The sequence below is a fragment of the Rhodococcus sp. NPDC056516 genome, assembly GCF_042794655.1.
GTDB lineage: Bacteria > Actinomycetota > Actinomycetes > Mycobacteriales > Mycobacteriaceae > Rhodococcus_F.
Genome location: NZ_JBHTTG010000010.1, coordinates 169,632 through 225,908 on the forward strand (window position 1 = coordinate 169,632; position 56,277 = coordinate 225,908).

Annotated in this window: 57 protein-coding genes and 2 pseudogenes (2 of these 59 running past the window's edge); 30 read left to right on the forward strand and 29 right to left on the reverse strand. The window is 60.9% G+C overall.

Annotation, left to right across the window (positions count from 1 at the left end):
• Window positions 1–227, forward strand: partial view of an ATP-binding protein gene (locus ACFQ6Y_RS28175; RefSeq protein WP_378639887.1) — the 3' portion only. 211 nt of this gene lie to the left of the window's left edge; the window shows 227 of its 438 coding nt (coding positions 212–438); the start codon falls outside the window, past its left edge; the stop codon is at window positions 225–227.
• A complete protein-coding gene (locus ACFQ6Y_RS28180; RefSeq protein WP_378639890.1) occupies window positions 224–1,000 on the forward strand; it encodes a SigB/SigF/SigG family RNA polymerase sigma factor in 777 nt (258 codons plus the stop codon). The genes ACFQ6Y_RS28175 and ACFQ6Y_RS28180 overlap by 4 nt, the downstream gene beginning before the upstream one ends.
• A 264-nt stretch (window positions 1,001–1,264) precedes the next feature.
• Here ACFQ6Y_RS28180 and ACFQ6Y_RS28185 read toward each other — a convergent pair whose 3' ends face one another.
• From ACFQ6Y_RS28185 to ACFQ6Y_RS28195, 3 genes are all read right to left on the reverse strand, one after another.
• Window positions 1,265–2,032, reverse strand: coding sequence for a SigB/SigF/SigG family RNA polymerase sigma factor (locus ACFQ6Y_RS28185; RefSeq protein ID WP_378639892.1), 768 nt, complete (start codon window positions 2,030–2,032; stop codon window positions 1,265–1,267).
• Window positions 2,029–2,454: an anti-sigma factor gene (locus tag ACFQ6Y_RS28190; RefSeq protein WP_378639894.1), complete on the reverse strand. Its 426-nt coding sequence runs from the start codon at window positions 2,452–2,454 to the stop codon at window positions 2,029–2,031. Before ACFQ6Y_RS28190 ends, ACFQ6Y_RS28185 begins: the two co-directional genes overlap by 4 nt.
• 268 nt (window positions 2,455–2,722) lie before the next feature.
• On the reverse strand, window positions 2,723–3,463 hold the full coding sequence (locus ACFQ6Y_RS28195; RefSeq protein WP_378639896.1) for a GAF and ANTAR domain-containing protein: 741 nt from the start codon (window positions 3,461–3,463) through the stop codon (window positions 2,723–2,725).
• Window positions 3,464–3,666: 203 nt separating this feature from the next.
• Here ACFQ6Y_RS28195 and ACFQ6Y_RS28200 point away from each other — a divergent pair, with 203 nt between their 5' ends.
• Window positions 3,667–4,092: a hypothetical protein gene (locus ACFQ6Y_RS28200; RefSeq protein ID WP_378639898.1), complete on the forward strand. Its 426-nt coding sequence runs from the start codon at window positions 3,667–3,669 to the stop codon at window positions 4,090–4,092.
• A 119-nt stretch (window positions 4,093–4,211) separates the two neighbouring features.
• On the forward strand, window positions 4,212–4,484 hold the full coding sequence (locus ACFQ6Y_RS28205; protein ID WP_378639901.1) for a hypothetical protein: 273 nt from the start codon (window positions 4,212–4,214) through the stop codon (window positions 4,482–4,484).
• A 31-nt stretch (window positions 4,485–4,515) separates the two neighbouring features.
• Here the strand turns inward: ACFQ6Y_RS28205 and ACFQ6Y_RS28210 are convergent.
• Window positions 4,516–4,719, reverse strand: a pseudogene (locus ACFQ6Y_RS28210) (hypothetical protein); the annotation flags it as partial.
• A gap of 165 nt (window positions 4,720–4,884) precedes the next feature.
• Here ACFQ6Y_RS28210 and ACFQ6Y_RS28215 point away from each other — a divergent pair.
• Entirely contained in the window at window positions 4,885–5,301 is a 417-nt protein-coding gene (locus ACFQ6Y_RS28215) for an FAD-dependent oxidoreductase (protein ID WP_378639904.1), read from the forward strand.
• 172 nt (window positions 5,302–5,473) lie between these two features.
• Here ACFQ6Y_RS28215 and ACFQ6Y_RS28220 read toward each other — a convergent pair whose 3' ends face one another.
• Window positions 5,474–5,701: a DUF6480 family protein gene (locus ACFQ6Y_RS28220; protein WP_378639907.1), complete on the reverse strand. Its 228-nt coding sequence runs from the start codon at window positions 5,699–5,701 to the stop codon at window positions 5,474–5,476.
• Between the two features lie 196 nt (window positions 5,702–5,897).
• Here ACFQ6Y_RS28220 and ACFQ6Y_RS28225 point away from each other — a divergent pair, with 196 nt between their 5' ends.
• The 6 genes and pseudogenes from ACFQ6Y_RS28225 to ACFQ6Y_RS28250 all read left to right on the forward strand — a co-directional run bounded on the left by ACFQ6Y_RS28225 (window position 5,898) and on the right by ACFQ6Y_RS28250 (window position 12,436).
• Window positions 5,898–6,950, forward strand: coding sequence for an NAD-dependent epimerase/dehydratase family protein (locus tag ACFQ6Y_RS28225; protein ID WP_378639909.1), 1,053 nt, complete (start codon window positions 5,898–5,900; stop codon window positions 6,948–6,950).
• 155 nt (window positions 6,951–7,105) lie between these two features.
• On the forward strand, window positions 7,106–7,570 hold the full coding sequence (locus ACFQ6Y_RS28230; protein ID WP_378639912.1) for a DUF4383 domain-containing protein: 465 nt from the start codon (window positions 7,106–7,108) through the stop codon (window positions 7,568–7,570).
• A 63-nt stretch (window positions 7,571–7,633) separates the two neighbouring features.
• Entirely contained in the window at window positions 7,634–9,115 is a 1,482-nt protein-coding gene (locus ACFQ6Y_RS28235) for an FAD-dependent oxidoreductase (RefSeq protein ID WP_378639915.1), read from the forward strand.
• Between the two features lie 143 nt (window positions 9,116–9,258).
• A pseudogene (locus tag ACFQ6Y_RS28240) lies at window positions 9,259–9,903 on the forward strand (HemK2/MTQ2 family protein methyltransferase); the annotation flags it as partial.
• 472 nt (window positions 9,904–10,375) lie between these two features.
• Window positions 10,376–10,900 (forward strand): CinA family protein, encoded by a 525-nt coding sequence (locus ACFQ6Y_RS28245; protein WP_378639917.1) that lies wholly within the window; start codon window positions 10,376–10,378, stop codon window positions 10,898–10,900.
• 48 nt (window positions 10,901–10,948) lie between these two features.
• Window positions 10,949–12,436: a UDP-N-acetylmuramoyl-L-alanyl-D-glutamate--2,6-diaminopimelate ligase gene (locus tag ACFQ6Y_RS28250; protein ID WP_378639919.1), complete on the forward strand. Its 1,488-nt coding sequence runs from the start codon at window positions 10,949–10,951 to the stop codon at window positions 12,434–12,436.
• 130 nt (window positions 12,437–12,566) lie between these two features.
• Here the strand turns inward: ACFQ6Y_RS28250 and ACFQ6Y_RS28255 are convergent, their stop codons facing one another.
• The 17 genes from ACFQ6Y_RS28255 to ACFQ6Y_RS28335 all read right to left on the reverse strand — a co-directional run bounded on the left by ACFQ6Y_RS28255 (window position 12,567) and on the right by ACFQ6Y_RS28335 (window position 27,405).
• Complete coding sequence (locus ACFQ6Y_RS28255) at window positions 12,567–12,941, reverse strand: hypothetical protein (RefSeq protein ID WP_378639922.1); 375 nt, start codon at window positions 12,939–12,941, stop codon at window positions 12,567–12,569.
• Between the two features lie 5 nt (window positions 12,942–12,946).
• On the reverse strand, window positions 12,947–13,351 hold the full coding sequence (locus tag ACFQ6Y_RS28260) for a DUF6114 domain-containing protein (RefSeq protein WP_378639925.1): 405 nt from the start codon (window positions 13,349–13,351) through the stop codon (window positions 12,947–12,949).
• Entirely contained in the window at window positions 13,345–13,923 is a 579-nt protein-coding gene (locus tag ACFQ6Y_RS28265; protein ID WP_378639928.1) for a DUF6230 family protein, read from the reverse strand. Before ACFQ6Y_RS28265 ends, ACFQ6Y_RS28260 begins: the two co-directional genes overlap by 7 nt.
• A 52-nt stretch (window positions 13,924–13,975) precedes the next feature.
• Window positions 13,976–15,343: an APC family permease gene (locus ACFQ6Y_RS28270; protein ID WP_378639931.1), complete on the reverse strand. Its 1,368-nt coding sequence runs from the start codon at window positions 15,341–15,343 to the stop codon at window positions 13,976–13,978.
• A 152-nt stretch (window positions 15,344–15,495) separates the two neighbouring features.
• Complete coding sequence (locus ACFQ6Y_RS28275) at window positions 15,496–15,693, reverse strand: hypothetical protein (RefSeq protein ID WP_378640050.1); 198 nt, start codon at window positions 15,691–15,693, stop codon at window positions 15,496–15,498.
• A 55-nt stretch (window positions 15,694–15,748) separates the two neighbouring features.
• Complete coding sequence (locus ACFQ6Y_RS28280; RefSeq protein ID WP_378639933.1) at window positions 15,749–16,306, reverse strand: type 1 glutamine amidotransferase domain-containing protein; 558 nt, start codon at window positions 16,304–16,306, stop codon at window positions 15,749–15,751.
• Window positions 16,307–16,353: 47 nt separating this feature from the next.
• Window positions 16,354–16,542, reverse strand: coding sequence for a hypothetical protein (locus ACFQ6Y_RS28285; RefSeq protein ID WP_211921896.1), 189 nt, complete (start codon window positions 16,540–16,542; stop codon window positions 16,354–16,356).
• 76 nt (window positions 16,543–16,618) lie between these two features.
• Window positions 16,619–17,464 (reverse strand): glycosyltransferase family 2 protein, encoded by an 846-nt coding sequence (locus tag ACFQ6Y_RS28290; RefSeq protein WP_378639940.1) that lies wholly within the window; start codon window positions 17,462–17,464, stop codon window positions 16,619–16,621.
• Between the two features lies 1 nt (window position 17,465).
• Window positions 17,466–18,473: a glycosyltransferase gene (locus ACFQ6Y_RS28295; RefSeq protein WP_378639942.1), complete on the reverse strand. Its 1,008-nt coding sequence runs from the start codon at window positions 18,471–18,473 to the stop codon at window positions 17,466–17,468.
• Window positions 18,473–19,564, reverse strand: coding sequence for a glycosyltransferase family 4 protein (locus ACFQ6Y_RS28300; protein ID WP_378639945.1), 1,092 nt, complete (start codon window positions 19,562–19,564; stop codon window positions 18,473–18,475). Before ACFQ6Y_RS28300 ends, ACFQ6Y_RS28295 begins: the two co-directional genes overlap by 1 nt.
• Window positions 19,561–20,637, reverse strand: a complete 1,077-nt coding sequence (locus ACFQ6Y_RS28305; RefSeq protein WP_378640053.1) for a glycosyltransferase family 1 protein — start codon at window positions 20,635–20,637, stop codon at window positions 19,561–19,563. Before ACFQ6Y_RS28305 ends, ACFQ6Y_RS28300 begins: the two co-directional genes overlap by 4 nt.
• Window positions 20,638–20,901: 264 nt before the next feature.
• Complete coding sequence (locus ACFQ6Y_RS28310) at window positions 20,902–21,147, reverse strand: DUF3618 domain-containing protein (RefSeq protein WP_047272412.1); 246 nt, start codon at window positions 21,145–21,147, stop codon at window positions 20,902–20,904.
• A complete protein-coding gene (locus ACFQ6Y_RS28315) occupies window positions 21,144–22,652 on the reverse strand; it encodes a YhjD/YihY/BrkB family envelope integrity protein (RefSeq protein ID WP_378639947.1) in 1,509 nt (502 codons plus the stop codon). The genes ACFQ6Y_RS28310 and ACFQ6Y_RS28315 overlap by 4 nt, the downstream gene beginning before the upstream one ends.
• 36 nt (window positions 22,653–22,688) lie before the next feature.
• The gene (locus tag ACFQ6Y_RS28320) at window positions 22,689–23,759 is read right to left on the reverse strand and encodes an aromatic acid exporter family protein (RefSeq protein WP_378640055.1); all 1,071 of its coding nucleotides are present in this window, start codon (window positions 23,757–23,759) and stop codon (window positions 22,689–22,691) included.
• A gap of 18 nt (window positions 23,760–23,777) precedes the next feature.
• Window positions 23,778–25,895, reverse strand: a complete 2,118-nt coding sequence (locus ACFQ6Y_RS28325) for a xanthine dehydrogenase family protein molybdopterin-binding subunit (RefSeq protein WP_378639950.1) — start codon at window positions 25,893–25,895, stop codon at window positions 23,778–23,780.
• Window positions 25,892–26,887, reverse strand: coding sequence for an FAD binding domain-containing protein (locus ACFQ6Y_RS28330; RefSeq protein WP_378639952.1), 996 nt, complete (start codon window positions 26,885–26,887; stop codon window positions 25,892–25,894). Before ACFQ6Y_RS28330 ends, ACFQ6Y_RS28325 begins: the two co-directional genes overlap by 4 nt.
• The gene (locus ACFQ6Y_RS28335; RefSeq protein ID WP_378639954.1) at window positions 26,884–27,405 is read right to left on the reverse strand and encodes a (2Fe-2S)-binding protein; all 522 of its coding nucleotides are present in this window, start codon (window positions 27,403–27,405) and stop codon (window positions 26,884–26,886) included. Before ACFQ6Y_RS28335 ends, ACFQ6Y_RS28330 begins: the two co-directional genes overlap by 4 nt.
• Before the next feature lie 248 nt (window positions 27,406–27,653).
• Here ACFQ6Y_RS28335 and ACFQ6Y_RS28340 point away from each other — a divergent pair, with 248 nt between their 5' ends.
• The 3 genes from ACFQ6Y_RS28340 to ACFQ6Y_RS28350 all read left to right on the forward strand — a co-directional run bounded on the left by ACFQ6Y_RS28340 (window position 27,654) and on the right by ACFQ6Y_RS28350 (window position 33,221).
• Window positions 27,654–29,834: a catalase gene (locus ACFQ6Y_RS28340; protein WP_378640057.1), complete on the forward strand. Its 2,181-nt coding sequence runs from the start codon at window positions 27,654–27,656 to the stop codon at window positions 29,832–29,834.
• Between the two features lie 272 nt (window positions 29,835–30,106).
• Entirely contained in the window at window positions 30,107–31,510 is a 1,404-nt protein-coding gene (locus tag ACFQ6Y_RS28345) for a DUF1254 domain-containing protein (RefSeq protein WP_378639956.1), read from the forward strand.
• Window positions 31,511–32,360: 850 nt separating this feature from the next.
• On the forward strand, window positions 32,361–33,221 hold the full coding sequence (locus tag ACFQ6Y_RS28350; protein WP_378639958.1) for an alpha/beta hydrolase family protein: 861 nt from the start codon (window positions 32,361–32,363) through the stop codon (window positions 33,219–33,221).
• Window positions 33,222–33,288: 67 nt separating this feature from the next.
• Here the strand turns inward: ACFQ6Y_RS28350 and ACFQ6Y_RS28355 are convergent, their stop codons facing one another.
• Window positions 33,289–33,804, reverse strand: coding sequence for a hypothetical protein (locus tag ACFQ6Y_RS28355; protein WP_378639961.1), 516 nt, complete (start codon window positions 33,802–33,804; stop codon window positions 33,289–33,291).
• A gap of 68 nt (window positions 33,805–33,872) precedes the next feature.
• Window positions 33,873–34,772: a LysR family transcriptional regulator gene (locus ACFQ6Y_RS28360; protein ID WP_378639963.1), complete on the reverse strand. Its 900-nt coding sequence runs from the start codon at window positions 34,770–34,772 to the stop codon at window positions 33,873–33,875.
• 120 nt (window positions 34,773–34,892) lie between these two features.
• On the opposite strand from ACFQ6Y_RS28360, the gene ACFQ6Y_RS28365 reads away from it, so the two are divergent.
• Both ACFQ6Y_RS28365 and ACFQ6Y_RS28370 read left to right on the forward strand, forming a co-directional pair.
• Window positions 34,893–36,110 (forward strand): MFS transporter, encoded by a 1,218-nt coding sequence (locus ACFQ6Y_RS28365; protein WP_378639965.1) that lies wholly within the window; start codon window positions 34,893–34,895, stop codon window positions 36,108–36,110.
• 47 nt (window positions 36,111–36,157) lie between these two features.
• Window positions 36,158–37,600, forward strand: a complete 1,443-nt coding sequence (locus ACFQ6Y_RS28370) for an amidase (protein WP_378639967.1) — start codon at window positions 36,158–36,160, stop codon at window positions 37,598–37,600.
• Window positions 37,601–37,835: 235 nt separating this feature from the next.
• On the opposite strand, the gene ACFQ6Y_RS28375 is transcribed toward ACFQ6Y_RS28370, so the two are convergent.
• On the reverse strand, window positions 37,836–39,248 hold the full coding sequence (locus ACFQ6Y_RS28375) for a pyridoxal phosphate-dependent decarboxylase family protein (protein ID WP_378639969.1): 1,413 nt from the start codon (window positions 39,246–39,248) through the stop codon (window positions 37,836–37,838).
• A gap of 195 nt (window positions 39,249–39,443) precedes the next feature.
• On the opposite strand from ACFQ6Y_RS28375, the gene ACFQ6Y_RS28380 reads away from it, so the two are divergent.
• Window positions 39,444–40,076, forward strand: a complete 633-nt coding sequence (locus ACFQ6Y_RS28380) for a TetR/AcrR family transcriptional regulator (protein ID WP_378639971.1) — start codon at window positions 39,444–39,446, stop codon at window positions 40,074–40,076.
• A gap of 44 nt (window positions 40,077–40,120) precedes the next feature.
• Here ACFQ6Y_RS28380 and ACFQ6Y_RS28385 read toward each other — a convergent pair whose 3' ends face one another.
• Entirely contained in the window at window positions 40,121–41,188 is a 1,068-nt protein-coding gene (locus ACFQ6Y_RS28385) for an Lrp/AsnC family transcriptional regulator (protein WP_378639973.1), read from the reverse strand.
• A gap of 165 nt (window positions 41,189–41,353) precedes the next feature.
• Between ACFQ6Y_RS28385 and ACFQ6Y_RS28390 the strand changes: the two genes are divergently transcribed.
• The 7 genes from ACFQ6Y_RS28390 to ACFQ6Y_RS28420 all read left to right on the forward strand — a co-directional run bounded on the left by ACFQ6Y_RS28390 (window position 41,354) and on the right by ACFQ6Y_RS28420 (window position 48,892).
• Window positions 41,354–42,586 (forward strand): M20 family metallopeptidase, encoded by a 1,233-nt coding sequence (locus tag ACFQ6Y_RS28390; RefSeq protein WP_378639975.1) that lies wholly within the window; start codon window positions 41,354–41,356, stop codon window positions 42,584–42,586.
• Complete coding sequence (locus ACFQ6Y_RS28395) at window positions 42,583–43,956, forward strand: MFS transporter (protein WP_378639977.1); 1,374 nt, start codon at window positions 42,583–42,585, stop codon at window positions 43,954–43,956. Before ACFQ6Y_RS28390 ends, ACFQ6Y_RS28395 begins: the two co-directional genes overlap by 4 nt.
• Window positions 43,957–44,019: 63 nt before the next feature.
• The gene (locus tag ACFQ6Y_RS28400; protein WP_378639979.1) at window positions 44,020–45,249 is read left to right on the forward strand and encodes a CaiB/BaiF CoA transferase family protein; all 1,230 of its coding nucleotides are present in this window, start codon (window positions 44,020–44,022) and stop codon (window positions 45,247–45,249) included.
• Between the two features lie 81 nt (window positions 45,250–45,330).
• Entirely contained in the window at window positions 45,331–46,809 is a 1,479-nt protein-coding gene (locus ACFQ6Y_RS28405; RefSeq protein WP_378640059.1) for an amidase, read from the forward strand.
• Window positions 46,810–46,829: 20 nt separating this feature from the next.
• The gene (locus tag ACFQ6Y_RS28410) at window positions 46,830–47,348 is read left to right on the forward strand and encodes a MarR family winged helix-turn-helix transcriptional regulator (protein WP_378639981.1); all 519 of its coding nucleotides are present in this window, start codon (window positions 46,830–46,832) and stop codon (window positions 47,346–47,348) included.
• Window positions 47,349–47,585: 237 nt separating this feature from the next.
• On the forward strand, window positions 47,586–47,969 hold the full coding sequence (locus tag ACFQ6Y_RS28415; RefSeq protein WP_378639983.1) for a hypothetical protein: 384 nt from the start codon (window positions 47,586–47,588) through the stop codon (window positions 47,967–47,969).
• A 56-nt stretch (window positions 47,970–48,025) separates the two neighbouring features.
• A complete protein-coding gene (locus ACFQ6Y_RS28420) occupies window positions 48,026–48,892 on the forward strand; it encodes an NmrA family NAD(P)-binding protein (RefSeq protein WP_378639984.1) in 867 nt (288 codons plus the stop codon).
• 44 nt (window positions 48,893–48,936) lie between these two features.
• On the opposite strand, the gene ACFQ6Y_RS28425 is transcribed toward ACFQ6Y_RS28420, so the two are convergent.
• Window positions 48,937–49,185 (reverse strand): DUF3253 domain-containing protein, encoded by a 249-nt coding sequence (locus ACFQ6Y_RS28425; protein ID WP_378541482.1) that lies wholly within the window; start codon window positions 49,183–49,185, stop codon window positions 48,937–48,939.
• 104 nt (window positions 49,186–49,289) lie between these two features.
• On the opposite strand from ACFQ6Y_RS28425, the gene ACFQ6Y_RS28430 reads away from it, so the two are divergent.
• Window positions 49,290–49,916, forward strand: a complete 627-nt coding sequence (locus ACFQ6Y_RS28430) for a class I SAM-dependent methyltransferase (protein ID WP_378639986.1) — start codon at window positions 49,290–49,292, stop codon at window positions 49,914–49,916.
• Between the two features lie 113 nt (window positions 49,917–50,029).
• Entirely contained in the window at window positions 50,030–50,500 is a 471-nt protein-coding gene (locus ACFQ6Y_RS28435) for a hypothetical protein (protein ID WP_378639987.1), read from the forward strand.
• Window positions 50,501–50,598: 98 nt separating this feature from the next.
• Here ACFQ6Y_RS28435 and ACFQ6Y_RS28440 read toward each other — a convergent pair whose 3' ends face one another.
• Complete coding sequence (locus tag ACFQ6Y_RS28440) at window positions 50,599–51,624, reverse strand: LacI family DNA-binding transcriptional regulator (protein WP_378639989.1); 1,026 nt, start codon at window positions 51,622–51,624, stop codon at window positions 50,599–50,601.
• A 203-nt stretch (window positions 51,625–51,827) separates the two neighbouring features.
• On the opposite strand from ACFQ6Y_RS28440, the gene ACFQ6Y_RS28445 reads away from it, so the two are divergent.
• From ACFQ6Y_RS28445 to ACFQ6Y_RS28460, 4 genes are all read left to right on the forward strand, one after another.
• Window positions 51,828–53,147: an aryl-sulfate sulfotransferase gene (locus ACFQ6Y_RS28445; protein ID WP_378541488.1), complete on the forward strand. Its 1,320-nt coding sequence runs from the start codon at window positions 51,828–51,830 to the stop codon at window positions 53,145–53,147.
• 44 nt (window positions 53,148–53,191) lie between these two features.
• Window positions 53,192–54,058: an ABC transporter permease gene (locus ACFQ6Y_RS28450; RefSeq protein WP_378639991.1), complete on the forward strand. Its 867-nt coding sequence runs from the start codon at window positions 53,192–53,194 to the stop codon at window positions 54,056–54,058.
• 1 nt (window position 54,059) lies between these two features.
• Window positions 54,060–54,818: an ABC transporter ATP-binding protein gene (locus ACFQ6Y_RS28455; protein ID WP_378639992.1), complete on the forward strand. Its 759-nt coding sequence runs from the start codon at window positions 54,060–54,062 to the stop codon at window positions 54,816–54,818.
• A 66-nt stretch (window positions 54,819–54,884) separates the two neighbouring features.
• Window positions 54,885–55,841: an ABC transporter substrate-binding protein gene (locus tag ACFQ6Y_RS28460; protein ID WP_378639994.1), complete on the forward strand. Its 957-nt coding sequence runs from the start codon at window positions 54,885–54,887 to the stop codon at window positions 55,839–55,841.
• 37 nt (window positions 55,842–55,878) lie between these two features.
• Here the strand turns inward: ACFQ6Y_RS28460 and ACFQ6Y_RS28465 are convergent, their stop codons facing one another.
• Window positions 55,879–56,277: the 3' end of a LysR family transcriptional regulator gene (locus tag ACFQ6Y_RS28465; protein WP_378639996.1), read on the reverse strand. The gene runs 513 nt beyond the window's last position; only the last 399 of its 912 coding nucleotides appear in the window; its start codon lies off the right edge, out of view — the gene reads right to left on this strand; it ends in the stop codon at window positions 55,879–55,881.

A 56,277-nucleotide genomic window follows, 5' to 3' on the forward strand; every position in this document is an offset into this window, starting at 1 on the left:
CTTCGACCGATTTGACGTGCACCTTCGGCGTCGACATCGACGGCAACCTGAACGTAAGGTTGTCCGTGGGGACGTCGGCGCCGATCAACCTCAGCACCACCTCATTCGGTTGGATAGTTCTGCAAACATTGGTCGACGACGTCATCTTCGAGCAGTTTCCCACCAACGTCGAAGAGGGCTGGGCCGTGACAATCATCTTGAACAAAGCGCTCCAGACAGGTTCATGACCCCGTCGGCGGCAGGCCGCGACGATTACTCGCACGTCGTCGACCTGTTCGCGGATATCAAGGCTCTGCCGGACGGCGCTCCTGAGCGGAAGCAACTACGCGCGCAGATCATCGAAGAATGCCTCCCGGTCGCAAAGAACATCGCGCATCGCTACAGCGGCCGCGGCCAGTCCCATGAGGATCTTGTCCAGGTTGCCAGCGTCGGGCTGGTCAACGCTGTCAATCGCTTCGATCTGGAGAAGGGGCGTGATTTTCTGTCCTTTGCGGTCCCGACGATGATGGGTGAGGTCCGTAAGCACTTCCGTGACCGAGGATGGGATGTTCGTGTTCCCCGGTCACTGCAGGAGAATTATCTCGCGCTGAAGAAGGCAAGGTCTTCACTCACCCAGACGCTCGGACGTGAGCCCTCCATTCCGGAGTTGGCTGCCTACCTCGAGGTCGAACCGGGGGACATCGCGGAAATCGTTGCAGCCGGTGACTCGTACCAGTCGACGTCCTTGGATGCCGCGACGTCTACCGACGGCCTGCCGCTCGGGGACACACTCGGCGATTACGACGCTGCACTCGATGAGGTCGACAACCACGAGACCCTACGGCCGGCGCTCCTCGCGTTGCCCGAGCGGGAACGAGCGATCATCCTCTATCGATTCTTCGGAGGTCTGACGCAGTCGGAGATCGCGGAGAAGGTAGGCCTTTCACAGATGCACGTGTCGCGTCTGCTCACCCAGTCCTTGAAAGCTCTACGAGCTGAACTCGGAGGGTTCACGCTCTGACGACAAACCCATTTGTTGCATGCAATCATGTTTCCGTCTCGCGGTAGTCATATCCTCGCTGCCGTATCTAGTAGTCAGAAAGGTGTGCAAATCCCAGGGGTTTCGGCGCACTTTTCGCCGCGAATTGCGATGCACACTTCCGCGGTGCCCAAATTGGCTGCCAAGCAACCAATTCGAGAAGTGAGAGGCCGGTACCGCCGAACCAGGACACCGAGGTGCCGGGTTGGAACTACGTTGACGGGACACTTGGATGGGCTTGAATGGCTAGTCTCCCTTCAGGTCGGCCCGAAGGGCAACCAGGGACTGGGTGAGCAGACGTGACACGTGCATCTGAGACAGACCGACTTTTTCGGCGATCTCCGACTGTGTCAGCTCACCGAAGAACCGGTACAGCAGAATGGTTCGTTCACGCTCGGGAAGCGCGAGGAGCGCCGGCCGTAGGGTTTCGTGATTGTCGACGCTGTCGAGTGCTGCATCGAAGTCTCCGAGGGTTTCTCCGAGCGGTCGACCGTCCACGGAGACGGATGCATCAAGAGATGCCGAATGATACGAGTCACCCGCAGCGATGATTTCTGCGACGTCACCGGGCTCGACCTCGAGGTGTGCGGCCAGTTCGGGGACCGTGGGTTCTCGTCCTAAGCTTTGCGTCAGAAAGGTTCTGGCCTTCTGCAGAGCGAGATAGTTTTCCTGCAGCGAGCGGGGTACGCGGACGTCCCATCCACGGTCGCGGAAGTGCTTACGCACTTCGCCCATCATGGTCGGGATTGCAAAGGAGAGGAAGTCTCGTCCCTTGCCGAGGTCGAAACGGTTGACGGCGTTGACCAGCCCGACGCTGGCAACCTGGAAAAGGTCTTCGTGTGTTTGTCCGCGGCCACGGTACCGTGTTGCGATGTTTGCGGCTATGGGCAGGCATGATTCGATGATCCTCGCCCGCAAGCGTTCACGTTCAGCGCCGTCCGGCAGAGCCTTGATATCCGCGAACAGGTCGACGAGATGTGCGTAGTCGGTTCTGTCCGTCGCGGAGGGTGTCACGAACCTGCCTGCAGCGCTTTGCTCAGGGTGATAGTCACAGACCAGTTCCCGTCAACTGTAGGAATTTGCGCCAGTTTGACGTCGTCTACCAATACCTCGAGCACGATTCGACCGAATGACGTGTTGCTGGAAGTGATTTCGTGTGAGGTCTCCGCAGTGACGGATACAAGTAGTCGCTGCTCGCTGTTGACAGCGAACGTGCACGTGAGGGCGCTGGTGGGAACAGCGCGGTCGACAAGAGTGTTGGCAGCTTCGTCCGCTGCGAGAACAAGATCTGTCAGCGCGTCCATCGAAAGCGGATATTGCGCTGCGGCCGCCCGCACGAGGGCGCGAAGCACGCCCAGATGTTCAGGTGTTGCTGCGACGGTCAGGGCTGCCGAAGGCGGGGCAGGTCGCTTGTTCGCCCGCTCGAAAGACGTCACGTCGGGGATACTCCTCATGTAGTCGGGCTCGGCGAACGGGTAGAAGCGTTCGCCAGTCGGATCAAAACCTGATCACCAATTCAGCTACCCGTGAGACTGAACTCCAAACAGGGCTACTGCGAACCCACAGCGGGGCTACTCGTAATGCCAACCACCGCAGCAGAATAAGTGCCCTATCAGCTGGACTGCATGTTTCGATGCCACCCGATAGAGGCGAAACCATGCACGAGGGGCCCGACGACGGTCAGGCCGTTACTCGCAGTGGGTGCTAACCGTTGTCCGCGACCAGATTTTCGCGCTTGGCTACACGTGTTGCCAATTCGATCACGGGAATGTTCATCTCCTGCGAGAGCGTTCGAAGCATGTGGAATGCCGCAATCGCGTCGACGTCGAATCGCTCCATGATGACGCCCTTTGCCTGACCGATGAGATCGCGAGATGCGAGGGCACTGCGAAACTGCTGTCCCCGGCGCGCACTGGAGAGGGCGATTGCGGCATGCGTTGCCAGATTGACCGCCAATTCTTCGGTATCGGCGTCGAAACCGCCCGAGGTGTCCGAGTAAATGTTCAGTGCACCCAATTCTTGACCGTCGGTGTAGAGCTGAATCGACATCGCTGACCGGACCGGGGTCTCCTCGCGCACCGCGTTCATAAGATGCGGCCATCGCAGCTCTTCGACTACATCGCTGATCCGGACTGTCTGATGGGACCAAATGGCATCGAAACACGGTCCCTGCGAGTATTCGTGTTGTAAAGCATCAAATCTCTGCGGCACCGGCCCCGTGGCTGAAGTCGATTCGAGGTCGGGGCGGTGGCCGGGGCCGGCGCGGCGGACCAAGGTGATACCGGCGTGATCAACGCCGTCGAGTAGCTTGACTGCGGCTTCGGTGACCTCGTCGAGGACCTGTTGGGGCGCCATCACACCACCGGTGAGGGTTCCGTGCACCGTACGTGCCAGGTGCGAAATTCGCTCGTAGATGTCCGGGATCAACTCTTCCGATGCGTCCACTGAAGACTCCTTTCAACCTCTCTCGGCCACTCAAATCTGTCATATAAATAGAAAAATTCTGCAAATCCACGAGGTCCTCGACGAACAGGCGAATCGCGGGCCCGATCCCGCGTGCAAGGTGGCAATCATGGTCGACGTTTGGAGAATCTCGAGCTGGGTAGCATGCCTGCCGACGGCCGGACAGCGCGCAGGAGTGACTTCACGTGACAACTTTCGATCGAGCGATCGGTGCACCTCCCAATCGCGTGACCTCTCTGACTCTCGCAGCCGTACCGCGGCAACTGCACGTACTTCGAGAGCTGACCAGGTTGGAGGCAAAGCAGCTGAGTCTCTCGCACGACGTGCGCGCCGACCTTGTCCTCGCGGTCGACGAAGCAGCGGGCACGCTTGTCGGACTCGCCCTTTCCCCGCGTACATTGACCTGCACCTTCGACATCACCGCTGGTGAACTTTTCACGGCTGTCATTTCCGCGACTGCTCAGGAAACTCTCGGTTACGCCACCGAGTCCTTCGAATGGTTTGTCCTGCAGACCCTGGTCGACGGAGTCACAGTCGATCAGAGCGCACACGTCGGCAGTGAAAATTGGTCGGTGCAGATAGTCCTGGACAAGGTTCTCAGGACTGTGTGATGACTCGTACGGTCGCCCACATCTGGCCGCCATTTGTTGTCACCGGCTATTCGAGGCCGTACTGTCTGCGGCTCCCCGACCTGAAACTTCTTGTGCAACAACCGACAAAAGGAACATCGATGGTAGAACCGAAAAACGACAAGATCCACCGATCACCCGAGCGCGACGAGGCGAGTGAGCAGGAGGATGACGCGGGCCACCCCCAGAGCGACGCGGGCCAGTCGGAAAACATCGTCCCTGGGATCGAAGATCGACGAACGGAACTCGCCGATCTGGTGGACAACCTCGAGGAACGCATAGTCGAGGAACGCCGTGGAAAGGGAGTGCCGGGCAATGTGGACGACCGGATCGAGGCCGACCCTGTCGACACCGGAGACAGGGCGCCAGAATGATCAGATGTGGCAGTGATCAGATGATGACCTCCACATCCGGTTCCTCCCCTGCCAGAAGCTGATCCATCGTTTCGCCCTCACGCTGCTCACGCGCTGTGGTCCCGAATTTGTCGGCTGCGGTCCACCCGTCCGGTGGATCGACGACATCGTCACCGTCGTGGTTGCGTACCTTCTCCTCGGAATCCGCACTCTCACTTGGGTTCAACGTGTCGCCGGGACCGTCTTCGATACTCATGGGTTTTCCTCCTGTCAGCTTCGCGCTTGACTTGGCCTTGGGTTTCGGCGACCTCCCCGAACTGACCGAGAACCGAAACATCGTTGAAAACCGAACCACCAGCGCAGGTCGCGGCCGTAACCGCAAGGCAGGTTTACGGACCAGCCCACGGGTACCCGTTACTTCATGCGACTCGACCTTAACCACGCCTCGGCAGACGGAATGCTGCCGAGACAATGGTTTTCCGAGCGAGCAATCGACCTCATCCACGGAGATTCCGTCATCTCGCTCGATATTCGGTCGCAGTGTGCCGAAACTGCAGCGGGTAGGCGGGTTTTGTACTCTCACCTCGTTCTGGCGTGCGGCGCAGAGCCGAAACGCCTGTCCGCGCCGGGTGGGAACGATGTTGCGTACTTGCGATCCCTGCCCGATGCAGAGTCTCTTCGCCGCGCTGCGATCGAAACAGAGTCGGCGATAGTGATCAGCGCTGGGTTCATCGGATGCGAAGCGGCAGAATCACTTTCGTTGCGCGGAATTGTCACCACCTTGTTGGCATCGGACGAGGTTCCGCAAGAGAATCGGCTCGGATTCGCAGCGGGCTAACGTATCGCCGGGTTGTCGACCGGGGCCGGTGTGCGTCTCGTCGGCGTCCTGACCTCGGAGGCCGACTGTGAATTCAGCGAGGCGCAAGCGCGAATCCGTGCGGGGGCAGCGATTCCGTTGTGAAATCGCCACTCACGTGGTGTCACGTGAGAGTGGCTCACACCAGAATGGCTCACACCAGAATGGCAATGGCAGCGACCACGAAGACAACGACGATCACGCCGACGGCAATCATCGCCGCAATCCCGGTGAAAGGGAACCGCCTGACGGTCGAGGGTTCGGGTTCCGACAATCCCGAAGTCTGCGGCGCCTCCGGCGGGGTACTTCCCGGAGCGACCCCTCCTCCCGGTTCGAGGTCAGGGGTATTGTCTGGATTCGGTTCGGGTGGTGGTGAAGTCACGGCTTGGCTCTCTTTCGATGGATTTGCGACTGTTCGGTACGGGTGCGTCCCGCGCTGTCCGCTGAACGCGTGGAGAAGCTACCCAATCCGAGATTTGTTACTCATTACGGTGTAGCGCGGCAGCGCGACCAGGTTTGGACACGCGCATGAACTCGATCGACGATTCACACGGGCAGGCTTTGGGTACCGCCCGAGCATGAGCGGTTTGCGAATTGTGGTCACTGGTGCCACGGGAAACGTCGGAAGCAGTGTTGTCGAGGCGCTGAGCGCTGAGGACGCCGTCGGTTCGATTCTGGGATTGTCTCGGCGAGAGACGGATTGGACCGTGCCCAAGGCCGATTTTGTTGTCGCGGATATCAGCAAGGACAACCTCCACCGGCGCTTCGAGGGTGCAGACGTAGTCATTCACCTGGCATGGCTGTTCCAGCCGACGCGTCGCCCGGAAGTCACTTGGGAGAACAACGTGTTGGGTTCGTTGCGCGTATTCCGGGCTGTCGCCGACACCGGCGTACCGGCGATTATCCATGCCTCGTCCGTGGGTGCATACTCGCCGGGCAGCGGTCAGCCGGCTGTATCCGAGCAATGGCCCACGAACGGTTGGCCAGGAGCCGCCTACCCTCGCGAAAAGGCCTATTTGGAACGGTGTCTCGATGCGTTCGAGGAGCGGAATGACACCCGCGTCGTCCGCATGCGCCCGGGATTCATATTCCAGAAGAGATCTGCGTCGTCGCAACGACGACTGTTCGCCGGCCCATTCCTTCCCGGATCGATTGTCGGTAAGCGATGGATTCCGGTGGTGCCGCGGATACCAGGGTTAACGGTTCAGGTCCTTCATTCGTCGGATGCGGCGAAGGCCTACGTTACTACGGCGATCGGCGAGCAACAGGGTGCTTTCAATCTGGCGGCAGATCCCCCGGTCACCATGGAGACGATTGCCGAAGTGCTCGGCGCCCGTTTGGTGAATGTGCCTCAGCAGCTGATCCGTTCGGGTGTGTGGGCCGCTTGGCATGCGCACGCCGTCCCGGCGACCCCAGGTCTGTTCGATACCGTGATGAGAGTGCCCACGATGGACTGCTCGCGCGCCCGTGTCGAACTGGGATGGCTACCCGCGCACACTCCCAGCGATGTACTTCAAGAGTTCTTCGAGGGCCTCCGTGCAGGCGCCGGCGGTCCCACAGTTCCCTTGGCACCTGATCGGCCGGCACGGCGATTACACGAGATCGCAACGGGACTCGGTGTTCGACCCTGATCAAAGCATGCGGTTCGATCTGCACTTCTGGCTGACCGCGGTTGATGCAGGACTGTTTGGTACGCCGCTGCAGTGGGAAGCGTCCCATCAGGGCAACAAATCGTGCCCCGCTCGTACTCGGTAGCTACGGGCGTGCGTCTTCGGGAGGTCCCGTCATGTCACAGCGCAATGCAACTCGAACTTATTCAGCGGTACAGATTGCATCCGCCGCCGTCGGAGCGGTATTTCTGCTCGTCGGCATTCTCGGCTTCATACCCGGTGTGACCACCGACTATGACATGTTGGCCGGAGCCGGACATCATTCCGGTGCAAAGCTCTTCGGGATTTTCGAGGTGTCGGTGTTGCACAACGTAGTTCATCTACTCTTCGGTGTTGCCGGTCTTGCAATGGCCAGGATGGCGCGGACCGCGCAGTTGTACCTCGTCGGTGGCGGCATCGTGTACCTGGCATTGTGGGTATACGGATTGGTGATCGACAATGACAGCAGTGCCAATTTCGTCCCGGTCAACGACGCAGACAACTGGCTCCATCTTGTGCTCGGCCTGGGGATGGTTGCGCTCGGAATACTCACGCCGCGGATTGTGCGACGCGACAACACTGGTTCGCACCCGCTCAGGTGACCGCCCCCCGAGTGAGCCGAGGTCAGACGTTTCCACGCGGGTGGCTCTGGGCAACCGCAGTTCATGACTTCTCTCTGGTTGGACGGCACACGCCGCGACTTCTCGTCCGAGTTCGTGGCCTCCAGTGAATTCGACGTGGTCGTGGTCGGAGCGGGGTTGACCGGGGTTGTCACGGCTCTGTTGTTCGCACGTACCGGGCGCAAGGTTGCCTTGCTCGAAGCGAGAACGACGGGCGCGGTTACCACGGGCAACACGACCGGCAAGATCAGCCTGCTTCAAGGCACGAGGCTCGCGAGTATCGCGAAGAAGCACTCTCCATCGGCAGTGCGGGCCTACGTCGAGGCGAACCGTGCGGGTCAACAATGGCTTCTGGGCTTTTGTACCGACAATTCTGTTGCGGTGCAACGCGAAACTGCATTCACCTACGCAAACAGCGTCGACGGAACAAGCACCCTACGAGATGAATTCGATGCCGCGCGCGCGGCCGGACTCGACGTCCAGTGGACCGATACTGTGGAACTGCCTTTTCCTGTGGCAGGTGCAATCCGGTTGGAAGACCAAGCGCAATTCGACTCGGTGCGCGCATTGGACGCGCTCACCGAGGAGTTCGTACATCGCGGGGGAAAGGTCCACGAACACACGAGGGTTCGCACTGTGCGGGGCAATCGGCACCGCAGATCCATACATACCGATCGTGGAGACATCAGTGCCGAGACCGTTGTCATTGCTACCGGCACGCCGATACTCGACCGCGGTGGCTTCTTTGCTCGTCTCGAACCACAGCGATCGTATGCCGCCGCTTTTACCGTGCCTGGCGACATTCCACACGGCATGTATCTCTCCGTCGACGAACCGAGTCGATCCATACGTTACCTCCCTGTCGACGATCGAGAACTTCTTCTCGTCGGAGGAAACGGGCATCCAGTCGGCCGTGCTGCGTCGCCGGCACAAAACCTTGAAGAGTTGATCACCTGGACCGGAAAGCATTTTCCCGGAGCAGAATTGACGCACTCGTGGTCAGCGCAGGACTACCGCCCGGTGAACGAGCTGCCGTATGTCGGGCAACTGGTTCCGGGTGACAGTTCCATCTTGATCGCAACGGGATACGCGAAGTGGGGACTCACTAATGCGGTAGCGGCAGCACTCGCCCTGACGGCCGAAGTGTCAGGCAGCCGAAAGGACTGGTCCGTCATCTACACCCCGTGGGATTGGAATCAGATTTCCGGATTACCCAAGGCCGCTGTTGTCAACGGCGAAGTGGCAGTCGAAATGGCAAGCGGATGGGTACGGCCGTTGATCAACCGCTTCGGAAGCTCGGATGAACCACAGGAGGGCGAGGGCCGAGTGGTGTGGGACGGGATTGCACCTTCCGCACACTGCACGGTTGACGGCGTGGCGCACCGCGTCTCCGCAGTGTGCCCCCACCTCGGTGGGATATTGCGCTGGAACGACGCCGAACGCAGTTGGGATTGTCCACTACACGGATCTCGCTTCGCGTCGGACGGGGTACTGCTGGAGGGACCGGCCACCTCTGACCTGACGTGATTGCAGTCCTGCAGACACGCTTCTGCTCGGGCCACGCCTGTGCCGTTCGGTTCCGTCACGATGAGCCCTCCTGCATGTTTTCGCCGGCTTGCGGGTAAGCGAACCTGTCCGGGGATCAAACCCCTCGAACCCAGGAGTCGTCGATGATCGTTTCTTTGCCAGGTGTCTACAAAGCGCAGGACGATACGTCGTTGTTGATCGAGGCACTGTCCAGTCAAACGGTCACAGCGGCCACGCGCGTGCTCGACTTGTGCTCCGGTACGGGCGCACTCTCGATTGCCGCAGCCAAAGCAGGAGCAGGCCGCGTCCTCGCGATCGACATCTCGCGCCGCGCGATTTTGAACGTGAGACTCAACGGGGTTCTCAACAAGGCAAGCGTCGAGGCACGTCGCGGAGACCTCACTGAAGCAGTGCACGGTGAAGTTTTCGACTTGGTGGTCTCCAACCCGCCGTATGTCCCGTCCGAGATCGATGATCTGCCGACTGCTGGTGTCGAACGTGCCTGGAATGCGGGAGTGAGTGGCCGAGCTTTGCGGGATCGGATCATCGCATCGGCTCCCGACATGGTTGCCCCCGGGGGATCGCTGCTTCTGTTGCAGTCCGCGTTGTGTGACGTCGGCAAGACGGAGGTGATGCTCGAGGAATGGGGCATGACCGTGGAAGTTGTCGCGCGTAGGTCGATTCCGTTCGGGCCCGTTCTGCGGTCGCGCCGCGCGATGCTCGAACGCCGCGGGCTGGTCGATCAGGGACAGGAAACCGAAGAATTGGTGGTCCTGCGCGCGTGCAAGCCGCTCGCACCTCGGAGAAGCGAGCGAAACGTCGGGACGATGTCGCAGAGGCGGCCGGGACAAGGAAAGTTGGCTGCCGTGGACGGTGAATCTAAAGGTCGTCTGCACACGGACATAGAACTCGTTGCCCCATCGGGGGTCTATTTCGACACCGTGGAGAAGCTGCGTGAATTGCTGCTCGCAATGGGATTCGGAATCAGGAATACGGTTCCCGCTCGAGCTGATGTCGGAATCGGACAGGTTTTCACTCTGGCACCGGAAGGACGCGTCCTCGTCCTGCTCGATCCATGCAACAGCGGGATCGAGGTGAGTCTGCAGATCGAGTACGTGGGATGCGAAGTTGCGGACTACTTGCGAAAACACCTACCGGAGAACATTTCACATGTAGTAAGGATCAGTGCCGGGCCCCTGACCCGATCGTTCCTGAACCAAGACGATCCGAGTGCTCGACACACGTTGGAAAGGACTGGAAATGAGTGACGACCCCCGGCCTGAACTGCCGGTCGACACCAACCTCGACGAGATGTGCAGGCAGCTGGCATCCGTTGCAGCCGAACGTGGTTTGACAGTGTCAACGGCAGAGTCCCTGACGGCGGGAAACATCGCTGCCCAGCTCGGGAAGGCCCCTGACGCTGGTTCGTGGTTCAGTGGCGGGATCGTCGCCTACAACCGGGAGGTCAAGCAGTCCGTGCTTCATGTTCCCGACGGCCCCGTTGTGAGCGAAGAAGCCGCACGCGTCATGGCGCACAGCATCGCAACCCTGATGGGCACTACGCTGGCTCTCGCCGTCACAGGGGAGGCCGGGCCCCAGACTCAGGAGGACGTGGCCCCGGGGACGGTGTGGTTCGGAGTTGTCGATCATGGACGGGCGGAGACCGAGAAGCGCGTTTTCTCAGGCGATCCGGAGGATGTCCTTGCCCACACGATCGAACACGCGATTCGACTTCTCGTGCAGCACGCCTCAGCAGACGCCACATCCGGTCGAGTTACATCGTGATCTTCAGGACTCCGTTTTCGAAAGCTCTTCGTTCCTGGCGGGCCATGAATGACGTCGAACAGTATTGACGCGCAGCCAAACTGGTCTTTAGCTGCCATATCCGAATTTCTCGGTGTGGACTACGAACCCTTCAGAGCCAACACCCCGGTGGTGACCGGTATCTGCCAGGATTCACGGCAGGTACGGCCGGGCGACGTCTATGCGGCGCTGCCGGGCGTCGAGCATCATGGCGGTGAGTTCGTAGCCGAAGCAGCTGCTCGGGGCGCCGTGGCCGTGGTCAGCGATCGCCCCACCGAGATTCTGCCTACGCTGGTGGTCGAGAACCCCCGAAAAGCATTGGGTCCGTTGGCGGCCTGGATGCACGGACAGCCGTCCTCGTTGCTTGACATGTATGGAGTGACCGGCACGAATAGGAAGACCAGCACTGCGTTCATGGTCGAGGCCGGATTGCGTGCGGCGGGCAAGCGGGCGGGGCTCGTCAGCGGGGTGTGTGTTCGCGGACCGAAAGGGTCGGAGCGTGCGCGGCGCACCACGCCTGAAGCAAGCGAATTGCAGACAACACTGGCAGCATTCGTCCGCGATCGGGTCGACGGAGTTGCAATGGAAGTCTCCAGTCACGGCCTGGCGCAACACCGAATCGACGGCACTTACTTCCGAGTCGCCGCCTTCACCAACCTTTCGCGCGATCACCTCGACTTCCATCACACGATGGCGGAGTATTTCGAGACGAAGGCAACGCTTTTCACGGACGAGTGGTGCGCCGCGGCCGTAATCGGTATCGACGATGCCTATGGAAGAACTTTGGCAGCACGTGTCACGGTTCCTCACTTGACCGTTTCTTCGTGTGGTAGCGCCGCAGACGTCTTCGCGACCGCCATTGACACAGGACGGACGGGCACTGCCTTCACCGTGCACCACGAGGAGTGGAGTAGGCGAATCCGATTACGTCTGCTCGGCAGTCACCAAGTCGACAATGCCTTGACGGCCATTGCTTCACTGAGACTGGGTGGGGTGGACATGGCGACGGCTCTCGACGGTATCGAGGAACTCGACGCCGTTCCCGGACGGCTGGAACGTGTGGACCTCGGACAGAACTACCTAGCATTTGTCGACTACGTCCACAATCCATCGGCTCAAAGCCGACTGTTTCCCTATTTGCGCTCGCTGACAGCAGGAAGGTTGATTGTCGTCGTCGGTGCCACCGGAGGTCGGGACTCAGGAAAGCGTAAGCCGTTGGGGCACATAGCCGGGACATTTGCAGATGTAGTCATCGTGACCGACGAAGGTCCGTTTCACGATGATGCTGCGGGTTTGAGAAACGATGTTGCTTCGGGGTCTCGTGACGCGAAACATGCTGAAACAGTGATCATTCCGGACCGCAGTGAGGCTATCGGAGTTGCCGTCTCGCGGGCACGATCAGGCGATGTCGTCCTCGTCGCCGGTAGAGGACATGATCACTCGATGAATTACGGCGGAGTGGAGATACCCTTCGACGATCGTGACGCGCTCGAACGTGCGGTGATCGAGCGCGCGTAGCTCCTTGAGGTGGACTGGGCATGCCTTCACCATCATGGACTCGCCTACCTTCAAAGCTGAAGGAGTCCTGATCGTCTGGAACGAGAACTGCGACCCGCGGACCTGGCGACGCTACTGCTCGAGTGCCACCTCAGAAGAAGATCAGGGAAGCCGACGCCAGGTAGGCGAGTGCAAGTCCCGAGAGGATCCAAGCCATGTAAGGACGAATATAGAGGCGCCGCAGGCGATGCCAGCGTGGGGAGGCTCGCAGGATTGCTCCCACCGATCCGAGCAGCAACATGAGACTTGGGGCGAAGACGAGAAGACGGCGATCCCTCGGCGAGCACACCAAGGCGTCGGTGTCGAAACATTCGCCACGCCGAGAACCCAACCATACGATCGCAAGTATCAGTAGCGCTGCTGCCAGCACGACGGACAAGCCGTAGGTTTTGGTCCGCCTGTCGATCTTTCGCGCACGGCGCTGTATCTCCTCGGTGGCACCGGGTTGGTCGCTCAACTCTCTCATCTCCGTCAAACCTTGTCTGATCGGCCGTCGGGGCTTGTTGCGACAGTCGAATCTACTGGTATCCAGGCCAATACGAAAGCCGAACCCAAGACTCCGGTCAAGGTCCCCATGATCAGACCGCCGAAGTTCGCTGCCGGGAGGGCCACCAGCGAGAGAATCATCGCACAGACCCCAGCAGGTAGTCGGGTGTCGACGCGTAGTAGCGCGGAAGCTGCGCACAGGGCCATGAGTGCGGCCAACAGCAGTGTGGAAACCCCGGCGATGGTACTGATGGAAATCAGAACGTCACCCAGGCGCACGGTCACGACGGCGGGTAGCAACAGAAAGCCGGCCGAAACTCCCAGCAGAATTGATCCGGCGAAAGGCCGCTGCCTTCGCCATGCGGCGAAGGCAGCTCGCTTCGTCAACATCCGACAGCGCCCTTCTCGACACTCATGGCCAGCTTGTCGATGACGACTTGTGTTGCGGTCAAGGAAATGATCTCGACGCGAGCCTGTGCCAAACTCGAGTCGCCGGCGGTTATGGCTGATGCGTCAGGCGGATCGAGTTCGGATATCTCGCCGAGTGCAGAGACTTCAGCACCCAATCGCGCATCGTGTGCGGTGATGGCGCCGCCGAGAGACGCTGCGTCCAAAGTGATGCCGGAAGCGGTCGTTCCGTCGCCGGGGGCACGAATGCTCATGGTGACGTCACCCAGGAACGGAACTCCGTGAGCGACAGTCGACAAGCACAGGTCGGTCAGGCGCACCTGTTGGATATGAGCGGCGATGCTCGCAGATGCGTCTCCGGCAGTCTCCGCCGCTCGGGGATAAACCTGAATGCCTTGGGCTTCGACCGCGGAAACGCTTCCCGTGAATCTCTGCCCAGACACCACGATATTCATGGGCAGTTTTCCCTGCGCGATGCCGGCACCCAGAATCACGACGGCCAACAGACCTAGACCGACTATGACCACAAAGCGCCCCTTGTGAACCGAACTCACTGGTCTGCGCCTTTCATTGCTGTGTTCTGCGTTTCGGTAGTTCACACTGAAGTCACGCACTGAGGCTCGTGGTGTCCTTCTTCGTGGTTCGGCGAGAGAGTGCGTAAAGCACTATCCCGACCGCGAGAAGTGCTGCCGCGCGTAGCCATGTCGCCGCGCTTTGCTGAGTGAGCAATGCGACGCAGGTGAGAAGAGCCAGAATCGGAAAGATAGTCGGTGCTCGAAAATGACTGTGTTTCACAGAGTCACGACGCAGGACGAGTACGGCGATATTCGTGCTGATGAAGACGACGAGCAGGAGCAGTACCACCGTCTCGGCCAAGGCCGCCAGCGAACCGGTCAGGCACAGTGCCATGGCGACAGCAGTGGTAGCCACGATTGCCAACCATGGAGTCCGGCGCCCGGGAAGTACCTTCGCGAACGGGCGCGGGAGCAGGCCTTCGGATGCCATCCCGTAAGTGAGTCGGCTGGCCATGATCATGGTCAACAATGCACCGTTGGCGACGGCGACGAGTGCGATCAGGCTGAACAGGCGAGGGGGGAAGCCGACGTCGGCAGCTGACACCACGGCAAGCAGCGGGCCCGAGGACGCCGCAAGTTCATCGGCCGGGAGAACAACCGAAACAGCCAGTCCCACAAGCACGTATGCGGCACCCGCTGTTACCAATGCTCCGAACAATGCGCGCGGGTAGACCTTGCTCACGTCCTTCACCTCTTCGGCGACGTTCGCTGATGTCTCGAATCCGACGAACGAGTAGTACGCGAGAAGTGCAGCAGCCAGCACCGCGAGTGCGGGTGACCGGGTTTCATCGAATTCGACGACGCGACTCAAAGTTCCGTCACCGTGCCCGAGCACGACACACGCGAGGACGACGACCAGAACCAGGCCGGTGACCTCGACGGCTGTCATGACGACGTTGGCGCGCATCGATTCCTTTATTCCTCGCGCATTGAGAAGTCCCACGAGGAGAAGGAAGACGAGTGCCGCCGGAACGGTAGGTACATCGATGAAGGCTTTGAGGTAGTCGCCGGAGAATGCGAGTGCAAGTCCGGCTGCGCTCGTGACACCTGCTGCCAGCATCGAGAAGCCGACGAGGAACGAGACGAGTGGTTTCCGAAAGGCTCGTTGAGCGAACACCGCAGCACCACCTGCGCGCGGATACTTCGTCACGAGTTCGGCGTAGGACGTTGCGGTCAACAGCGCCATCGCCAGGGCTACAAGGAGTGGCACCCAGACGGCTCCCCCGACCTCGCCGGCGATGACGCCCACCAACGCGTAGATTCCTGCGCCGAGAACGTCGCCGAGTATGAAAATGAAGAGGAGTGGGCCGGTTATGGCCCGGGCGAGAACATTTCGCCGGCCGCTCTGGTCGGCCTGTTCGGTACCGTCCACGTGCACCGACTGTTGGTCGCGTCGCATCTGCAAGGGTCATCCTGTCTTCACGGTGGCGTGCTGCCACCCAGGTGTTGTCACTTACCCAGGCGCCCTGGTCTCAAACGCGAAATGAACCTTGACACACGTTCCGCTCACCACGCGTCTCTTTCCGCCGTGAACACGCGGAAAGAGCGGCGTCAGAAATCCTGACGCCGCTGAGCTTGGCTGTCCGCGAGGAGTTCGTCGGGGTGGACCGATCCGTCCGTGATCGCTCGGGCGAGTCCGCGCAGGGTCAGCACTGAGCGGGAGGCGTGATCGTCGATCAGCGCCCGTGCATCGGAGGGGGAGATGTCCAGGGTTCCGGCGACAAGCCCCGTGGCCTGGCCCACGTGCACACGCTCGTTGAGCAAGGTAAGTGTGCGCTCGGAGAGTCGGCCTGGATAGCCGCTCTCAGACAGTCGCGACCGCGTCGATCAGCTTGGCGCAGAATGCCGGAAGATCACCAGGGTTACGGCTGGATACCAAGGTATTCGGACCCGAAGTGCAGACGACCACCTCTTCGTCCACCCAAGTGCCGCCTGCGTTGGTGATATCCGTGCGCAGACTCGGCCACGACGTCAGAGTGCGACCCGCAACCACCCCGGCTTCGACCAACGTCCACGGCCCGTGGCAGATCACTGCTACAGGCTTCCCGTCGTCGAAAAAACTACGGGCGAAAGCCACCGCTTCAGGACTCATTCGGAGGAAGTCGGGGTTGGCCACCCCGCCAGGAAGTACGAGAGCGTCGTATTCGGACGACGACGCCGATCCGAGTACCGCATCCACGTCGAAGACGTCAGCTTTGTCGAGATGGTTGAATGCCTGCACAGTTCCCGAGTCTGTCGAAACAATCGACGGCTGAGCGTGTTCCGCGAGCAATGCGTCCCACGGATCCGTCAGTTCGACCTGTTCGACGCCCTCCGACGCGGCGAGGAATGCAACTTTCTTTCCTGCGAGTTTCTGGCTCATGCTTGATCGTCCTTCCTGGACCGTCATCGTGACCGCTGAGCAATTGCTCAGCTGGAGGCGCCTTCGGTGTCGTCGAAGAACGACCATTCGTCGTCGTGACGAACTTCCATTCGCCACCCCAGTTCCGAATTGTCGGCACGGGCGTCCACAAACCAAGCATGTGCGTCGTCGGCGCTCTCGATGTCGCGCGTGTCGGTCACGTCGCCTGCGGGATTGATCACTCTGTAAGTAGCCATTCGGTTCGGCTTCCCACAGTGACCGTTCTCTAACCATGCCTCGTTTCGTTGATGAAACATTCTTGGCCAGCGCGACTTACACGACGCTTGGCCGTACCCGCTCCCAGCGCCCACTGTCCGGTTGATACGCGATGAGGCCCGCACTTTCGAATGCGTCGATCCACCCTTGCATCGGCCACTCCCCCCATCGTTTGTGAAACACACGTGCATTGATCAGGATGTCGTCAAGGTGCTCAACGGGTGGATCCGACACCGGATGGAATTGGTGGTATGCATCTGCGCCACCGACCCAGGTCAGTTTCACACCCTTTCCTCGGGCGGCCCGCGCGAAATCGGTGTCCTCCCCTCCGTATCCGAGGTAGTCCTCGCAGAATCCACCGAGTGCACGCCACGTCGTAGCGGTGAGCGCGAAGGACAACGACCAGAATAGATCGAAGTCGTTCCCGTCCAGGATTTTTCCGTCTGGGGGCGCCGGCCTCGCTGGATGCGGGTTGTGCAGCAATGCCAACGAGTCCGAACTGGTCGAGTCGGCGACGGGGTGGGGCAGGTAGGTGACCGGCCCGCAAAACAATGCGGGGGTGGAACCCTCCGAACGTGCGGCTTCGAGGTACCTCGTCAGAAGAAGCGGCGCTGCAATACAATCGACGTCGAGAAACACGAGCAATTCGGCACCCTGGCGCAGAGCTTCGGCGGCCCCGATATTTCGCGCGCGAGCCAGCGGTAGGGCGCTTCCCACGGGAACGTCGATCTCGATTACGCGGGCAGCGCTTTCCTCCTGCGCAACTACGGTTTTCACCGCAGAGTCTCCCATGGCGACGATGAAATGCGAGAACGGTGTGGTTGTGTCAACAGCGAGGCCGCGGACGTGCATTCTCAAGTGCGAGTGGCGACCGCGCACGATCGTGATCACGGCTGTTCTCATGTCAGCGGTCCAAATGCCGTTTCGCGACCGACTCGATAACTCTCGCTGCTCGCGCAGCGGCGCCCGAACTCTGCCACAATGTCCAACCTCCACAATCGAGAGCTTGTGCCTCTGAGATCAATTCGGGCCACGCGTCGAGCGCCGGCCAGCCCGGCAACGTCACTGCGAGATTGTGCATCGACAATGCGTCGGCGGTCGCAGTCTGTTCTCCGAACGGACGTTTCTGCGCAATCACGATAGCCGGCTTGCCGGCGATCGAGATGTCGGCAATCGCGTTCTGGCCCGCGTGGGAGACCACGACATCGCTCGCACAAATATCCGGCCAGGGATCTGAAACCCACGTCCCTCCTGGCAAGCCGAGCCCCTTCCAATGAAAGGAATCATGCTGTGCCGCAGCAGCTTGTACGTCGGCGTCGGACACCGCTGATCCGCCGGCGCCGCTCAGCACAACGACGCGGGGTGTTGCGGGATTACCGACCGACTGAGATGAGCACGCCCGGCCGTCGAATCGGCTGATCCCGCCCACATAGGTGGTCTTGTCCGCATACGGGTGGAGCCAGTGCGGGTCGTAAACCTCCTGTGGCCAGGCCGCAATAATGTGATCAGCAAGGCGATACGCCAATTGATGCGCGGCGTCTGTCCTGTCTCCTGGCATCGCCAAGACGATGACCGGGACACCCATCAGGCGAACAAAGGTCGCAATTTCGATCGATACGTCCACGACCACGGCCTCCGGGCACGTGGTCGCTATCCAGTCCGCCACGCGAGCCATTCGAGAGCGAAGTCCGGGTTCGTGTATGGGCGCCCAATGAAGCGCCCCGTTCGCGGTGGGGTTGAGTCTGTGGGCTTCGTCGTTGTCGAGTTGCAACTGAACATGGTCGTCGAAGTCGTGCAGGGCAACCGAATCGGCACTGGTGAGTGCAGTGACGTCGGAGGAGAGATGCGCTGCGATCGACGCGGCGCGAGTGAGGTGCCCTCGGCCCTGATGATGGATGTAGTAACCGATCATCAGCTTGCTCGTCGCGTAGTTGTCGACGCACAGGCCATTTCGTCGTACAACTCGAGGTAGCGGTCCACCATCCGCCGTTCCGAGCAGTGGCTTACCGCTCGCGCGCGTGCGCTCGGCCGAGCCAACTGCATCGCATCGCCGATTGCGGCAGTCAGTGCGATCACGTCGTCGGCCGGGACCAAACGTCCACAGTCGGGCGTGAGAATCTCCGGTATGCCGCCCCTGCCGTAGGCGACGACCGGTGTGCCACAGGCAAGAGCCTCGGCCACCACCAAACCGTACGGCTCGTCCCATTGCGGCGTGACAAGAGCAACCGCAGACATTCCTACCGCAGAGACCAGATCGTCGGTCACTAGATGGCCGAGATAGCGAATGGTGCCGTCGAGTTCGGGTTCGATTCGTTCCCTGAAATAAGCATGGTCACTGACCGGGCCGGCGAGTACCAACGGCATACCGGCCGCCCGGGCCGCGGTAATCGCATGGTGGGCGCCCTTTTCCGGCACGATTCGACCGAACCAGATCAGACGGCGCCCGCCAGGGCCCTGATGCCATTGATCCGTGTCGACTCCGTTGTGTACGACATCGACATCGCCGGCAGCGTGTTTCCATGCTTCGGCGGTGTAGCGGCTCACGGCGGCAAACCGACCGGGGGACCCGCCGGCCGCGATCGCTGATTCCAGCCAGGGCGTCGGTGGCGTGTGCAAAGTGGTGAGCACGGGAGTGTTCAGCGTCGACGTCATCGCCACCGGCAGATAGTGAAGGCTGTGGTTGTGGATGACGTCGAAGCTCTCCGCGTAGTCTCGCGACAGGCGGAGCATGAGGTCGAGATAGGCATGATGTTCTTGCATGAAATGCTCTGCCGGCATGGAGATATCAGATCGGGCAGCCGCGCTGATTGGGGCTGGACGGACGTCGATCAACTCACAAGCGAGTTCCGGATCCGATCCTGGTCCGGCAAACAAGGTGACATCGTGGCCGACTTTTCGCAGTGCCGCAGCCAGATGCCATACATGGGCCTCGAGACCGCCGGCGAATGGTTGAATGACTGGATAACGACTCGAAGCGATCAGAGCTATGCGTAGAGCCCTCATGCGAGAACCTTCTCGTAGATCTCGCGGTGGGCAGAAGCTGACAATCGGCGCTGCCTGGTACGCATTGCGGTGGAAAGACGCACCGGCTCTTCCGAATACAATTCGCGGACGCATCGATCCAGCGACTCGGCATCGAAATGATGCTCGTCGAACCCGTAAACCTTGCAGTCCTGCTGTTCCGAGTAGAACCCACAACTGGGCGCAATGACGGCTGTGCCGAGGTCGTAACACGCCTCCAGCCATCCAGAATGCGTCCCGAAGCGGTATGGCAACACCGAAACTGACAGGGACATAAGGTAAGTCCACAGCTCGTCGTCACTGAAGTAGGGGTGTACCACTACGTCGACGTCCCGTCGACGCGCATACTCCGTCAGTCTGTTCGCTGCCTGGGGTGCATACCAATGATTATCCGGATCGAAGATCTCGTCGTGGACGTTCACGACCAATCGCGCTCCCGGCAACGTCGCAATCGTCGCGCAGAGCGTGTCCAACACCGGAAAGGGATCCATGTTGGGACGCAGGCTTTTCACGTGGACTCCCACCGTGAAATCCGTTGCCGGGGGCCGTGCCCGTTCGAAGTTCTCCAACTCGATCACGTGGGGATGAGGCAGCACTGTGCATTCCCGGCCCCAATTGTTCGCGACCACCGCCGCCGCACCCGGCGTCAGGGTGATAAGAGAATCCGCTGCGGGAATCAATACGTCCAACAATTCGCGATGTTGCTCTGGTTCCGGCTGATGCGGATTGCGCAGATCATGCACCGTGTAGACGAGAGGAACTCTGTGGCTGCGTAATTCGTGGACGATGTCCTCCATCACCCGTGGTGCGATTGCGTCGAAACCGAAGTGAACGTGGAAGAGATCGAACAGGTGGTGATGGTCCCGAATCCACGCGGGATCCAGCATCACCGGTGGCCACCATCCGCCGGGAACCTTGCGGCCGTCCTCGGGGATGGGATCGTCGAGGCGAATGATGCTGTCGGTTCCCGCCCCAGGTCTGCCGCCGGTTCCCGACGGTGGGGCCAAGTGCCGGACGTACACGTGCGACGCGGGCACTGACGCAACACGAATCACGGAGGCTTTCGTGGAGTAGTCGATGCCCGTCGAGGTCGTCAACGGTTCCCCGGGACTGGCTTCCCAGTTCATCTCTCTCCTTGTATTCGGTTGGTCGCGTAGTTTGGACCGTCGCCCTGTGACGCGCGGCAGCCCAGCCTGCAGCACAAGGCGACGGTCCTGTGAATCGGGAAGCCCACCAGCGCCGATCCACCACACCCTTTCTCAGGATGCAGAGGGCAGATGCCCACGGCCTAGCTTCCACAAACATCGGAGGTGCCTGGCTCAGTTGCCCTTGGCGGAGCGGGAACGTCGCTTGCGGCGACGGAGGATGAGCACGAACACCAGCGCGAAGCCGAGCGCGGCCGCGACGGCGGCTGGTTGCTGCTTCACACGTTCGACATCCCGTGACACTTCGCTTTTCACGCGGGCCGGGACGTCGGCCTTTTCGGCGAGTGCGCCCACGGTCGCGGCCAGGGCTTCACGTTGCGCTTGAACATTCTCGTCGGGCCCGTCTGTGGCAGTGCTCATTTCAGTCCCTTCTTTGCAGTGACGATGTCAGCCTTGACGCTTTCGACGGTCTCTTCCGGAACAGGCGGCGCCGCGGACTTCGCTCGTTTGGCACCCACGAGTGCGGTGATTGCACCTACGGCGATCACGATTGCCGCGATTATCAGAGCTGCAAGCCACGGGTGGAGTGCAGTCGCCAACCCGAGTACTGCTGCCGCAAGCAGTACTCCGAATCCGTACAGCAGAAGCAGAGCGCCCGCGCCGGAGATACCGAGTCCAACACCCAATCGGGTGCTCTTCGTCTTGACTTCGGCTACGGCGTGCGACATCTCGGCGCGTACGAGGTCTGACATCTGCTCGGTTAGGCGTTCGACGAGTTGTACGGTCGAGAGGGAATGCGGGTCTACCGCATCGGCGTCGACAGTTTTCGTCGGAGAGGTGCTGGTAACGGGTGCCCGGGTATCGGATCGCTCGGTCATGGTCGAAATCCCTTCGTTGTCTTCGCCGCCGTGCGTTTCGCGAAGCTCGCGACCGGCGGCGATGTCTTGTGCGTGTTGACGAGCGTTCTTGTCCGAAACGCTGGTGTCCCGCGGAGGCAAGCGGAGGAATTCTTCGGCTTCGATCCCGGCCTGCAGTTGCCGGCCGCGTTCGAGTTCCGCATCAACCTCCGCTCCGAACAACAACGCGAGGTTGGTGATCCACAACCAGAGGAGGAAGATGACCGCCCCGGCCAACGAACCGTAAGTCTTGTTGTAACTACCGAAATTGCTCACGTAAAAAGCGAATCCGACTGAAGCCACGATCCACACTGCAATAGCGAGTGCTGCTCCGACACTGATCCACCGAAATTTCGGCTGCTTCACATTGGGAGTCACGTAGTACAGCACGGCCACGGCCAGCGTCACACAGATCAGAATGACGGGCCACTTCGCAATGTTCCAGGTTGTCACGGCGCCGTCGCCGATTCCCAACTGATCGCCCAGCGCTTTGGCAACGGGGCCGCTGACGACGAGCATCAGGTTTACCGCAGCAACCAACAGAAGGCCGGCGAGGGTGACGGCCAGTTGCAGAGGACGAAGTTTCCATACGGGTCTGCCTTCGTCCACCTCGTACATGCGGTTCATCGCACGCCCGAACGCGCCGACATAACCGGAGGCCGACCACAATGCGCCCGCGAGGCCGACTATCAAGGCGAAACCGGCTGTGGGGGCCGCCACGAGCTGCTCGACGGTGCCACGCATCGTGTCCACAGCCGAGTCCGGGCCGACAGCGGCGACCAACTCCATCACCGTGTCGACGCTGGCACGTCCCTGGCCGACAACGCCCAACAGGGATACGAGTGCCAGGAGTGCCGGGAACAGTGACAGCACAGCATAATACGTCAGTGCCGCTGCTAGATCTGTGCATTGATCGCGCGTGAACTCGCGGGCCGAGCGCCGCGCTACGAACTTCCACGACTGTGCCGTCAGATCGGTCGGGTCGGAAGGCTTGTGCGGGTCGTCCGCATCAACCGTGTGTGTCGCCATGCTCGGGTTGCTACCCCGTTGGTCCGCTGTCGAAACTCAGTCGTGAGCAGTCTCGGTTTTGTACTCTTCTCGGTCGAGGACAGCGAGCGCCGCGAGTAGCCCGCGGCTGGACAAGATTATCGAAGGCGCGGCGGCCGTTGTGACTTTTCCCTGCTGCAACAGTTTTTCGAGTTCCTCCAACCTCCGCCGGGCGAGAGGCAAAGTCGTGACCGCGTGATCGTCGGTGGGATCGTGTACCGGACCTTTTCCCGCATCGGCAAATGCTCCGGCCATCGCTTCGAGCAAGTCGGAGACGGCGCCTTGCAAGGTCTCGTTCTCGGCGAAATCGCTGTCCTCGACGGCGAGGATCAGCGCCATGAGATGTAACGTCGCTCGGTCGAGTGCTTCGGCGGCGGGACGAAACAGATCGGAGCCACCGACGCGCAACCAACTGCGCTTGCGAAAATTTCCGACCAGGCTGGCTTCACCTTCCATCACTGCGGCGTGCGCAGCGACGGACTTGTTCACCGAGAGGGTCCGTCGACGCCAGATATCGCTAGCTCCAGCACCGCTTTTCACGTCCTCGGCCATTTGTCGGAGAATGCCTGAGACCTCCTGCGTACGCGAGACCAAAAGGTCTCTGGCATCGGAGAGATGGTCGGGCGGGACCATCACGGCATTGACAGCGATGCCCACGAACACTCCGAGCACCACGTCGCCTATCCGGTGCATGACGAGGTACGGATTGGTCGCGGTTCCGTACAGAAGAACCAGTACGGCGGTGACGGCCACCCAGATCCCGTCAGGTGACAACCGCGGAATGCGGCCGACGAGTATTCCTGCACCCGTTGCGAGGGCCAACGCGGCAACGGTCGGGAGGGTCACCGCTGCAAAGGCGGCCACAACCACACCGAGGACGACCACGCTCACCTGGCGGGCGGCTACCCGCATCGAGTTGCGCACCGTGTTCCCGATGATGAAGAGTGCAGCATACGGGGCGAGAAATGCTTCAGGACTGTGAAAGACGCTGTTCGCGATCACCCAGGCGATGACGACGGCTACTGCGCCTTTGAGAGCTGTGACCAGGCCTATGCTTTCGCATCGCCGGATCAGGGGATGCTCGAGAATTCCTTGCTCCTTAGCCTTCTACGGTTGTCCGACACTTCGTCCGAACAAAATCTTGTCCGCTGTTACCGGCAACTCGCGTACTCGCACGCCGGTAGCATCGTAGATCGCATTGACCACTGCGGCTGCAGCCCCGACGATCCCGATCTCGCCGGCACCCCGCGATCCCATCGGATTGACGTGTATGTCGACCTCGTCGAGCCAAAAGGCTTCGATGTCTTGCACATCCGCGTTTGTGCTGATGTGGTAGTTCGCCAAGTCGTGAGTCATCACGTGGCCGAATCGGTTGTCCCGGAAGCTCTCCTCATGCAACGCCATGGACAATCCCATTGTCATTCCGCCGATCAGTTGCGAGCGAAGCGTTTTCGCATTGATTGCACGTCCGATCGAGAACACACCGAGCATCCGGGGGATCCTGATCTCGCCGGTGTCGCGATGGACGCGGGCCTCTACGAAGTGAGCACCGAACGAATGCATGGAGTAATCGTCCTCATCCGGATTCTTCGGCGTTTCAGTTGTCGTCTCCGCGCCGGCAATGGGAGTTGAACCGTGCTTCGTGCGGAACTGGCGGGCAGCTGCAACGATGGTAGAGCCCCACGACGAGATGCCGGCGGATCCACCGGCAACTGTCGCGAAAGGAAGTTTGGTATCGCCGATTTCGAGCCGCACTTCCTCGATACGGCATCCGAGAGCATCGGCGGCAATCTGCGTCAGAGCTGTCCAGGTTCCCGTACCGATGTCCGCCGCGCCGATCTGGACGGTGTAGATTCGATCGGTTCCGAAGACGATGCGCGCTTTCGAACCAGGATTGGTCATTGCCGGATAGGTTGCCGCCGCCATGCCGGTACCCACCATCCAGTCGCCGTCCAGGCTGCGTCCACGGCTTGGGCCCCGATTCTCCCAACCGAATCTCTCCGCACCGCCTCTCATGCATTCAATCAAATGTCTTCCCGACCAGGGATTGCCGCTCTCCGGATCGACTTCCGGTTCGTTGCGAACGCGAAGTTCGATCGGGTCGAGACCGCAAGCTACGGCAAGTTCGTCCATCGCGACCTCGGCCGCGTACATTCCCGGAGTCTCACCCGGGGCACGCATCCAGAACGGGACCGCAACATCGAGGGCTGCAACTCGGTGCGAGGTAGAGCGATTGGGTGTGGCATACATGATCCTGGTGGCAACAGCAGTCTGTTCCGCATATTCCTTGATCTTCGACGTTTGTTCGATGACGTCGTGGGACACTGCCGTCAGATGGCCGTCGGTGTTTGCGCCGAGGCGGATGCGTTGGATCGTGGAGGTGCGGTATCCGACGATCGCGAACATCTGCTGCCGCGTGAGCGCGAACTTGACCGGTCGCCCCGCCGTCCTACGGGCAGCGAGAATCGCTAATACGTTGTGCGCGTGTGGTGATCCCTTCGAACCGAAGCCTCCGCCGACGTGTGGCGCCACGACACGCATCTGATCGAGTTCGAGCCCGAACATCGGTGCCAGAGTCTCGCGGACGACGTGGACTCCTTGGGTGGAGTCGTACAGGGTGAGGCTTGTGCGCCCGTCTTTGGCGCCATCCTTCCAGACTGCGATGCAGGCGTGCGGTTCCATGGGATTGTTGTGTTCGAGTGGGGTGGTGTAGGTCTGGTCGATTGTCACTTCGGCATCCGTGAAGGCGGACTCGATATCGCCGGCAGTTGTGTCGGTCGGGAAGCCGTTGACATCCTCCGGGGCATAAAGGTCGTCGCGATCGGATCGCAACTCGGAGTCATGCGGGAGTTCGTCGTACTTGACTTGCACCAATCCCGCGGCATGACGGGCTGTCTCGGGTGTTTCGGCGATCACAGCACCGATGAATTGTCCACGGAAGTGGACGGCTGGGTCCTGGAGCACGGACAGCTCTTGATCTTCGGTATCCGCCAAGTGTGGGGCATCGAAGACGGTGATCACGGCGACCACACCCTGAAGTGCCTCTGCCAGTTCCGTTTTCATGCTGACGACGCGGCCACGCGCAATCGTCGCCTCTACGGCGTGCAGGTAGGTGGGATTTTCCACGGGATGCTCGAATGCGTAGAGCGCAGTGCCGGTGACCTTCGCGTATCCGTCGACGCGCTCGATCGGATTTCCCAGGTAGCTCGGTTCGATCATCTTCATTTCATGGACCTTCCCGCGGTGAGTGACCGCAGAACCGAAACCATGACGCCGCGTGTCAAAGGAATCTTGAAAGCATTGCCCGACTGTGGTTTCGCGTCCGCTAGTTCTGCATCTGCCGCCCGTATGAAGACTTCCTCGGTCGGCGTAGATCCGCGCAGGACCTCTTCCGCCTTGTAGGCGCGCCAGGGACGGTGCGCCACGCCTCCGAGAGCGATTCGGGCTCCGGTGACAATATCGTCTTCGAGTTCGATCTCGGCGGCAACCGAGACCAGAGCGAAAGCGAACGAGGCGCGATCACGTGTCTTGAGGTACGTCGACAGCGCCGCTGGGGCGGGCGCGGGCAACTCGACCGCAACGATCAACTGGTTTGGGGCCAGGGCGGTGTCGCGCTCTGGTGAATCGCCAGGGAGACGGTAAAATTCGGTGATCGGAATGCGGTGTTCGCCACCCTCGTCTCGGACGACAATGACGGCGTCCAGTGCAGCCAGTGCGACTGCCATGTCCGACGGGTGAACGGCAATACATTGGTCGGAGGCACCCAGGATCGCGTGGTAGCGCACGTAGCCTCCGATGGCAGAACAACCCGATCCGGGTTCTCGCTTGTTGCACGGAGTTGTCACGTCCTGGAAGTAGACGCACCTGGTTGCCTGCATCAGGTTGCCGGCAGTGGTCGCCGCATTGCGTAACTGCCCTGATGCTCCGGACAAGAGGGCACGCGCAAGCACTGCGTATCGGCTACGGATGACGGGGTGGGCTGCGAGATCGGTGTTTCGGACTGTCGCTCCGATACGGACCCCTCCATCCGAACGCACTTCCACAGCGGCGAGGGGCAACCGACTCACGTCGATCACCATCCGCGGGTTGACCACGCCGAGTTTCATGCGGTCGACCAGGTTCGTACCCCCTGCCAAAAAGGCGGCACCGGGATTTTCAGACATCAGGGTCAACGCGCCGTCCACGTCCTCGGCGCGTCGGTACTCGAACGGCATCATGACTGCGCCGCCTGGCGAATTGCTGCGACGATGTTGCCGTATGCAGCGCAGCGACAGAGATTCCCGCTCATGCGTTCTCGAATCTCGGCGTCGTCCAGATCCGGGTCGACGTCGAGGTCTTGCGTGACATGACTGGGGTGTCCGGCCTTCACTTCGTCGAGCATTCCCACTACCGAGCACACCTGCCCTGGGGTGCAGTACCCGCACTGGAGCGCGTCCTGGTCGAGAAAGGCTTGCTGCACGGCATGTAGGCCGTCGTGATCCGATAGACCGCTTGCCGTGGTGATCTGTGCGCCGTCCTGCGCTACTGCGAACGTCAGGCATGTGACAGCGCGCCGCCCGTCGAGAAGGACCGTGCACGATCCGCACTGTCCGTGGTCACAGCCCTTCTTCGGGGACGTCACGCCGAGACGATCCCGCAGCGCGTCGAGCAGCGTGGTTCGGGTGTCGACAGTCAGGGGGCGGCTACTGCCGTCCACGGTCAACGTGATCTCGGCATCGATTCGCGAGGACTCCATGACGAGCACCTACCCCGCTCAGGATTACTCAAACGGGCAGCGCGCGATCTGACGATGCGATGTTTGTCAGATCGCGTGCAGGGTAGGGCCACTGTCTACGAATACGCATAGGTGCGAATCCGCAACGAAACTGGAGGAATAACGTGCCAGATGACAAGAGCGGCCCCAGCGAAGGCATCAAAGGCGTCGTCGAAGACGTCAAGGGTAAGGCCAAGGAAGCTGTCGGTGCGGTGTCCGGAAACGACAGCATGACTCGCGAAGGACGCGCCCAGCAATCCGTACCAGGCGCTCCAGCCCCGGAGACTCCGGACCTGGCCGAGCCGGTCAAGCCGCGCCGCCCGTTGCCGCCCAAAGATGATCAGCGGCAACCCGAGGTGCGCACCGTTGCGGGCGCAGAGGGGAAGGTCAAGGGAGCCGGCCGTTCGCAGCGGGGTGAATATCTCACCACCGCAACAGGTACGAGGCTCTACGAGACCGATCATTCGCTCACGGCGGGGGAGCGGGGACCGACCCTTCTTCAAGACCACCATCTGCGCGAGAAGATCACGCACTTCGACCACGAGCGGATTCCGGAGCGCGTAGTCCATGCAAGAGGCGCGGCCGCGCACGGCACGTTCCTCGCGAACGGAGCAGCTGAAGGCATCTGCAAAGCAGCAGTGTTCGCATCTGGTGCCAGAACACCGGTATTCGTGAGATTCTCGACCGTGCTGGGTTCTCGCGGCTCGGCAGACACGGTGCGGGACACACGCGGCTTTTCCACCAAGTTTTACACCGATGAAGGTGTTTTCGACTTGGTAGGCAACAACATTCCGGTCTTCTTCATTCAAGACGGAATCAAGTTCCCCGACATCATTCATGCCGCGAAGCCTCACCCTGACCGAGAGATCCCGCAGGCACAGAGCGCTCACGACACGTTCTGGGATTTTGTTTCTCTCCACACCGAGGCCACCGCTCACACGTTGTGGAACATGTCCGATCGAGGCATCCCTCGTTCGTATCGCATGATGGAAGGCTTTGGCGTCCACACGTTTCGACTCGTGAACCCCGACGGCGAAACGAATTTGGTCAAGTTTCACTGGAAGCCGGCGGCCGGCGTCCACTCTCTGGTGTGGGAGGAAGCTCAGATCGCCGGAGGTGTAGATCCGGACTTCCATCGTCGCGATCTCGCCGATGCCATCGAAGCGGGCGCGTATCCCTCTTGGGATCTCGGCGTGCAGGTGTTTCCGGATACCGAGGACGAAATGTTCGAGGGCATAGACCTGTTGGACCCCACGAAGCTCATCCCGGAGGAGATCGCACCGGTTCAAATCATCGGGACGATGACTCTCGACGCCAATCCCACCAACTTTTTCGCCGAGACCGAGCAGGTCGCGTTTCATCCGGGACACTTGGTTCCTGGTATCGATATCACCAACGATCCTCTCCTGCAAGCACGTCTGTTCTCGTACCTCGATACTCAGATCACGCGTCTGGGCGGCCCCAACTTCGATCAGATTCCGATCAACCGTCCGCATGTGCCCGTCAATGACATGCTTCGTGACGGATTCCATCAGGACGGAGTACACAGCGGCGTAGCGCCATACCATCCCAATTCGCTCGACGGGGGTTGCCCGTTCCTGGCCTCACCGAACAGCGCCGCTTACATCGAAGTGCCCGAAGAAGTTTCAGGACGCAAGGTGCGTCAAGCGCCTGCGACGTTCGACGACCACTTCTCGCAGGCACGCCTGTTCTATCGCAGTCTGTCTCCGATCGAGCAGGAGCACGTCGCGGGGGCATACACCTTCGAGCTGGGGAAGTGCTTCGAAGAGAACATCAAGACGCGAACCCTGGGCGTCTTGGCGAACATCGACCCAGGCCTCGCCGCCACGGTCGCGAGCGGTCTGGGCCTTCCGACGCCGGAACCCTCAGAGTCGCTGGAAGATCCGGAGCCGAGTCCGGCACTCTCACAAGTGGGCGCGGAATGGCCGGTCGACGGCAGGATTATCGCTCTGGCAGTCGACGAGAACTCCGATCTCGACACCGTCGCCGCAGTGCGCGGCCAAATTGTCGACGCTGGAATGGTGCCGCTCGTTCTCGGTCCGCACGGAGGGACGATCGGGGGCGGCGACAACGCTGTAACGGTGCAGAGAACATATTTGACGGCGCGTTCGATCGAGTTCGACGCCATCTTGCTCAGCGGTGACGTGTCGAGGATCGGCGAAGGCAAATTGGATCCTCGCGTCGAGACGCTTCTCAACGAGATGTATCGACACAGTAAGGCAATCGGCGGTTGGGGTGAGAGTGCGAGTGCTCTTGCTGCTGCAGGTATCGACGAGTCTGCACTCGGTGTCGTCGTCGACGCGGATGCCGAGGCTGCTCTGGCCGCAGTCACTCAACTCTTGAAGACGCACCGCGTGTGGGGGCGTTTCGAGGTCCCGCTGACTGCCTGACGGATGTCTCCCGGCCATAGTTGTTTCCGGCCGTCTGCCCGGGGAGTCGACCGAATGCTCGCGAATGGTTTGCTCCCTGGGTAGTCCGGCGGCACGGTGCTCACATCGTGTCAGCCCCGGCGTCGGGTCATTACTCACCCTGCTCTGCCGCAAACGATCGCTTAGAGGCCGCGAGGACATTCTCATCCGCGCGGGGTGATGTGCACCGACCGTGTCCAGGCAAAGCTGCGTGTTGACGATGTGTCGGATTCGCGTTGACGGGAGTTGAGTCGATGGGTAATTCACGTTGGACGAACTTGGCGAACGCGCCCCTCGAGGGCGGTTATCCAACGGCAGAGGCAGCCACGGCACTTCGTGAAGAGATGATCTTCCAACGCGGAGTGCAGCTCTACGAGTGGGCGCTACCTGCGGTGGCGTTGGAGTCGATGCGTCTGGCGTGCGGGTCGAGATTCGGTTTCGGCTGCACGACGCTGACTAGTTGGAGGCGAATCGGCGCGGAGGCGTTGGCGGTGACGTCGAATCCGGATGTCAGTTACGCCTTCGCGTGGCTGGATTTGAAGCAAGACGGTCCGACGGTGATCGAAGCAGCACCGCATCTGCAAGGGTTGGTCGATGACGCGTGGCAGCGTCCGGTCACCGACATCGGACTTGCGGGCCCCGATCAGGGTGCGGGTGGAAAATACTTGATCGTGCCGCCGGGACACGCCGATCCGCTTCCTGACGGCTACTTCGTATGCCACTCCCGCACCTTCCGAGTGCTGGTTTTTCTGCGAGGATTCTTCACCCCCGAAGATCCAGATGCGGGGCTGGCGCAGATCAACGCCACCAGCATCTATCCGCTCTCGGGGCTCGCCTCGCCGCCACCGATGAACCGTGTCGACGCCGTCGGTGTTGCCATCGACATGCTTCCACCTGCCGACCACTCCTACTACACGATGCTTGCGGAGATCCTCGATTACGAACCGGCCGATCGGGAAGACTTCACGATGCGTGGACTTGCCGCTACCGTCGGCGTCGTAGCGGGGAGGCAGTTCGCGCCCGATCCGACTGTGTCGACGATTCTCGACGCGGCCGCGTCAGTTGGCGAAAAGTACGGTGCGACTGTCTCGTTCAACCCGAGTGATCATCTGCGGGTATGGCCGGAGCGACGTTGGACCAGCAACATGATTCCCGGCCCTCACGTCACTGCCGATCCCGAATTCAACGCGGCCACGTATCAGGACTTTGACGAGCGTCTGACCTTCTTCTACTCGGCGTTCTCCACGTCAGACGCAATGTTCCTGGCGATGCCAGGCAAAGGCGCGCAATACGCAGGCGCGTTCTTCGATGCTGCAGGAGACCGGCCGATGGGCGAGAACGTGTACAGCCTGCACATCCCGGCAGACGTGCCGGTCGTGAATTACTGGTCGCTGGTTCTCTACGACACCGTAACCCGTTGTCTGATCGACAACGATGCGGGATCGCCCTCGATCGCCTCGAACCAGAATCTCACACTGAATGCAGATGGTTCTGCTGATTTGCATTTCGGGCCCGAAGCACCCACGGACGGTAAGAACTGGATCAAAACGGTGCCGGGGCGCGGGTGGTTCGCTGCTCTGCGCCTTTACGGTCCGACGCAGGCGTTCTTCGATCGCCAATGGACACCAGGCGACATCACCAATACGAAGGCGCAATAGCAATTCAGGACCGCCCTCACCACTCGGTGTCAGTGATCAACTGTGTAGCGGCGCCTCAACTCGTCTGACGGTTACCCCGTGCCAAGTTCGGCAAAGAACGTGCCAAACAATCGGAGAGTCACAGCCTGCTTGGGCGACCCCGTGAAACCGTCAACCGAAACTCATCCCGAATGGATGCGCAGTTCGGCGGATCGGGCAGCGAGCCATGAGGGCTGGGGACTCATCGTTGTTCCCTGACGAGTGAGGGCTGCCGGTTGCACGATCGACTATGCATTCGTGATGAGGTCACAGTACCGCGATGCCTTCGCGGACTTCGCGTTCGAAGGGATCGGCACTGTCACCCTCGAACTCGCCACTGCTGAGCGCGCATCCGCCGCGGTTGCACTGGGGGTGAGATATTCGAACTGCCACCACGCAAGATCGCAGTCGTAGCAAGGGAAGGTCAGAACACCCAGATCGTCGAACATTTCCTACGGCAGTGCGCCGAGCAATCCGAGCCCTAGGCTGAGGTGATCTCGACCTTGGGCTGTGGGTATTCGCGTCCGCCGACGGGAGCCGAGTGCGATGATTTTGTTCACAGGCACAACACTTCTCGGATTGTCGGTTTTCTCGAACAAAGCCGGCGTCTCGCCTTCCAGTGAATATGTAATACGCGTCACTCCCGAGTCGACAATTCGACCACGTGGGTTCCGCCCGTCGATCGCAGGAGGTGTCCCCGAGCGTTTCGTGATCGAACCCTCTGCACCGCAACCCGTTACGGGGGCGTCCGGCCCTGGTTCGCGGACATTTCATGAACTGCCGCGATGTATCTGCTCCGAGGATTTGCCGCAACTTCGAAAGGTTGTCCTTCATGCGAAAATCTCTGAAAATGTTCGTGAATGCTGCAGCGACGGTTGCGCTGTGCGCGACACTCGGACTCACGGGCGCGACCGGAACGGCGGCCGCCGATACGCCCGGCATTCCGAGCGTCGGGCACGACTGGGCGAGTGCAGGGCCGTACACACCGAGTGTCTCGATCGGGCTGGTGCACACTCTGTACTACCCCCGTCAGCTCGGCGCACGCGGCGAGAAGCACCCGGTTGTGATCTGGGGGAACGGAACCGGCGTGCTCCCCGGTGCATACACCTCCTTGTTGCGCCACTACGCGAGCCACGGATTCATCGTGGTCGCCGCCAATACCCCGGCAAGCAACTTCGCCATCACCATGCGGTCGGGAATCGACCTCATCGCCGACAAAGCGGCCACCCCGTCGAGCGTCTTCTTCGGCAAAGTGGACCTGGAACACATTGGTGCGGTGGGGCACTCGCAAGGCGGGTCTGCAGCGATCAATGCCGCGATCGACGACCGCGTCGACACCGCCGTCGCGATCCAGCCAGGCCCGCTCAACGATGTCGACCTCATCGACGAGCCAGTTCTCTATCTCGCTGGTCAGGCCGACGCAATCGTGTGGCCGGCGATCGTGCGGGCGATGTACGAGGACGCCGACCACGTGCCCGCCGAGTATCTGGAACTGCGCGGCGCCACGCACTTCGGTACGGCGATCACCGGCGGCGATATGCGCGGACCGAGCACGGCGTGGCTGCGATACTGGCTACTCGACGATCCGAACGCCCGCACCGAGTTCTTCGGAGCGAGCTGCGGATACTGCACTGACACCCAGCAGTTCTCGGACATCGACCGCAACGATCTGGCCCGTAAGATCCCAGGCTGACGGTCAGCCTCGTCGAGTTATTCGGAGATGAACAGCCGCTTCGGCGGGGTCGGCGGGGATCTGAACATCAGATGACGACGTAGCCGTACATTCGTTCACCCTGAGCCACAGTTCTGGCAGCCAGTTCAGCGAAGGCAGTCAGGAACGGCACCGATTCCTCCGACGGTTCACTCGTCTCATCGATCGCCCAGGCAGCCGCCGCAGCTGCGACGCCATCAGCGTTCAATTCGGCTAGTGCATCACGCAATTCGTCGGAAACAGCGAGCACAAGGGTGTCGCCGTCCTCGCTCATTGCGACGAGCGTCCCGCGGCGTGGGCCTTTTGCAACCTCGTCGTAGGGGCGACCGGTGAGAGAGGCCTCGAGCCGGCCGAGCGAGACGACCGGATCGACGCCCTTCGCCTGCAGAATGGGAGTCCCGCTCGCGGCCAACTGAATCCGCGGGCGGGTGGCGACGTCCGGAGAGGTTCGATGGAGGGCTTCGTTGGCCTCGATCACTGCCGGATCCAGGTCGACGAGTCCTTCGAGCGCAGCAGCGGCGTGCTCATCCGAGGGTGCCGTGAAGTAGTCGGTGATGGCGGACATGGCGCGATCATTCCACACACGATGTGCACCAGTGTCCCGGAGTCCTTCCGCGACTGGATTGATCGCCGTCAGGCAGGGCTTTTGTGTGCTTCCTCGATGGCCTTCGCGAAATGGCGAAGGCGGGGGCATTCGAGATCGGTACGCCACACGAGACCCAAGGCGGATTCGGGTAATCCATTGATCGGTACGAATCTGATGTCCGAGCGCTGACTGTAGGCGGCCGTCGCGGCGCACAGGATGAGGCCGACTTGACCGAATGCAACCTGAGACAGGCCTTCCTGAACGGTGCTCGCGCCACCCTGCGTGGGAACCTTGGCTCCGCTCGGCGTCGTGTTCGGGGAATTCACGCGCTGCCAATAGCCAGGGGCGGGTCCGGTGATGGGCACCAGGCATATCTGCGCTAACTGCTCGGCGTCGATCACGTCCAGTTCGCTGAACGGGTGATGGACTGAGACGGCCAGCATCTGGGCCTGTCGAGAAAAGACGAGCCCGGTTGTCAGCTCGGGTTCTTCCACGGGGAGAAGGGCCACCGCCGCATCGATTCGCCCGGCGAGTACGTCACTGAACGGATCACCCAGCGGTAGTTCCTTGATGGTCACGCATGTTTGCGGATGCTGTTTCTCGAAACGAGAGACGGCCGTCGCGATCGAATCGTAAATTGCTCCTTGGAAACCCACCCGAAGCGGTGTCGGTATGTTGCGCGCCTTCGTTTGAGCGTCCTCGATAACTCCGACGAGTGCTCTGTGGGCGGGAGCCAACGACTCGAGAAATTCGGTGCCGAATTCAGTCAGCTGCACGCGGCGACTGGTCCGCGCTACGAGGCTTGTGCCGATACGACGTTCCAATGCGCTGATCAGTTGACTGACCCGACTCTGGGAGATGAACAGCCGTTCTCCGGTGCGACCGAAGTGCAGTTCTTCAGCGAGAACGAGGAAGCACTCGATCTCACGCATCGGAGGCTCCGACATGCTTCACCCCGATCCTGGACTCATTCGACCACTCCATCATGGCTCATCGATGAATTGAGCTAATGGTTGGATGAGCGATTCGCCGTTGATCCGGTGACCTGCGAGGGCTTCTCTGGTTACATGCCCCACTCTGCATCCGCACAGAACAGCGCTGCGCCCAGTTCCTCCACCCGCGCACACGGCGTCGAGAACCACTGGGCTGCCGTCGCCCTGATCGCAGCGTCCACATTCATCGTTGTTGCGGCGGAGATGATGCCCGTCGGACTTCTTACCCCTATCGGTGCCAGCCTGGTGGAGAGCGAAGGGACCATCGGGCTCTCGCTGGCCATCACCGGATTGGTGGCAGCGGCCACCGCGCCGTTAGTGCCCGTCGTGACCCGCCGCTTCGATCGTCGGTCGACGCTCGTCGTCTTGATGCTGTTGGTCGCAGCGGCGAACGCCCTCACGGCCCTTGCGCCCAGCTTCGCTGTCCTCGCTGCGGCTCGCGTCCTGCTGGGAGTGAGCATGGGCGGAGTTTGGGCACTCGCCGCAAGCCTGGCTCCTAAGTTGGTGGAGACCAGATCTGTCGGGTTGGCGACCACGATCATCTTCAGCGGAATTGCTGTTGCCTCAGTTCTCGGTGTTCCGGCCGGGACGTACATCGGGGCAGCGGCCGGGTGGAGCGTGGCATTCTGGGCTCTCAGCTGCGCCGCGACGCTGATCGCGCTCGCCATGTTCGCTGTCCTGCCCACGATGCCTGCTGATCAAGCCCTGTCGCTCGGCAGTCTCGTGGAGGCTTTTCGGAACCCGGGAGTCCGGGTCGGAATCGCGATTACCGCTCTCCTCATCACCGCTCATTTCGCGGCCTACACCTATGTGCGTCCGGGGCTGGAGTTCTTCGCAGGGTTGAACGCTTCGCAGGTCAGCACGATGCTCCTGATCTACGGTGCATTCGGTGTCGTCGGCAACTTCATCGCCGGGCCGTCCGCCGCCAAGTCCCCGAAGATGGTGGTCGTCATCCTCAGCGTGGGAATAGCGTTGACACTCGCCCTGTTTCCGGTCTCGGCTGCTACCTTGATCGCCGCCGCTTTGCTCATGGCGGCTTGGGGCCTCTTCTACGGTGGTGTGTCCGTGAGTACCCAGACATGGATCGCGCATGCAGCTCCCGCCCACCGAGAGGCTGCTTCCGCACTCTGGGTCTCAGTCTTCAATGCAAGCATCGCCCTCGGCGCGTTCGCCGGCGGACGCATTCACGACTACGCCGGTTCCCAGTCGGTCTTCTGGATTGCAGCTGGAATCGCTGCTCTCGCAGTCTTTCTCGCGACGGTCCGCAAACCCGTCGTAGCGGACATGAACTGACAACCTAGTCGACCACGCAAAACTTTCGGACAGGCAGGACAACAGATATGCGCGAGACACCCGATTCAACCTTCATGGACGTGGCCGAGATGCTCCGGCGCTACCGCGACAAATCGCTGTCGCCGGTGGAAGTGCTCGAATCCACTATCGAACGAATCGAGACACACAACCCAACCTTGAATGCGGTGGGGCACACTTTCTTCGATGCTGCACGAGCACAAGCCAAGTCAGCGGAACGCCACTACGCCCGGGGCTCGGATGCGGGGCTTCCGCTCGCCGGCGTTCCCGTTGTCGTGAAAGAGGACGAACCGATTCAAGGACAACCGTGGACTCAGGGTTCCAAGGTCTATGAAGACGTGATTGCCACCCACACTTCGACTTTCGTGCAGCGAATCATCGACGCCGGTGCGATCGTTCATGCGCGATCGACAGCCCCGGAATTCTCCTCGGCCGCGTTCACACAGTCCGAACTGTGGGGAGTAACTCGCAATCCGTGGAACATGAACTACTCCGCCGGCGGGTCTTCCGGCGGATCAGCAGTCGCACTTGCCGCCGGTATGACGCACTTGGCCAGCGGTTCCGACGTTGCGGGATCGATCCGGACTCCGTCGTCGTTCAACGGAGTCGTCGGGTTCAAGCCGCCACACGGCCGTGTCCCGGTCGACCCGCCCTTCAACCTCGATCGCTACTGTCACTGCGGCCCGATGGCCCGCACCGTAAGCGATTGCCTCACAATGCAGTCCGTCATCGCGGGACCGACCTCCACTGACATTGCCTCGCACGTGCAGGCATCGCAACTGCCCGACCCTGCAACGCATTCATGCGCGGGAATGCGTATCGCGGTGATACCCGCATTAGGTGACTGGCCGGTCGATTCGGACGTCGCCGCCAACACCGCCAATTTGGTGGATACCCTCACTGCTCTGGGCGCACGCGCCGAGATCGTCGAAGTCGACCTGTCCCGCACCGCCGTCATGCGTGCTGCCGCCATTCACTACGACCACGTGTTCGGTGCCTCGATCGCCGCCGAGGCATCCGCGCACCCCGACAAGGTCACGGAGTACGCGAAGGAATTCGCGCGATGGGCACGCCGCACCCGTGGCGACGCGACTTTCCTGGACGGACTCGCGATCGAAGCCGAACTGTATTCATCGATCGGATCCTTGTTCGACACCTATGACGCATTGATCACTCCGGCAGTGGCGACGGACGGCTTTCTTGCCGGTGACGACTACGTCGGGCACGGAATCGAATTGGCTGGAACCGAATTGGAGTTCTACCTCGAGGCCGTACCGGCCATCACATTCAACATCCTGAGCAGCTGCCCGGTGCTGACAATCCCCACCGGTTTCGCTCGGAACGGAATTCCAACGGGCACACAGATCGTCGCGCGGCCGTACGACGACCGCACGGCCTTCGCGATTGGTCTCGCTCTCGAGAAGGTCCTGCCCTATCCCGGCAATCATCCGGACTGTCATGCCTTCGCGTGAGAATCTCGACCCAGCTCTCGGCGATAGATCGGGTTCTCGGACATGGCGACCGTCGTCGGAGACCCGTTGACGTGAATCGATGGTCGGGCTCGTTCTCACCAGGCCTGTCCGAATCCGCCAAGGATCTCTTTCGAGTGAACTGGAGGTCTTTGAAGTCGCTGTATGACTTCTTCGGAGCGATCAGCCTTTACTGTTCGGCGAGTTGTTGTTTCATCGATCGAAACTGATCGCCGAGTTACGTGAGTGCGTCGAAGTACGCGAGCATCGCCATCTCTCGCAGCGGCATCGGCAGGGCGTCGAGCACGAGGTGAGTCTTCGTCGACGGCTTCCCGTCCTCGAAGCTGTCCATCACGATGGGCACGATGTCGGCGAAGCTCGTGTTCGCAGGAAGGGTGTGAATCTCAGCGAGGCGCTCCGCCGGAATCAAGGGATCACGAAGGCGCGCTGCGTCCAAGGCCTCTCGCATGACCTCGATGAACTCGGCCATGTAACTACCGTGCTGTTTCGCGATAGTGAAATGGATGCTCGGAGGAACGCCTGGCTGCGTCAACTGTGGCTGCATGGTCCAGTTCCGCTTCGCGAGTTCGTCGATCCAGAGGAAAAAGTCGACGCTCTTGTCCGCGTCTGGATCGGTTGTGATTGCAGCGAGTGTGGATTCAGGCTTCCCCATGATTCGCAGCCCCGGTATCGCGGCGACCCCCGCCTCCAGTTCCCGGCGAATCCGCAGACCCTCCTCGACGAGATGCATGTAGCCGTCGTCTCCGATGTGTTTGACGATCGACCATGCTGCGGCGAGCAACCCGCCTGGTTTCGAACTCATCACCGTGGAGTTGACGATCGGGTAGCCAGTCCAATTCGCGTGCGCGAAGAACTGTGGAAGACGCAGTTCGCGACTGCGATACAGAACGAGCGAGCATCCCTTGTTCGTGTACCCGTACTTCTGGAGGTCGACGGTGATCGAGCTGACGCCGGGAACTCTGAAGTCCCACAGCGGAATTTCGCATCCTTGGCGTTCGGCGAACGGAAGGACCCAACCGCCGATGCAGGCATCGACGTTCAGGCGGATCCCCTGTTGGAGACAGAACTCACCGATCTCTTCGATCGGATCGATCACGCCCTGGCCGTACTGAGGGGCCGACAGAACCACGAAGATCGTGTTCTCGTCGATGGCCGCTTTGATTGCAGCGATGTCGGCCTTGTACGTCTCCGGATCCACCGTCGTGGTTCGAGCTTCGACGCCGAGGTAGTGCGCCGCCTTCCACCATGCCGCATGGGCCGAGATCGGAAGCACAATATTCGGTCGCGTGATGTGCTTCGCCCCGTCTCGGGCGGCCTTCGTGGCCATCATGATGCTTTCGCTGCCACCCATCGTCCAGCTGCCGGTGGCGTCGTGGGGCGCGTGCAGCATGTCGTTCGCGGCGCGGACCAACTCCTTCTCCAGCGCATAGACGCTCGGAAACGTCGACGAGTAAAGGGGATTCACATGGATGTACATTCCGAAGGCGTCCGTTGCGACCTTTTCGACGGTGTCGAGACCAGTGTTGTACATGTTGACCATGCCCGGGCGATCTGCATACGGATCATCCATTCGATGCCGTTCGGCAAGCTCCGCCAGTACCTGGTCGATCGGCACACCGTTTTCCAACACGTCTTGACTCCTCTTGTGTGTCAACTTGATTGGGTCGTCGGCGATGTCAGGCCGAACTAATCGAAGAGGATCGTCAGCGCACCGGCGAACGATCGAACCGATACGTGAGAACCTTTCACATATGGTGAACGTGACACTCTGTCATGTCAAGCGGTGAAGGCCGTATATTCTCGTATCCATGACGGAGACTGCACGATGACGACCGAGGCCGTTCCCTCACGTCGACTTCCGGAACAGCAGCGCAGCAAGGCGCGCGTCGAGGCCATCTTGGACTGTGCGGCAGAGCTCATCGCGCGCGACGGCATCGATGCCATGACCATGAGTGAACTGGCATCTGCAGCAGACCTTCGGCTCCCGTCGATCTACCGGTACTTTCCGGGAAAGACGGCCATCGTGCAGACGCTGCTCGAGCGATACGAAGGCCTGGTGCGTGCCCGGCTCATCGAATCGATCGCTCCCGCCGGGACAGTGCAAGACGCTCGTGAAGTCATCAGTTCCGTGGTCCGCGGCTACTGGCGGATCTTCCGCGACGACACCACGTACGCGGCGGTGTGGTCGGCAGCCGTCGCAAACCCCGACCTCGCTCGGATCGATGTGGAGAACACACGTCACACCAGTGCTCTCATCGCTGACGTGATCCGGGGTGTCGTGCCGGAGTCCATGCAGTACGACGTCGATCAGCTTGTCTTCACCTGCAATCACATCGCGGGTTCGACCGTCCGATTCGCGACCCTCCTCGATCCCGACGAAGCTGAACGCATGGTCGACATGCTGGTCGATCACATACTGCCGACTGCGCTCGGTTTGTCCGGCGTCCCAAAGAGTTGATCGTCCTGCTTTTCAAGTAATTTCGAAGAAAGCGGCAATCAGCGTCAGGCGGAAGGTTCCACACTGCGACGGGCCGGTTCACCGGGGCTGATCGGTACCGCTCCCACGCGGTACCCACGCTCGTCCAGTAGGTGACCGTTGAGTTTCATCGTCCACAGCGAGATCGCGCGATCTGCGATCGAGAGCCCGGGGAGTGCTTCGCACAACCGACCTTCGAGCCGTTGCGCGTCGTCCACGGACCGCGCCCACGCGACAATCAGCAAGTTGTCGCGACCAGTGACCCCTGTGCATCGACGGACCTCGGGCATAGCCGAGATCGTCAGTGCAGCATGGCCGATCTGAGACGGTGAAACCTGGGCCCAGAGGATGACGGTTACTTGGCTTCCGGAGAGAGGGCGCGCCACCTCGCAGCGGGGTCGCGCCATTCCAGCGGCGAAGAGGCGCCGCGCACGTCGTCGAATTGTGTCGACGCTGGCGCCACATTCCTCGGCCAATTCGGTGTACGACGCGCGTCCGTCCACCGACAGCGCAACCATGATGCGTCGGTCCATGTCTGTCGGCCGAAATGCGCCGTGGTGATCTACCGTGATGCGCGTTGCGGCCAGTGCATCTGCCTGACTCGAACTCAGCGCACGCAACCGCCACCGACTACCGCCGGTGTAGATCGTCCCGGCGAGCTGGATGCGGCTCGATACGACGCCGGCAATGGCACCCAACTCCTCGGTGACCCACTGCGACAGGACGCTCAAATCCGTCACCATCACCGTGATCAGCAGGTCTCGCGCGCCCGTCACGTGTTCGATGCCGGTCACCATCCGCTGCTCGCTGAGCGCGTGCGCCACGGCTTGCACGCTGCCGTTGACACAGTCGATTTCCACGAAGGCAAGATTGCCCAGACCGGACGTGGCCAGAATCGGGCCAGGATTGCACCCTATCCACGCTGCACCGCGGTCGACCAGACGGATCCATCGACGGGACAGCGTCACCGGGTCGAGCTCGAGAGCTTTCCCGATCTGCGCCCAACTCGCCCTCGGGTTGATCTGCAATGCGTGAACCATTGCCTGGTCCGCCGCGTCGAGCATGTCGAATTCCTTCACTGATTCATCACTCATGCGAAATTCCTGCGAATTCTCGATCACTCCTAAGGGAAGCTTCATCATAGCTATCTAGATCGTTACCTACGACACATCGCGCCGGGCTGCAAGAACTGCAGATCGCACCTGCGCCTGTCTCCGGAACTTCGTGAGTCTTCCCCTGCCAATGAAAGGCCAAATTCTGTGAACCTGAAAGATGACGCAGACGAGATGCAGGGCGACCTCGCCGCGCTGCGGCATAAGTTGCACCGTGAGCCGGAGATCGGTCTCGAACTGCCACGAACCCAGGAACGGGTGCTCGAAGCGCTGCAGGGACTCCCACTCGAGATCTCCACCGGAACCTCGAGTACCTCGGTTACAGCCGTTCTGCGAGGAGCAAAAAGGGATTCAGGCGATACGAAGACGGTGCTGCTGCGAGCCGACATGGACGCGCTGCCGGTCGACGAGCGCACCGGGGTGGACTTTGCCTCCACGAACGGAGCCATGCATGCGTGTGGACACGACTTGCACACGACTGCATTGGTGGGCGCGGCGAGGCTGCTCTCCCATCACCGCGATCAATTGGCCGGCGACGTCGTGTTCATGTTCCAACCCGGTGAAGAGGGCTGGGGTGGCGCTAAGAACATGATCGACGAGGGCGTGCTGGATGCATCAGGGAACCGTGCCGACTACGCGTACGGATTGCACGTCATGGCCAACGGGATCCCGGCCGGACTATTCGTGAGTAGGCCGGGGCCGATCATGTCGGCGTCGCACGCGCTCGACGTGACGGTGCGGGGGGCGGGCGGTCACGGTTCGTCGCCGCACCGCGCGAAGGACCCGATCACGGCTGCGGCACAGATGATCACATCGCTGCAGGTCATCGTGACACGGGATTTCGACGCATTCGATCCGGTTGTCATCACCGTGGGTGTCGTGGATGCGGGCACGGCAAACAACGTGATTCCCGATTCCGCACATTTCGGTGCCACCGTCCGTCACTGGTCGGCCGAGAACGAGGAACAACTTGGCGCAGTGATTCGCCGTGGACTAGAGGGCATTGCCGCCGCGCACGGCGTAGAGGTGGACATCGACTTCCGTGCCCAGTTCCCCTTGACCGTCAACAATGCGGAGGAAGTTGCGTTCAGTGAGAGCGTGATCCGCGAATTGCTCGGTGAGGAGCACTACCTGGAATCGCAAAGGCCGACAAGTAGTTCCGAAGACTTCTCCTATGTCCTGGACAGAGTGCCGGGGGCGTTCATCGGGCTCGGAGCTGCAATGCCGGGCTGTGATCCGGTCGCTGCTCCGACAAACCATTCGCCGCGTGCACAGTTCTTCGAAGGTGTGCTCGGGGATGCGGCCGCGGTCTATTCGGCACTGGCCGTCGAAAAGTTGGACGCTGAGAAGCTGGCCGTTCCCGCTGGAGGTGCACGATGAGCGATCACCACAAAGAAACCTCACCGCCCTCGTCAGAGATCACACCGCCCTCATCGCGGAAGAAGAACCTCAAGGTTCTGTTCGGAATCGGCACGGGCAACGCGATGGAGTGGTTCGACTGGAACATCTACGCTCTTTTTGCGGTGTTCTTCGCGCCACAATTCTTTGCCAGCGGAAGCCCGATGTCCGACCTGCTGAGGACTTTTGGAGTTTTCGCTGTCGGATTCGTCGCACGGCCCTTCGGCGGAGTGCTCTTCGGTTTGATCGCGGATCGTCGTGGTCGACAGTTCTCGATGACCGTCGCAGTCGGGCTCGCCGCAGTGGGGAGTCTGATCATCGGACTGACCCCAACGCACGAGACGATCGGGGCTTGGGCTGCCGTCGTATTGGTGACATGTCGAATGATCCAGGGTCTGGCTCATGGCGGAGAGTTGCCCTCGGCCAATACCTATATCTCGGAGATGGCGCCGCGAGAGAAGCGGGGATTGTGGGCCAGCTTGATCTACTTCTCCGGAACCATCGGCATCATTTGCGGCGCAGTTCTGGCGGCGGTCCTCTCGGGAATCCTCACTGACGCCCAAATGAGCAGTTATGGTTGGCGAATTCCGTTTGTGCTCGGCGGAGTCTTCGGGCTGTTCGCGCTGTACTTGCGATCACGATTGCAGGAAACAGAGATCTTCGAATCATCTGCCAAATCGCAGAAGTCGGAATCGCAGCAGTCCAAGCCCTCACTGTGGTCGCAGATCCGTGAACATCGTCGCCTACTGGTGCGAGTCGCCGCGATGACGGTTGGATCGACAGTCAACTATTACGTGTGGGCCGTGGCAACTCCTGCGTATGCCATCAGTGTTCACGGCGTGGATCCTTCGGGAGCAATGTGGGCGGGAGCCGCGGCCAACGTCGTCTTCATCATCATGTTGCCTGTGTGGGGAACCGTCTCGGATCGCATCGGCCGGCGCCCGGTCTTGATCTTCTCGGGGATCATGATGATCACCTTGCTGTTTCCGCTCACCTCCATCATTCGGGGACAGGCGTGGCAGTTGTTCGTGGCAATGGCAATTGCCCTGGTATTCATGGCCGGCACCGTATCCATCGGTCCTGCTGTGTTCTCCGAGATGTTCCCGACTCGCATGCGTGCGGTGGGAATCGGATTGCCGACTTCCCTTGCCGTCGCAATTTTCGGTGGCACGACGCCGTATCTTCAGGCTTTCTTCGCAGACAAGGGAATCCCCGGTGTCTTCAACTGGTACGCCATCGTTCTGATGGCAATCTCGGTCGCCACCGTCATCTTCTTCCTGCCTGAGTCGAAAGGAAAGGACCTCACTGCTGCTGGAGAAGTTGCCGAATCCCTCTCCCCTTCCAGTGTTTAGCCCCCAGATACGGAGTAGGTACCCCGAGGCCCGAGAGGATTGGCAGTGCCGGCAGAAGCAGTAATGACACCGAATTATGAAGGACCACTGGCGGGAACCGTCGTCGTGGATCTGAGCAGGGCACTGGCCGGTCCGCATGCGGCCATGATGCTCGGGGATCTTGGAGCGAGGGTCGTCAAGGTCGAAACACCTGACGGCGGAGACGACACACGTGGGTGGGGTCCACCTTTTGTCGACCCCGCCCAGGGCGAACGTGAATCGACGTACTTCCTGTCGGCAAACCGAAACAAGGAATCAATCTCCCTGGATCTGAAGTCCGAGAACGGTTGTCGGACTCTCACCGCCATGATCGCAAGCGCCGACGTTCTGATCGAGAATTTTCGCACCGGCGTGATGGACCGCCTGGGGTTCCCGATGGAAAGGTTGGCGGAGATCAATCCCGGTCTGGTCGTGCTGTCGATCAGCGGATTCGGCCACGACGGTCCTGAGGGCGGTCGCGCCGGATACGACCAGATCGCCCAAGGTGAAGCCGGATTGATGTCTCTGACCGGTTCGTCACCCGATGACCCACAACGTGTCGGCGTTCCTATTGCCGATCTCCTTGCGGGAGTGCACGGAGCGTTCGGAATTCTTGCAGCACTTCGCGAGAGGGAGGTGACGGGCAGGGGACAAGTTGTCCGAACCTCCCTGCTGGCGAGTGTTGTCGGTGTGCACGCCTTTCAGGGGACGAGATGGACCGTCGCAGGGGAGATCGGTGAAGCTCAGGGCAATCATCATCCGTCGATCTGTCCGTACGGGCTATTTCCGACGGCAGACGGTGCCGTGCAGATCGCAGTCGGCAGTGAAGGTCTGTGGAAACGTTTCTGCGACGGATTCTGGATCGACCCGGATACGCACGGTATGGCGACAAACCCGGAACGGGTCGAGAACCGTAAGAAGGTCAACGAATTGGTCGAAGCGGTATTCGGGGCCTACGGGACCGAAGAACTGTTGACGAAGCTGGAGGCCACCGGCGTTCCGGCGGGAAGGGTCCGAAACCTGCGTGAGGTCTACGAGTGGGAACAGACCCGCTCGCAGGGGCTCCTCGTCGACGTCGATCATCGAACGCTCGGGAGACTGACCATCCCGGGACCCCCGTTGCGTTTCTTCGATCCTGACGGAAGTGAGGTCACCCGAACCGAACACCGACCGCCTCCGGTGCTCGGTGCGGATGGCGAAGAAATCATGAAATGGCTAGGAGAGCAGGGCAATGAACCGTCTGACGGCACACGAGTTGATCGATCTCGCGTTTGATCCTGACTCGTGGGATTCGTTCCCTGAACTACTGATCAGCACCGACTCGAGGAGCATCACTTGAAGTCTTCACAGTCCGCATTGCCTGTTGAAAACGAGATTGTTCGTCTCGACGCATCCGATTTGTCGGCGGCAATTCATGATCGGCAAGTGTCATGCGAGGAGGTGATGAATGCATATCTCGACCAGATCGAGTCCGTGAACCCTTCGGTCAACGCGATTGTCAGTTTTCGCCCACGACAGGAATTGGTGCAGGAGGCACAAGAGCGCGACAAGCTCCTGGCCGATGGCCACGATATGGGATGGATGCACGGGTTCCCTCATGCGGTCAAGGACACTGCCGATGTGGCAGGACTCAAGACAACACGGGGGTTCTTTCGAGATGAGTTCGACATCCCTGCAGCGCAAAGTGATTCGATTCACGTTGCTCGCATACGGGACGCGGGAGCGATCTTCATCGGCAAGACCAATGTTCCGGAATTCGGTCTGGGCTCACACACCTACAACGAGATCTTCGGTGCAACCGGCAACGCCTACGACCCGAGTCGATCGGCGGGCGGAAGTAGCGGTGGTGCTGCCGTCGCAGTGGCTCTCCACATGGTTCCGGTAGCGGACGGCAGTGATTTCATGGGATCACTTCGAAATCCCGCCGCTTGGAACAACATTCTCGGGCTTCGTCCATCCTTCGGCCGCGTACCGGCGAAGGGGCCGGATGTGTTCGTGCAACAGGCGGGGGTTCCCGGACCGATGGCGCGCACCGCCACAGATCTCTCGATGTTGTTACGAACGATGTCGGGATACGATCCGCGCACTCCGTTGTCCATCGATTCGGACGGCAGCTGGGCGTCGACGTTGGAGCGAGATTTCTCCAGCGCAAGGGCAGTGTGGATGGGTGACCTCGGCGGGTACCTACCTATGGAGTCGGAGGTGCTCGAGATCTGTGAATCATCGCTGCAGGTCTTCGAAGCGCTTGGAATCGAGATGGATTCACAACATGATCTGCCGAAAGCGTTCGGGTTCAACGGAAGTGAGGATCTCTGGCCGCTGTGGCTGACGTTCCGGCACTGGCTCGCCGGCTCTCAGCTGTACCCCCTCTACTGCAATCCGGTCACGCGCGCGGCGCTCAAACCCGAAGCTCGATACGAGGTGGAGGGTCTGGTCAATGGAACGGATGGGCGTCCGCCCATCGGGGCGCTGGACGTTTACGAGGCTTCGGTGAAACGAACCGCGATGTACAGCGCGTTCCTGACTCTCTTCGATACCTACGATTTCATCGTGCTACCGAGTGCTCAGGTGTTTCCGTTCGACATCGAAATGGACTGGCCCACATCGATCAACGGCAGGGCCATGTCGTCGTACCATCGGTGGATGGAGGTTGCGACAATCGCAACGCTTCTGGGCGTGCCGGCTATCAGCCTGCCTGCGGGCTTCAATTCTGACGGGTTGCCAATGGGTATACAGGTTCTGGCTCGCAGTCATGCTGATCTTGACCTGTTGCAACTTGCGCACGGTTTCGGCAGCGTTGACACCAGCTCTGGTGGAGGGTTGACCAGAATGTAGTTAGGTGCCATATTAGTTGCATGGCAGCGGACGGAACCGATGACGACTCACCTACGTTGGATCAGGCGCGGCGGCAGTTGGAGCATTACGGCCTCGGGGCCGACCCGCAGGCGGTACTTGTTGCGGTGCGGCTGATCTCGGCGGGTGCGCGGCTCGGCCGAGCGACCGAGGTTCACTTTGCGAGGTATGGCCTGTCGACCGGTCGATACCGACTTCTTGCGGATCTGGAAGACCACGACGGAGAGAAGTCCCCCTCGCGTCTGGCGGCTGATCTCGGCGTATCGCGGGCCACGGTCACCGGCCTGGTCGACGGGCTCGAACAGGAGGGATTGGTCGCTCGGCGGCCCTCCGTGGAGGATGGGCGCGGTGCCGTGGTCGTCCTGACTGCTCGCGGTGCTCAGCGTTTGCGTGACATGGCGCCTGAGCACTTTGCTCGTCTCGAGGAAATGGTCGATGAGCTCACCGTCGACGAGCGTGCGGTGTTTCTGGATCTGCTCTCGCGGGTCGTTCGCGGTATCGGTGCGCTGACTGCGGAGTAGTCGACCTGGGTCCCAGATGTTCGTGTAACGATCCGAATCGCCGTCAATTTCGACAGAGGCTTCTCTTTCCATACCCAAATAGTTAGCCACCTAATCATAATCGGAAAGTTGGTCTCCTTCATGTCCGGTCTCACCCCACCGACCTCGCGCGAAAACAAAAGGGAGAAAACTAATTCCAAACGAAGAGCCTCAGTTGCCGACCGTCGCGCCGCACGACCCTTCACATTGTGGCGCGAGGTGCTGGTCGCCTACCTGGCCCCCGCACTGATGGCGGGGGCCGGCGGAGTCGCGTCTGGGCAGGCGGGTCTGACGCTGGCGGCATTTACGTCCATTGCGGGCACCTCGGCAGTGGTGGCGTTGCTGATCGGTTCCTGGCTGCAGCGCCGCGCAAGGTCGCGACCGTGGACCACGGCCCTGCCTCGCATCTTGGTGGCAGCAATTCTTGCCGTCGGAGCGGCTGTAATCGCCGGACTTGTCGGGTGGTTCGCCTCCCGTTGGCTACCAGATCACACGAGCGTGGTCGACACCGCTTGGCTTGCTCGCCTGCAGTTCGATCTGCCGATATCTGCCGCCGTCGCTGCCGTCATCGTGAGCTGGCGATGGCGCCGTCAGAAACCTTGACAGGCAACACATATCAAAAGATCCCGGTTTTCCGGGGAACAACCGAAAGGAACACGATGATCGTCATCATGGGAGCGTCCGGAACCACAGGCGGCGCGTTGCTACGCAGTCTTGCCTCCTCGGGTGTGCCGAGCAGAGCGCTGTCACGCGACCCGGACGGGCTGCGCGCCAAGCTCGGCGACTTGGCCGACGGTTTGGTCGAAGTGGTGCCGGCCGATGCCGCGGACCTCACTTCGCTACGCACGGCTTTCAAAGGGGCCGAACAGCTTTTCCTCGCCATGGCCAACGGCCCGGAACAGGTGGAGCTCGAAACGCGCGTCATCGACATAGCAGCCGAGAGCGGCATCGAACACATCGTCAAGATCTCCGATCCCGCTGCCGCAGCCGACTCGCCTATCACTCTCTCCCGCGGCCACCATGCCGTCGGAGAACACCTGCGTGCCTCTGGGCTCCGCCACACTCTGCTCCGCCCCTATGCGTTCATGCAGAATCTGTTGCTCTTGGCTCCGGCGGTTGCGGCGCAGGGGGTCATTCTGGGTGCGATGAAGGACGCACCGTGCAATTGGATCGACTGCCGAGACATCGGTGACGTTGCAGCCGCCGTGCTCACACGCGCCGACCTCGCCGGCGGCACCTATGTCCTGACAGGCAGTGAGGCAGTCGGCTACGGCGGAATCGCCGATTCTCTGGCCAGCATGCTTGGTCGCCCCGTCCGCTACATAGACCTGCAACCGGACGAACTGCGACAAAACCTCGTCGATCACGCCCACATGCCTCCATGGCTCGCCGAGCACATTCTGGAGATCCAGCACCTTGCCATCTCGCGCCCCGAAGCACCCACCGACACGGTGGTCCGTGTCCTGGGGCGCGAGCCCCGCAGCCTCGATGCGTTCCTACGTGAGCATCTTGACCGTTTCCGCTGACGTGACGCTGCGAGAGCAGTACCCGGCAGAAGTCACTCGGTTGGTCAACGAGCCCAGCGAATCCTTATCGGACCTCGTGCCGATTCAAGGTCGACGACTTCGCCGCCCTGGGTGATCTGGACTTCGCCGTCAGCGACCATTCGGCGGGCAGCCTCTCGGACGGGTTCCATCAGCGGACGCCAATTGTCGGGTGCCGTCGCGCGAGCCACGTCTGAGGGGCAGATGCTCGACTCGGCTGATCGCGTGCTGAGTAGTTCCCGGATCTTCGCCGACAGATCCTTTTCTTCCACCATATGAAACACCTTCCGGTCGTGACCGCTCGCAGTCAACAGCGAATGAACCTTCGATCCGGCGAGTTGTAGTGAAGGAAAGGTGCACATCGATAACTATTGACGGCGTGGAGAATTCGAGTGCAATACGCCGTGATGTAGTCCGAGAGTCATATTCGGCCCGATCCCAGGAGTACACAGATCTCTTCGGTTCCATGGATTCGACGCACGCATCCGATCGGGCCCTGGTGACCAGTTGGGCTGCTGCTCTGACCGGCCCCGTGCTCGATGCCGGGTGCGGGCCGGGGCAGTGGACAGACTTTTTGGCCCAGAGCGGTCTGGCTGTGAGCGGGGTCGATCTCGTGCCCGAGTTCGTTGAACGAGCCCGCACCCAATACCCAGATCTTTCCTTCGAGGTCGGGGGCTTTGAAGCATTGGACGCGAAAACAAGTTCACTGGGCGGCGTGCTGTCCTGGTACTCGCTTATTCACCACCACCCGCAAGATATCGAGGCACCGCTCGCTGAATTCGCGCGGGTGATCCGCCCCGGCGGTGGGTTGCTGGTGGGCTTCTTCGAAGGCGCAACCGTGGAGCCTTTTGATCACGCCGCGACGACTGGTTATCGATGGCCGGTCACCGAACTTGCCCAGATACTGGTCACAGCGGGTTTCGATGTGATCGAAACCCATACCCGGACGGGGAGTGGTTATCGGCCGCATGGCGCAATCACTGCCAGGCGGCGCAGCGGCGAATAGGGGATCGAGCCAGAGCGAGCGGTCCTCTTTCATTCATTTCGTGTGAGTGGTGTGCTGGATGAGTCACTCCCCTGTTTTCAGCACCGGATTATCCACAGTTGAAGGAAGGCGCCATGACCACGATTCATCTTCACCAGACAACCACCGCGACGCCCGAACAGGTCCTCGCCGGCCTGACCGACTTCGGGCCGGGCCGCGAGGAAATCTTCGGCCGCAGCGCGGACAGCTACCTGAAAGTGCACCAACAAGGGCCCCACGAAGCGGATGTCACGGAGGGCTCCAGCGGTATTTGGGAACGCCTGCACTACGACTGGACCGACCCTCATCGCGTCGTGATGACAACCACCGACTCCAACTTGTGGGGCGGGGCGTCGAGCCACACCTACACACTTACGCAGCAACCGACGGGGCTGACCGATGTCGACGCCGTCGTGGTCCGCGATGGCAAGAATCTCAAGGGAAAGCTCCTGGCATCGGTACTCGGGCTCTTCGGCACACAGGTGCTGGGTAAGTCGTTCACGAAGTCCATCGAGGCCATCGAAGCTCGCAACGGCGGAGCGAAAAAGCAGGCGGGAGAGGGCTGAAATTACCAATTCGGCAGTCGGCGGCTCCGGCTTCCGGATGGCGGTGGGCACCAAAATAGTGGCGAATTCTGCTGTGCGACCGGTCGGTGTGCACGCAGTCAGCAACCGCAGGTGTTGCCGACATGTAGGAATGGTTCCCAGGGTGCTGAGTGTGCTCCGGTCGTCTCAGGCGAGACGGCTTTGGCAGTCAACAATCTTTCGAGAGCATGTTGGGTGATGCTCTCAACCGGCTGTTGGGCGCTGGTCATGTCGAACTGTCCGTACTTCGCCTGGCTTCCGTCGAATGCCACGATCTTGACGTCCTCGGGGATCCGCAATCCGTGGTCGACTACGGCTCGTGTTGTTGCAGAGGTTTGGCCGTAGGTGCCGACAATGATGCCGGCTGGGGGCGCAGTGCACGTGTCCAGGAACTGTCGTGTTGCGTCGTAGGCTCCGTCGGCGGTGAGGTCTGTGTGAATGTGCATGATTTCGGTTTCGTCCACGGCAATTGCACCTCGATAGCGTTGCTCGACAGTTTCGCGGTCACCGTGGTTCACGTCAGCCTCGGTGAACCCGCCGACGAAGGCGATGTTGCGACAGCCGTGCATTTCGACGAGATGACGGGTCGCGATCTCCCCGGCTTGTACGTGGTCGACTCCGACGATGGGCGCGTCAACGTCACCGCGAACATTGTGCATCCAGACCACCGGAATTCGAGCTTGCGCGCACATCGCCGCGGTTTCTGTTGCGTTGGAAGCGCCTACCACGATGAGTCCGTCGATACCTGCCTCGACGAATGCGGACACAAATTCCGCTTCTCGCACGGGGTCGTAGCCGGTGTTGGCGACAATGGTGAGGTGGTCACGGGCGCGTGCCGCCCTTTCGATGGTGCCGACGAACTCCCCGAACAACGGCATCGTCAGATCGGGTACCAGCAAACCGATCTGTCGCCACCGCCGCTGTTTGCGCAATGCCTGCGCGCGTCGGTCAGGCCGATAGTTCAACTCGGCCATGGCCTGAGAAACGCGGGCGCGCAGGACATCTGAAACTTGGCGAGGGCCGTCGTTGAGTACGTAGCTCACCACCGCCGTCGATGTACCTGCACGTCGCGCCACATCGGCGACGGTCGGACGTTTAGCATCCACTGCAATCCTCCTCTGCCTCATCATCTGCCCAGCCTCATCATCTGCCCAGCCATCACCGCAGCCCATAATCGCTCATGGGAAAAGAGATTGAATCACCATGATTGTGACAGTTCCACAGTGCTGGGGCCGTCCCTAATCTAATCGATTAGAAGAGTTGCGGCATCGACTCGCGGACGTAACAGAGGATTGGTGGAGTAGTCGGCATGGCATTCGTAAGGCTCACTGGCGTCACTTATTTGGACCCCGAACTTGTCCACGACAGTTATGTGCTGTTCACGGGCGCGGACTCGGTGACCCGCCTGATCGACCTTGCAGGGGCGGTTCTGCACGAGTGGCCATATGCGGGAGTCCCACCCCGCATTCTCGACCCTGCACTCAACGACGGGTTGGTAGGCGACGTGGGTGTGCAGTTGTCCGCGAGCGGCGATCCTCGCGGTGGCATTTATGCCAATGGCACCATCGGTCAGCTTGATTGGGCAGGCGAGCGACGCTGGGAATGGGGTGCCGAGGCCCACGACGGAGTCGCGCGCCAGAACCACGACTGGGAGTTACTGCCCAACGGCAACCGGCTGATCCTGGTGACTGTTCCACGGGTGGTGCCGACTCTCGGTGATTCTGTAGTCGGCGACCAAGGTCTCTACGAAGTCGCTCCGGACGGCGCCATTGTGTGGTCGTGGCTGGCCGGTGATCATCTGGAAGAGTTCGGATTTTCCGATGAAGGCTGGGCCGCGCTGCGCGAGACCGTCGCCCGGGACCCGGAAGACCCTTGGGGATACCTGGAGATGAACAGCGCCAAGTCGCTGGGACCCAACCGCTGGCACGATGTCGACCCTGACGGTGTTTTTGCGCCGGACAACATCATGATCAGCTTCCGTAAGGCCAACATCGTTGCTCTCATCGACAGATCCACCGGATCGCCCGTGTGGCAGTGCGGCCCCTACTACACCGCGCAAGCTGGTGCCCAACATCAGCGGATCAGTGTGCACAAAGTGCCCCGTCCACTCGATCAAACCTCGGGACAGCACAACCCACACATGATTGCCCCGGGACTGCCGGGGGCCGGCAACATTCTGATTTTCGACAATCAGGGTGGAGCGGGTTATCCGTCGGCGGCGATCGGAATCTATGCCGGCTCGCGGGTGCTCGAGATCGATCCGGTCACTTCGGAGATCGTCTGGCAGTACACCGCTGAGGACTCAGGGCAACCTCCCTGGGCCTTCTTCAGTTCGTTCGTCAGCAACGCGCAACGATTGCCGAACGGAAATACCTTGATCACCGAGGGGATGCAAGGTCGCCTGTTCCAGGTGACACCCGGCGGTGCTGTGGTGTGGGAGTACCACAGCCCGTACGAGGGGTACGGCGTTGCCGGCGAGCCCGAAGTCACACAGATTCGGGTACCTGGCGTCGACCGCCTCAGTCTGACTCCGCTGGTGTATCGGTCGCAGGCCGTCCCGTTCGAATGGACCCCGCTTCGCCCACCGACTATTTCACTGCCACACATCGATCTGCGTCGCCGGAACTGAAAGCGAAAAGCGCTTCCGCCCAATCAACTCATGAGAGGTAACCGATGACGACCGGTCTGCCACCCCGTGCCGACGAATCGACGCCGAACCGTGTCGTAGCGCCTGCGCCGCGCAAGGCGTGGTTGCCTGCCGACGCGATCCAACAGATCGGTGTGCGACTCGGTTCGGCCGGCTGGACCCTTCTCGGCCTGATGATCGCCGCGACGCTGTGGTCGGGGATCGTCGCCACCGGCCGCTTTCCTCGACAGCTGTTGCCCAGTGTCCCGGAAATCCTCTCGGCCGGGCAAACATTATGGCGGGACGGCCTGCTCACGGATGACATCCTTGCAAGTTTGTCGAGGGCTGCAAGCGGTTTCGTGTTGGGTGCGGCGATCGGGTTACTCGTCGCCGTTGTCACCGCAACAACCACAGCGGGACGCAAACTGCTCCAGCCAGTGCTGCGGGTGTTCTCACCCATTCCCACCATCGGGCTCGTTCCGCTGGCCATCTTGTGGTTCGGGCTGGGTGAAGACAGCAAGGTCCTTGTGATCGCGCTCGGTGTATTCGTGCCTGTCTGGATCAACAGTCACGCCGGATTATCCAGCACTCCAATTGATTACCTCGAAGCCTCCCGCTGTCTGGGTGCGGGCAGGTGGCAAACGTTGCGAAAGGTCATCGTGCCTGAGGCCGCACCCTACATTGTCTCAGGTCTGCGGGTTGGAGCGGCAATGGCATTTGTGCTGATCGTAGTGGCTGAAATGACCGGCACCACAGTCGGAATCGGCTATCGCATCTACCAGGCACAGCTGTTCTCCCAGGCCGACCGGTTGATCTTTTGCCTAGTCGTCCTGGGCGTGATCGGCGCGCTGTGTGACTTCGCTGTCAACGCAACCACGGCACCACTCATCAGCTGGGCGAAAGAACAACACTGACATGGCCATAGAGACCCACAACCTGGTTGTCCAATTCCCGGGTACCCCACGACCCACTCTCGACCGCATCTCGATGACCATCCCCGAAGGTTCGTTCACGGTGCTCGTCGGGGCATCTGGAAGCGGCAAATCCACACTGCTGCATTGTCTTGCGGGATTGACTACCCCAACTAGTGGCAGTGTCACCGACAACGGTGAGATCGTTACCGCCCCCGACCCTCGGCGCGGCGTCGCTTTTCAACGCGACGTGTTGTTCCCGTGGATGACGGTGGCCGACAACATCGATTTCGCGCTCGTCGCCCGCGGACTGCCGCACAAGATTCGCCAGGCGCGTATCGGTGAACTACTCGAGTTGGTCGGGCTCGCGCCGCAGGTCAGCAGGCAACGACCTGCCGAGTTGTCCGGGGGTATGCGTCAGCGCGTGAGCATCGCGCGTGTTCTCGCCGGCGAGCCCGAGGTCATGCTGATGGACGAACCGTTCGCTGCCCTCGATGCTCTCACCCGATTGCGTATGCAGGACCTGCTCATCGATTTGTGGACGCGCCTCAACCGCACAGTTGTGTTTGTCACCCACGATGTTGATGAGGCGATTCGGCTCGGTGACACCATCAACGTGCTGAGCGGCGGTGGTATCGCCGAGCGCATCGTCAATCCGCTCGACCGCCCACGCCCTGCCGACAGCCTCGCAGACCTGCCCGGTTACAGCGAAATTCGCAAAACCCTGCATCACCAGCTCGGCATCGACCACGCAGCGCAGTAACGAACTCTGCCTGCGATGGGCGGCGTTCCCGCCGTTCTTCTACTCATTTGCAAAGGACGATCTATCGTGACCACATCTCTACGCCGTGTCTTTCTGAGCGCGATCGCTGTCTTGGCAATCGCCGTATCGGCCACCGCATGCGCCGGTACGGATTCCGATTCCGACACGCTTACAGTCGGATTCGTCGTCGACCCGTCGTGGGCGCAGATCCCCGTCGCCGCCGAGACCGGATTGTTCGACGATCAGGACGTAAAAGTCAAGGTCGTGAACTTTTCCTCCGGTGTGGAAGCGCTGCAGGCTTTGGCCGCCGGCCAGGTCGACATCACCACCGCCGCTGACGTACCCACTTCGGCTGCGATCGTCCGAAACCCGGCGTTGCGCATTGTCGGTGATGGTTCACGTTGGCAGGGATCCAAGATCGTCGCCCGACGTGACGCAGGAATCAACACCACCGCCGACCTCGCCGGCAAATCCATCGGAACTCCGCTGGGCACCAGTGCCGCTTACTACATTTCAAATGCACTGACTGCCGGAAACCTCGAGGCCGATCTTGTCCAGGTTTCGCCCGCAGCTGTCGTTACTGCCGTCAGTCAGCGCAATGTCGACGCCGTCTCCATCTTTCAGCCCTATCAGGCACAGGCTATCGAGGCGTTGGGCAAAGACGCTGTCGAATTGACCGGCGGCACATACAGTCAGCACAGCCTGTACCTCTCCACCGAGACGGCGATCTCAGCCAAGAGTGACGCAATTACCAAATTCTTCTCCGCGATCCGTGAGGCCGGCGCCAGCCTGACCAGTAAGAACGACGAAGCCGTTGATGCCGTAGCCAAGTCCACTCAGCTCGACGCCAACCTGTTGCGATCGATCCTGGGTGAATTCGACTTCACCCTCCAACTCGCGCCGGACCTTGCGACCAACTTGCACGAACTCGCGGAATGGGCGCAAGCTGAAGGGAATTTCGTGGCTGGTGTCGGCCTGCCCGACTACGCCACATTTCTCGAAACTCGTTTCATCACATCTTGATTGGGTGAGGACGCCGCAATAGGGTCGCCCTCCGCCATTACCGGTGGGGGTCGTCGGCCGGTAGCCATATTCCGACTTCATGGATTCCGAGATCCCCAACGTCGCGAGTGAGAGCGTCGATGGCCGCGAGAACAGCAGGGCGCGTTTCACTCTCGCGGCACAGAAGCGACCACGTCCAGATTGCCGTCGGGTCGACCATCGAGCGTGCAGTGAGATCGGTTGGCAGAGTTGTGGTCTGGCCCTTGGGTGAGTTGACCACGGGGCGGCCGATGGCACGGACGTGATCGAAGAATGCGGGGCCGGTGATACCGCCGTCGTTGATGCGCAGGATCTGTGCGCCGGTATCGCGGGCGAATTCTTCGGCGAAGACGTTCCACGACAACCAGGAGGTGGTGTCGTCGTCGACCAGTAGGACGACGTCTTGCGCCTGCACCGG

Bases quoted from the DNA above. Each gene is read 5' to 3' on its own strand.
- ACFQ6Y_RS28180 (WP_378639890.1), top strand. From the start codon at position 224: ATGACCCCGTCGGCGGCAGGCCGCGACGATTACTCGCACGTCGTCGAC.
- ACFQ6Y_RS28205 (WP_378639901.1), top strand. From the start codon at position 4,212: ATGGTAGAACCGAAAAACGACAAGATCCACCGATCACCCGAGCGCGAC.
- ACFQ6Y_RS28215 (WP_378639904.1), top strand. From the start codon at position 4,885: ATGCGACTCGACCTTAACCACGCCTCGGCAGACGGAATGCTGCCGAGA.
- ACFQ6Y_RS28225 (WP_378639909.1), top strand. From the start codon at position 5,898: ATGAGCGGTTTGCGAATTGTGGTCACTGGTGCCACGGGAAACGTCGGA.
- ACFQ6Y_RS28230 (WP_378639912.1), top strand. From the start codon at position 7,106: ATGTCACAGCGCAATGCAACTCGAACTTATTCAGCGGTACAGATTGCA.
- ACFQ6Y_RS28235 (WP_378639915.1), top strand. From the start codon at position 7,634: ATGACTTCTCTCTGGTTGGACGGCACACGCCGCGACTTCTCGTCCGAG.
- ACFQ6Y_RS28245 (WP_378639917.1), top strand. From the start codon at position 10,376: ATGAGTGACGACCCCCGGCCTGAACTGCCGGTCGACACCAACCTCGAC.
- ACFQ6Y_RS28250 (WP_378639919.1), top strand. From the start codon at position 10,949: ATGACGTCGAACAGTATTGACGCGCAGCCAAACTGGTCTTTAGCTGCC.
- ACFQ6Y_RS28255 (WP_378639922.1), bottom strand. From the start codon at position 12,941: ATGAGAGAGTTGAGCGACCAACCCGGTGCCACCGAGGAGATACAGCGC.
- ACFQ6Y_RS28260 (WP_378639925.1), bottom strand. From the start codon at position 13,351: ATGTTGACGAAGCGAGCTGCCTTCGCCGCATGGCGAAGGCAGCGGCCT.
- ACFQ6Y_RS28270 (WP_378639931.1), bottom strand. From the start codon at position 15,343: ATGCGACGCGACCAACAGTCGGTGCACGTGGACGGTACCGAACAGGCC.
- ACFQ6Y_RS28280 (WP_378639933.1), bottom strand. From the start codon at position 16,306: ATGAGCCAGAAACTCGCAGGAAAGAAAGTTGCATTCCTCGCCGCGTCG.
- ACFQ6Y_RS28285 (WP_211921896.1), bottom strand. From the start codon at position 16,542: ATGGCTACTTACAGAGTGATCAATCCCGCAGGCGACGTGACCGACACG.
- ACFQ6Y_RS28290 (WP_378639940.1), bottom strand. From the start codon at position 17,464: ATGAGAACAGCCGTGATCACGATCGTGCGCGGTCGCCACTCGCACTTG.
- ACFQ6Y_RS28295 (WP_378639942.1), bottom strand. From the start codon at position 18,473: ATGATCGGTTACTACATCCATCATCAGGGCCGAGGGCACCTCACTCGC.
- ACFQ6Y_RS28300 (WP_378639945.1), bottom strand. From the start codon at position 19,564: ATGAGGGCTCTACGCATAGCTCTGATCGCTTCGAGTCGTTATCCAGTC.
- ACFQ6Y_RS28310 (WP_047272412.1), bottom strand. From the start codon at position 21,147: ATGAGCACTGCCACAGACGGGCCCGACGAGAATGTTCAAGCGCAACGT.
- ACFQ6Y_RS28315 (WP_378639947.1), bottom strand. From the start codon at position 22,652: ATGGCGACACACACGGTTGATGCGGACGACCCGCACAAGCCTTCCGAC.
- ACFQ6Y_RS28325 (WP_378639950.1), bottom strand. From the start codon at position 25,895: ATGAAGATGATCGAACCGAGCTACCTGGGAAATCCGATCGAGCGCGTC.
- ACFQ6Y_RS28330 (WP_378639952.1), bottom strand. From the start codon at position 26,887: ATGATGCCGTTCGAGTACCGACGCGCCGAGGACGTGGACGGCGCGTTG.
- ACFQ6Y_RS28335 (WP_378639954.1), bottom strand. From the start codon at position 27,405: ATGGAGTCCTCGCGAATCGATGCCGAGATCACGTTGACCGTGGACGGC.
- ACFQ6Y_RS28340 (WP_378640057.1), top strand. From the start codon at position 27,654: ATGACTCGCGAAGGACGCGCCCAGCAATCCGTACCAGGCGCTCCAGCC.
- ACFQ6Y_RS28345 (WP_378639956.1), top strand. From the start codon at position 30,107: ATGGGTAATTCACGTTGGACGAACTTGGCGAACGCGCCCCTCGAGGGC.
- ACFQ6Y_RS28350 (WP_378639958.1), top strand. From the start codon at position 32,361: ATGCGAAAATCTCTGAAAATGTTCGTGAATGCTGCAGCGACGGTTGCG.
- ACFQ6Y_RS28355 (WP_378639961.1), bottom strand. From the start codon at position 33,804: ATGTCCGCCATCACCGACTACTTCACGGCACCCTCGGATGAGCACGCC.
- ACFQ6Y_RS28360 (WP_378639963.1), bottom strand. From the start codon at position 34,772: ATGTCGGAGCCTCCGATGCGTGAGATCGAGTGCTTCCTCGTTCTCGCT.
- ACFQ6Y_RS28365 (WP_378639965.1), top strand. From the start codon at position 34,893: ATGCCCCACTCTGCATCCGCACAGAACAGCGCTGCGCCCAGTTCCTCC.
- ACFQ6Y_RS28370 (WP_378639967.1), top strand. From the start codon at position 36,158: ATGCGCGAGACACCCGATTCAACCTTCATGGACGTGGCCGAGATGCTC.
- ACFQ6Y_RS28380 (WP_378639971.1), top strand. From the start codon at position 39,444: ATGACGACCGAGGCCGTTCCCTCACGTCGACTTCCGGAACAGCAGCGC.
- ACFQ6Y_RS28385 (WP_378639973.1), bottom strand. From the start codon at position 41,188: ATGAGTGATGAATCAGTGAAGGAATTCGACATGCTCGACGCGGCGGAC.
- ACFQ6Y_RS28395 (WP_378639977.1), top strand. From the start codon at position 42,583: ATGAGCGATCACCACAAAGAAACCTCACCGCCCTCGTCAGAGATCACA.
- ACFQ6Y_RS28400 (WP_378639979.1), top strand. From the start codon at position 44,020: ATGACACCGAATTATGAAGGACCACTGGCGGGAACCGTCGTCGTGGAT.
- ACFQ6Y_RS28410 (WP_378639981.1), top strand. From the start codon at position 46,830: ATGGCAGCGGACGGAACCGATGACGACTCACCTACGTTGGATCAGGCG.
- ACFQ6Y_RS28420 (WP_378639984.1), top strand. From the start codon at position 48,026: ATGATCGTCATCATGGGAGCGTCCGGAACCACAGGCGGCGCGTTGCTA.
- ACFQ6Y_RS28425 (WP_378541482.1), bottom strand. From the start codon at position 49,185: ATGGTGGAAGAAAAGGATCTGTCGGCGAAGATCCGGGAACTACTCAGC.
- ACFQ6Y_RS28435 (WP_378639987.1), top strand. From the start codon at position 50,030: ATGACCACGATTCATCTTCACCAGACAACCACCGCGACGCCCGAACAG.
- ACFQ6Y_RS28445 (WP_378541488.1), top strand. From the start codon at position 51,828: ATGGCATTCGTAAGGCTCACTGGCGTCACTTATTTGGACCCCGAACTT.
- ACFQ6Y_RS28450 (WP_378639991.1), top strand. From the start codon at position 53,192: ATGACGACCGGTCTGCCACCCCGTGCCGACGAATCGACGCCGAACCGT.
- ACFQ6Y_RS28455 (WP_378639992.1), top strand. From the start codon at position 54,060: ATGGCCATAGAGACCCACAACCTGGTTGTCCAATTCCCGGGTACCCCA.